This is a genomic window from Citrobacter sp. B72, assembly GCF_016894305.1.
Taxonomy (GTDB): Bacteria; Pseudomonadota; Gammaproteobacteria; order Enterobacterales; family Enterobacteriaceae; genus Citrobacter; species Citrobacter portucalensis.
Window position 1 is genome coordinate 2,933,896 of the sequence record NZ_CP069801.1, and the last position, 56,765, is coordinate 2,990,660.

Genomic DNA, 56,765 nt, shown 5'->3' on the forward strand with positions numbered 1-56,765 from the left:
AACGCAGCAAAGGATTGAGCTGCAGGCAGGCGGGTAAAGCCCTCACGAAAACGCTGTACGCGTCCGCCTTCCTGATCTACCGCCACCACCAGATGGTTACGTGACGCAGCCCGGATCTGACGCACTAATTCACGCAGCTGTTCCGGGTCATGATAATTTCGGGTAAAGAGGATCAACCCACCTACCAGCGGATGTGCCAGAATCTCACGCTCTTCAGCGTCCAGCTCATACCCTTCGACATCCAACATTACTGGGCCCACACTGCTCTCCTTATCCTTTAATTGTTAGCTGCCGCCAGGTTTCATCGGCCAGCCTGATAAATTGTCGATCGCCGGTTTGCCGCCAGCGATACTCAAACCACCCCGCCTTCAGCATCATTATCCAGGGTTGCCATTGTCTGACCTGTCGCCACAAAACGTCTGGCTCAATGTGCGCTCGTTGGGCGTAGGTGCTAACCAACTGTTGGTGCTGGGATTCATCGCTAACCCATACTGCCGCCAGCTCCAGGGCAATATCACCGTCTCCAGCGTATTCCCAGTCAATCAGCCGCAGCCCTGATGCCGTACGTACGATGTTGTCACCGTGAACATCCATATGCAGCGGCCCCAGGCGCAAAGGTCGAGGCTCACCTCGTTTCCTTAGCCGCTTCAGCGCGCGCAGCCAGCATGGTGTACGACGCGCCGGATCGCCACACTGCCAGTACTGTTCAAGTAGCGGAAGCAGGCTGATTCGCCAGCCCAATCGGGGTTGCTGGTGCAGATGATACAGTAAGCCTGCGAGTTCGTCGGCGTCCGGTAATCTGGATTCTACCTTACCGTGAAAAAACTCGACTGCCATCCACCCACGCGTATAAAAATGAGGACGTGGCGCAAGGCTTTCTGGCAGATGTTTTAACGCATGATATTGGCGTAAGAAATGAGATTCCGGCGCGTCAGGATCGTGATGGCAGCGCAGTACCAGCCGGTGGGAACGGTGTTCAATGATGCAGCTCCCGCCGCTCAGGCCGGTTTGGCTGGTTGCGACGGGATGATACTGCGGGAAATAGCGCGACAACACTTCGCCGCGCGTGAGTCTGCTATTGTTGCTGAACGGCACCTTTACCTGACCAGATTATCTCGCCAGTTTGTACCAGCATTAATTGCATTTGCAGCGCAGGCGAATTGACGTTGCCGGATGCGCTGGAATAAAGCACATACTGCGCGCCAACGTTACGGGCGATACCAATCGCTTTACTGCGCGTTCCCAGACTGTCATTCGGAGACAGACCTAACTGCTGTTTGGCGACAGCCAGCTGTTGGGCAGAAATCAGCGTAAACTTACCATTATTCGCCAGCGCGTTACGTAAGGTTTCGGTGGCTTCACCCGCGTTCAACGAGCCATTGGTGCGGTTATTCACGCTATCAACCAGCAGAACGCCGCCCGCTTTGACGCCGTCTGCCTGCAGCATTTTGCCGACCATCGGCTGCATAGCCCCGTTCCAGTCATAGTGACGTTGACGTGGCGTAGGCTGCGCCGTTTGGTCCTCATGCTCAATTGGGCCCGGCTGCTGCGGTATGCTTGGCACCGTTGGCACAACCGGCACCGGCTGTTGCGGCTGCGCAGGCTGTTCCGGTACCGGCTTCACTTCCTCTACCGGCGCGGGCTCACGTTGCGCCACACAGCCAGAGAGAAACATCGCCAGCGCGGCAATCAGTGCGTAGCGATTCATTTTGTTCATCAAGATTCACCCCTTACAAATAAAGATAAAGTCTAACCTTGTGCGCCCCCAGAAAATTGGCGCTGCCGTACAGCGTCACCGACGAATGAGCCGGAATAGTCACACTGCGTGGCGCTTCCAGAGGGTGCATTTCCAGCCCTCTGGCGTCATACCAGTAAAACCGATAATGAACGGTAACGGGTTCTTGTCTTTCGTTATAGAGTCGCGAGGATGCCGAAGCCTGAATATCAGACGTTGTTAACGTGGGCTGCTCTGCTGTAATACCCGCCGCCAGAATTGTTGATTCCATCACCAGCGACTGTTCATCACTTACTGGGATTTCAGGGTGTGAACGACAACCCGCCAGCAACAACAAGCCCAGTGAAAGCGCAATGCATCCTCTGGTCATGCTTACAGACCTTTATGTGCAAGCATTGGGCCAAGCGCACGTCCACCCAGCAGGTGCATATGAATGTGATACACCTCCTGCCCCCCGTGGCGGTTGGTGTTCATGATTAAGCGGTACCCATCTGCAGCAATGCCTTCCTGCTCAGCAATTTTCGCCGCAACGGTGATCATGCGGCCCAATGCCTGTTCATGTTCCGCCGTCACATCGTTGACAGTTGGGATCAGAATGTTAGGAATGATCAGGATATGCGTTGGTGCCTGAGGGGAAATATCACGAAACGCAGTGACCAGTTCATCCTGGTATACGATATCCGACGGAATCTCACGACGAATAATTTTGCTGAATATAGTTTCTTCTGCCACGACGTTTTCCTTTTTCATTAACAGCCCAAGCGTTTTGCCATGCTACGCCGGGTAACTCTGCGAGTATAGAGTATGAGCGAGTTCCTCACGCTCTTTCAACTTTAACCCTCGATTTTTTAAGCGAAAACCTCAGTCAGTGCTGCTCTTATAACCATTTTCCTGCGCTATTGCTCAAGCATAGTACTGAAACAATATTTCATTTATGTCGTAGCATCTGTTTACACATTAATTGCTAATGCGTATATTTCGCATTTGTATTTACATGCGCATTTAATAGTTTACAACCAAAGGGTTCATCACAACTACCGGTGATTCGAACTTAATATTAATAATTATCAAGGACTTTTCGATGTCTTTCACAACACTCAACGGGAATGTTCAACGCCAACCGGGGCTTGCCCCTTCTTTGCTAGCAGCATGCATCACGCTAGCCCTTTTACCTTCCACCAGCCTCGCAGCCCCTGCAGAAGAGACAGTGATCGTGGAGGGTTCTGCTCCATCCGCATCCAGCGAGGAGCAGGATTACAGCGTTAAATCGACGACCGCTGGCACAAAAATGCAAATGACACAGCGCGATATTCCGCAATCGGTCAGCATTGTCAGCCAGCAACGCATGGAAGATCAGCAATTGCAAACGCTGGGCGATGTGATGGACAACACGTTGGGGATAAGCAAAAGCCAGGCGGATTCAGATCGCAGCAGCTATTACTCGCGCGGATTTCAGATTGATAACTATATGGTCGATGGGATCCCGACCTATTTTGAATCCCGCTGGAATCTCGGTGACGCCCTTTCTGACACCACCCTTTTTGAGCGTGTCGAAGTGGTCCGTGGCGCAAACGGGCTAATGACCGGGACGGGTAACCCTTCAGCCTCCATTAACATGATCCGTAAGCATGCCACCAGCCGCGAGTTCACCGGTAATGTTTCAGCGGAATATGGCAGTTGGAACAAACAACGTTATGTGACCGATCTGCAAAGCCCGCTTACGGCAGACGGCAACGTGCGCGGTCGCATCGTGGCGGGTTACCAGAATAACGACTCCTGGCTTGATCGCTACAATAGCGAAAAAATGTTCTTCTCCGGGATTGTCGATGCCGATTTGGGTGACACCACCAGCCTGTCTGCGGGCTATGAATATCAGCGCATTGATATCAACAGCCCAACCTGGGGTGGATTGCCGCGCTGGAATACCGATGGCAGTAAAAACAGCTACGACCGTTCGCGCAGCACTGCGCCGGACTGGGCTTACAACGATAAAGACTTCAACAAAGTGTTTGTCACCATCAAACAACGTTTTGCCGATACCTGGCAGGCGACCATGAACGCCACCCACTCCGAGGTCAAGTTCGACAGTAAAATGATGTACGTCGATGCCTATGTTAATAAGGCCGACGGCACGCTGATTGGCCCATATGGCAACTATGGTCCGGGATATGACTACGTCGGAGGAACCGGCTGGAACAGCGGCAAACGTAAAGTGGATGCTGTCGATCTATTTGCCGACGGCGGTTACGATCTGTTTGGTCGTCAGCATAATCTGATGCTGGGCGGCAGCTACAGTAAACAGAATAACCGTTATGAAAGCTCGTGGGCGAACGTTTTCCCCAACGAAATCGGCAGCTTCTATACCTATGATGGTAACTTCCCTGAAACCAACTGGAACCCGCAGTCATTGGCTCAGGACGATACCACGCACATGAAATCGCTGTACGCCGCAACGCGTATTTCGCTGGCCGACCCACTGCATTTGATTGTTGGCGCACGTTACACCAACTGGCGTATCGACACCCTGACCTACAGCATGGAGCAAAACCACACCACGCCGTATGCGGGTCTGGTATATGACATTGACGATAACTGGTCTACCTACGCCAGCTATACCTCAATCTTCCAGCCGCAGAACAAGCGCGACAGTTCCGGTAAATATCTCTCTCCGATCACCGGCAACAACTATGAGCTTGGTCTGAAGTCCGACTGGATGAACAGCCGTTTAACCACCACGCTCGCGGTGTTCCGCATCGAACAGGATAACGTAGCGCAATCAACCGGCGTGCCAATCGCCGGTAGCAATGGCGACACGGCCTTTAAAGCGATGGATGGTACGGTCAGTAAAGGGGTCGAATTCGAGATTAACGGTGCGATCACCGATAACTGGCAGATGACGTTTGGTGCGACACGCTATGTTGCAGAAGACAACGAAGGCAATGCAGTAAACCCAAACCTGCCGCGGACCACGGTCAAACTGTTTACCCGTTATCGCCTGCCAGCCATGCCGGAACTGACCGTTGGCGGTGGAGTTAACTGGCAGAATCGTGTTTACAGCGATACGGTCACGCCTTATGGCACATTCCGCGCGGAACAGGGAAGCTACGCCCTGGTAGATTTGTTCACCCGCTACCAGGTAACAAAAAACTTCTCAGTGCAGGGTAACCTTAATAACCTGTTCGATAAAACCTACGACACGAATATCGACGGTTCTATCGTTTATGGTGAGCCGCGTAACGTCAGCGTTACCGCCAGCTATCAGTTCTGACACCGGGTATTGCGTAGAATCGCTAACTCGCTGACTTAGGTTGCAAATTCTCATCAAACTCCAGCCGCTTTCTGTCGGGTTCTACCGCAGTCAGCGGCTCCACTTCTGCAAGCGTCTGCTGACAGCGCCCCACCAGCACCTGATACTCGCGAGTGCCCTGTTTTTTCCACACCAGTTCCTGCTCAGTTAACATGCGAATCGCTTTCGCCGGGCTGCCGACAATCAGATGGTTGGCGGGCATCTCAGCTCGCGCTTTCACAAACGCCGAAGCACCAACGATACTGTTTTCACCGATGGTCGCGCCATCGATAATCACCGCGCTCATGCCGATCAGCGCGTTACGCCCAATCACACAGCCGTGCAGAATCGCCCCGTGGCCGATATGTCCGTCCTCTTCCACTACCGTATCCTGGCCGGGAAATCCGTGCATCACGCAGTTATCCTGGATATTCGCCCCATCTTTAACCACGATACGCCCAAAATCTCCGCGCAGGCTGGCGTTGGGACCAACATAAACACCTTTGCCGAGAATGACATCGCCAATCAGCACTGCGGTTGGGTGAACATAGCTTTCTGCAGGAACTACCGGGATCATCCCGTCAATCTGGTAAATCGGCATGGCTTCTCCTGTTACACCTCGGCTAATCCGCCGAAGCGTTGATAATAGAGCGGACCCGGCGCGGGCAGTTCCCCCACCGAGCTCTCGCCTTTTTCGCTGACGAAAACCTGGGCGCCGGGCGCAACACGTTGATAAATATTAATGCACAGCTGACGCGCCGTCTGACCCAGCCAGTGAGCAGGCAACAATTCTTCCGGCAGCAGCGGATCTTTGAGCACAACCCGACGATAGAAGTGAATGAGCAACAGGCGGATCTGGAAGCATCGCTCTGGCGTAAGTTCGTCCGGCCCGGCGTCACGCAGTAGCGGTAACAACGGACGGAACAGCATGATAAACGCCTCGTACATGGCATTTTGTTCGGTTAAGTGCCAGCACCCTTCTACCCGCTCACGCAGCGCAGCGCGGGAGAGTGCCAACGGCGAATGCGCCTCAAAAACGATGACGTTTTCCGCTACCCCAGCTTCATGAAGCAGCGACTGTACGTCCGCCAGCTTTTGCGATGGCGACGCCAGCAGACTCGGCGCCAGTACGCCAAAACCTTGCCATAACAGCTGCTTTTTAACTTCGGCCAGGGTATTTTTCTCCAGCCCCTCCGACAGCAGCAGCAGCCAGGTACCGTCCCACTCAGGGGCGCTGGCACGGTAGATTTTGCTCTCGGCGCGGCGCGTCAAGCGTAGCCCTTTATCACTCAGGCGGTAGAAACTGCGGCGGCCGATACGTACTACGTCCAGCCATTCTTCTTTATTAAGGCGAAACAGCGCGGTACGTACAAAACGTTCACCGAAGCCAAGCCCTTCCAGCAGCGCGGCAACGCTACCGAGCCAGACTTCTCCACCGCGTTGCGATAAACAGTCCCCGTAAAGCGAGGCGATAAGCGAGGTGCCGCTGACCGGCATTGCGGTTACCGCCTGCTGAATAAAACTATCGAGTTTTTCCATATGATTCATACTGTTGTCTTTTTTGTCCTTTTTGAATCATAGCACAGGATAATTTCCGCGATATGGCAGGAATTTGTAGGCCGGATAAGGCAACGCCGCCATCCGGTAACTTGTGCGCTCTCGCCTGATGGCGCTGCGCTTATCAGGCCTACGAGTCTTAACCGTTGGCGGCAACTTTGCGCAGGTCGAACACCCGACACGCCTTTCCTTCTGAGCGCGGGATGCTGCCGCAGTTAACAATGCTTACGTCCGTTGAAATACCGACCATCGACTTAATACGATGACGCAAATGATGGCAAATCTGGCAGCGCTGCTCATGGCTTAGCACCAGGCTACTCTCTTTAAGCTCCACGCGTACCGAAAGCGAATCAAGATGGCCACGGCGATCCACTTCCAACTGGTAATGCGGAGCCAGATGTTCAATCTTGAGGATCTCTTCTTCCACCTGCGATGGAAAGACGTTGACGCCGCGAATAATCAGCATATCGTCGCTGCGCCCGCTAATGCGATCCATACGACGCATCGTGCGCGCGGTACCCGGCAGCAGGCGCGTCAGGTCGCGGGTACGATAACGAATGACCGGTAGCGCTTCTTTCGTCAGCGTGGTGAACAGCAGTTCGCCGTGCTCTCCGTCGGCCAGTGGCGTACCGTCATCCGGATTGACCACTTCCGGGAAGAAATGATCCTCCCATATTGTCGGACCATCACCCGTTTCGATGCACTCCATCGCCACGCCCGGCCCCATCACTTCCGAGAGGCCATAAATATCCAGCGCCGTAATACCCAGGCGACGTTCGATCTCCGTCCGCATCCCCGTTGTCCACGGCTCTGCGCCAAAGACACCGGTACGCAGCGAACAACCCCGCGCGTCACCGCCCATCTGGCGCTCCAGCTCTTCAATCAGGTTCAGACAGTAGGATGGCGTGACCATAATCATGTCAGGTTTGAAATCGCGAATCAGCTGCGCCTGTTTCTCGGTTTGACCGCCGGACATCGGGATAACCGTTGCCCCCAGGCGTTCCGCGCCGTAGTGCGCGCCCAGTCCGCCGGTGAAAAGGCCATAGCCATAAGCGACGTGGATTTTATCTTTCGCGGTACCGCCTGCGGCACGCAGCGAGCGGGCGACGATGTTAGCCCAGGTATCGATATCATTTTGCGTATAGCCCACCACCGTCGGTTTACCCGTGGTGCCGGATGATGCATGGATACGCACCACCTGCTCCATCGGTACCGCGAAGGTGTCGAAGGGATAGTTGTCACGCAGGTCCTGCTTGGTGGTGCAGGGAAACTTGCTCAGATCGCTCAGCTCACGGAAATCATCCGGGTGAACCCCCGCCGCGTCGAACTTACGGCGGTACATCGGGACATTTTCATAGGCGTGTTTTAACGTCCATTTCAGGCGCTCGGTTTGCAAAGCCTGTAATTCGTCACGCGATGCGGTTTCAATCGGATCTAATTTTGTTGTTGTCGTTGTCATTTTGTAGGGCACTCGCAGGTCAATTAGCTCACACTCGCTCAAGGATCATGGCAATGCCCTGACCCACGCCAATACACATCGTACACAGCGCATAACGTCCATTGCGTCGTTCCAGCTCCAGCGTTGCGGCCAGCGCTAACCGCACACCGCTCATCCCCAGCGGGTGACCTAAAGCGATAGCCCCCCCATTGGGATTCACGTGTTCTGCGTCATCTGCCAGTCCAAGCTGTCTCATCACACCCAACGCCTGGGCGGCAAAGGCTTCATTCAGCTCAATCACATCCATATCGTTGATATTCAGCCCGGCGCGCTCCAGCACTTTTCGTACCGCAGGAACTGGCCCAAGCCCCATAAACTTCGGCTCCACGCCCGCCGTCGCCATCGCGACAATGCGTGCACGCGGCGTTAGTCCCTGGGCCTTTATGTGTTGCTCGCTGGCTACGATCATTGCTGCCGCGCCGTCGTTCACCCCAGAGGCATTGCCTGCGGTGACCACGCCGTTCTTACGAAACGGTGTTTTCAGTTGTGCGAGTTGCTCCAGCGTGGTTTCTGCACGCGGATGTTCATCTTCACGTACTGCGCTAACTGCCCCTTTCTTGCCAATGATTTGTACCGGCACAATTTCCTGCGCCAGAATGCCGTCACGCTGGGCTTTAGCCGTGCGCTGCTGGCTGCGATACGCAAAGGCGTCCTGGTCCTCTCGGCTTATATTTAACAATTCAGCTACATTCTCCGCCGTTTCCGGCATGCTGTCAGTTCCGAATTGTTGCTGCATGAGCGGGTTCACAAAACGCCAGCCAATGGTGGTATCAAACATCTCGGCCTGACGCTGAAACGGCGCGGTGGCTTTGCCCATTACAAACGGCGCGCGTGACATTGACTCAACACCACCAGCGATCAGCAGGTCTGCATCACCGGCTTTGATCGTGCGAGCAGCGAAGCCGATTGCATCAAGCCCTGAGCCGCACAGACGGTTGATGGTCGTGCCGGCAACGCTGTGCGGATAACCCGCCAGCAGGGTCGCCATATGCGCCACGTTGCGGTTATCCTCACCCGCCTGGTTGGCGCAACCGAAGATCACATCGTCAATAGCGCTGGGATCCAGGCGTGGGTTGCGGTTGAGTAATTCACGCAACGGGATGGCCGCCAGATCGTCGGCACGCACGCCTGCCAGCGCCCCGCCGTAGCGACCAATCGGGGTACGAATACCGTCACAAATAAATGCGTCACGCATTAGACTTCTCCTGTAATCGTGCCACCGATGCGGTGGGATTTGCCGCGAAACAGAGCCACGGTTTTGTGTTGCTGATTGACAATTTCAATGTCGTAAACGCCAGTGAGTTTGCCTTGCTGCTTGACCCGCGCGGTGGCGGTCAGTTTGTCACCTGCAAAGGCCGGACGCAGAAAGTCGATACTGGCCGCTGAGGCTACTGCCGCCAGTCCCTGACTGTTGCAGGCGTAAGCAAAGGCAGTATCCGCCAGTGAAAACAGTTGCCCGCCGTGACAGGTCTGATGGCCATTCAGCTGCGACGGCGACACGGTCATAGTCATCTGCGAATAACCGTCGTCCATCTCAATAATTTCAATCCCCAGCGCCTGCGCGCAGGTGTCTTTCACATACATGGCACGGGCGTTGCGCCAGGCTTCGTTACTCATGACGCATCTCCATCAGCGCTTTCTGGCGCAGCAGCGCACTCGGGCGATAGCGTTCTTCGCCGTAGTGCTGTTGTAGATTTTCCAGCAGACGAAGCACACGTCCCCAGCCGAGCGATTCGCCCCAGGCCAGCGGCCCGTGCGGGTAGTTGACCCCCAAGCGCATGGCGGCATCGATATCCTCGGCGCTGGCGACTCCTTTTTGCAGCGTATCCAGCGCTTCGTTCGCCAGCATCGCTACCGTGCGCCATACCAGCAGCCCTGGGTAGTCGGCAATACGCAGCACTTTTTTGCCCTGCTGCTGGAAGTAGTACACCGCTTTGTCGGTGGCTGAAGCCGGGTTGGTTGGTGCGCTTGCCAGCACGACGGTGTCGCCCGCAGCATGGTCATACACCACCACCGGGCGCTGGTGCTGCACGCTTAAGGCCAGCGCGGTTTCACCGGTAGTTTCAAGGAGCAGCACATCATCCAGCTCAGTGACAACGTCACGCTTGATATTTTTTGCTGCATTTTTAGGCGCTACCGCTGCAACAGCCAGTTCAGGCGATACTTCAGCAGGCCAGCGATAGACGCCGTGGCCGCTCTTCTTTCCCAGACGCCCCGCCAGAGCGAGCTCCTGTTGCAGCAAAGACGGTAGAAAACGGCGGTCCTGCCAGAAGGCGTTAAACACCGAACAGGTCACGGCAAAGTTGACGTCCTGACCAATCAAGTCGGTCAGCGCCAGCGGTCCCATCGGGAAGCCGCCGCCATCACGCAGCGCCGCATCAATCACTTCCGCTGACGCAACCTGTTCTTCCAGCGCGCGCCAGGCTTCAGCGTAGTACGGACGCGCCACACGGTTGACGATAAAACCCGGCGTTGAGCGGCAGCGCACCGGCTGCTTGCCCCAGGCGATTACGCACTGGCTAAGCAGCTCAACTACCTCAGTTGAGGTGGCAAGGCCGCTCACCACTTCCACCAGTTTCATCACCGGTGCAGGGTTAAAGAAATGCAGCCCCGCCACACGTTCCGGATGCTTCACTCCCGCCGCAATTGCGGTAATTGAGATCGACGAGGTATTACTGGTCAGCAGCGTTGACGGCAAACAGATCTCCGCCAACTGACTGAACAGCGCTTTTTTAATTTCCAGTTGCTCGGAAGCGGCTTCAATCACCAGTTGTGCATCGGCAAGCTGATTCAGTTCAGTCGCGGGGGCGATCCGTGCCAGTAATTCACTGGCCTGTTCCGCACTGATTTTTCCACGACCAACACGAACGTCGAGTCGCTGGCGAATACCCTCAATGGCGCGAGTAATCGCCTCAGTGGAAATGTCATACAGCAGGACCGAATGTCCGGCGCTGGCAGCCACTTCGGCAATGCCTGCCCCCATTGTTCCGCCGCCGATCACGGCAACGCGATGAAGAGTTTGCGTCATGGCTTATTTCCCGCTGAACTGTGGTGGGCGTTTGCCGAGAAAGGCGCTGACCCCTTCGCGATAGTCGTCGCTGCGACCGGCCATGCGCTGGTAGTCGCGCTCAAGCTCAAGCTGCTGATCCAGCGTGTTGGTTTCGGAAAGCTGCAAGGCTTTCTTAATCAGCCCCAGGCCATAGGTCGGCTGCGTCGCGAAATGGCGCGCCATGGTCAACGCGGTATCTTTCAACTCGGCATCGTCGACCACTTGCCAGATCATGCCCCACTGCGCGGCCTGTTCGGCGCTGAGGTTATCGCCAAGCATCAGCAAACCCACGGCGCGAGCGCGACCGGCTACGCGCGGCAGCACCCAGCTTCCGCCGCAGTCCGGCACCAGGCCGAGTTTGCTGAAGGCCATAACAAACTTCGCCGAGCGCGCGGCGAGGACGATGTCGCAGCCCAAGGCCAGTGTGGCACCGGCACCAGCGGCAACGCCGTTGACGGCACAGATAACCGGCTTCGGCAGCGCGGCTAAGCGGCGCACCAGCGGGTTGTAGAAGCGTTCCACCGACATGCCCAGATCCGGCGCGGGACCGCTCGGGTCAACGTTACGGTCGTTCAGATCCTGTCCGGCGCAAAATCCGCGTCCGGCGCCGGTGATCAGCAGACAACGAATGGTGTCGTCGCGCTCGGCCTGTTTCAGGCAGTCGGCGAGCTGCTGGTGCATCACGTCGTTAAAGCTGTTGAGTCGGTCCGGGCGGTTCAGGGTGATAGTCATCACGCCCTGCTCCACTTCGCTGAGAATAAATACGTCCACGATTAGCGTCCTTTAAATTCCGGTGTGCGTTTTTCTAAAAAGGCGCTGACGCCTTCACGACGATCTTCGGTGCCGCTCAGCAGCGTAAACAGCTGACGCTCCTGCACCAGACCGGCCTGGAGACCCACTTCTTGCGCAGCGCGTAGAGACTGTTTTGCCGCCCGCAGCGCCAGCGGTGAGTGACGGGCGATGGTCGCCGCCAGCTTGAGCGCGTATTCATCGGAGAGGTTCGCCGGGTGAATGTCACTCACCAGCCCGGCCCGTTGTGCTCGTTCGGCATCAATGCTTTCACCGCTCAGCACCATTCGGCTGGCCAGCGCTTTACCAACACTACGGATAAGCCGCTGCGTACCGCCCGCCCCTGGCATGGTGCCGAGAGTAATCTCCGGCAGACCAAAGCGGGCGTTATCCCCGGCAATCACCAGGTCGCACAGCAGCGCCAGCTCGCACCCGGCTCCCAGCGCGTAACCGTTAACCACCGCGATCAACGGCTTGTTGAAGGCATCAATACGTGCCCACAGGCGTGGGCGAATATCGTCGAAAGTGGCGGGCAGATCTTTTTCCGCCATTTCGTTGAGATCGGCTCCGGCAGCGAAGTAGCGCGGGTTGCCGCTAATCACGCAAACGCTGATGCTGGCGTCCGCCGCCGCGCTTTCCAGCGCGTCAGCAATCTGCGTTAGCAGCGCATTGTTCAGGGCGTTACGCGCCTGTGGGCGGTTCAGGGTCAGTTGCAGTACACGGTCGTGACGGGAAATCAGCAGTTCGCTCATGCCATCCCCCGTGCATCGAAGTCGACCACTACGTCACCGCTGGTTGGCAGCGCCTGGCAGCTCAGCACATAGCCCGCCGCCAGTTCATCGGCTTCAAGGCTGTAGTTGGCGGCCATCGCCACCTCGCCGCTGACCACCTTGCATTTGCAGGTAGCGCACACGCCGCCTTTACAGGCGAACGGCAGGTCAGCGCCCTGGCGCAACGCGGCGTCGAGAATGCTGTCATCTTCCGCATTCAGTGAAATCAGGCGATCGCGCCCATCCTGACGAAGGGTGACCGTGCGGCCTTCCGCCTGCACGCCGGTGGCGCGTTTCACGCTGGTCCCCGGCGTATTGAAACGCTCAAGGTGAATGGATTTTTCCGCTATGCCCAGTTCGCGCAGTGCCACTTCAGCTTCATCCATTATTGCCGATGGGCCACAGATAAAGGCGTCGTCAAAGCGGCTGAAATCGAGCAGGTTTTTGCCCAGCGCACGCAGTTTGTCGCCGTCAATACGACCCTGTAGCAGATCGCTGTCCATCGACTCCTGACTGAACAGGTGCACCACCTGTAAACGCTGCGGATAGCGGTCTTTCAGATCGGCCAGCGCCTGACGGAACATCATGCTGTGGCTGCTGCGGTTGCCGTAGATCAGCGTGAACTGGCTGGCCGGTTCGGTCGTCAGCGTCGCTTCAATAATCGCCATCATCGGCGTAATGCCGGACCCGGCGGCAATCGCCAGATATTCGGCTTCGCGCTCGGCCTGCGGCTGGTAGCCGAAGTGCCCTTGCGGCACCATCACTTCCAGCGCCATACCCTGCTGGATATCCTGCTGGGCATAGCGGGAGAAACGCCCACCGTCGATAGCTTTAACCGCGACGCTAATTTCCGACGGCGAGCGGCTGCGACAAATGGAGTAACACCGACGCAGCTCTTCTCCACCGAGGTGAGCTTTCAGCGTCAAATGCTGGCCCGGTCGGAAGGCGTAGGCATTACGCAGCGCGTCGGGAATGGTGAAAGTGATGGTCACCGCATCGCGCGTTTCCGCTTCGACGTTGGCCACGGTAAGCGAATGAAATGTGGTCATCGCAACCTCAAATACATTTAAAGTAATCAAAGGGTTCACGGCAGCTGTCGCAGCGATACAACGCTTTACAGGCCGTGGATCCGAATTCGCTAATCAGCGAGGTATGGGGGCTGGCGCAGCGCGGGCACTGTACGTCAGTTGGCATTTCGGCATGACAGGCGTGGGCCTGCGGCGGGCTGATACCATACTGGCGCAGGCGTTCGCGGGCGTCCGGGCTCATCCAGTCAGTGGTCCACGGTGGGTCAAGCTGCAGGACGATATGTACTGGCGTATAGCCGTGCTCCGCCATCACCATGCGAATTTCACCCAGTAGATGCTCGGTGGCCGGGCAGCCGGAGTACGTCGGCGTAAAGCCGATTACCCAGCCGTCGCCGCAGCGCTCAACGCTGCGTACCATGCCGAGATCGGTGATGGTCAGCACCGGCACTTCCGGATCGGAAATCGCACTTAACAGCCCCCAAACGGTGTGCACCTCTGGCGGTGCGACCGCGGTAAGACGTTGCATAGCCACCCCCTGCTACCACTGCTGACCAGGATACGCACGCTGCAAGTACTGCATCTCGGCCAACATCGGCCCGAGATGATCGCTGTGTAGCCCCTGCTTACCGCCGTTGCGAAACGCCGCCTCTTGCGGAACGTGTAAACCAGAATCAATCAGCGCAGTGTGTACCGTCGTCTGCCATTCGGTTTGCAGTTCGCGCGGATCGACGGCAATGCCCTGCCTGGCCAGAGCGATCTCCAGTTCGTCGGCAAGGAACAATTCGCCGGTGTAACGCCACAGATTGTCCACCGCCTTCTGCATCAGTTGCGCGGAGTAGTCAGTACCATTCCCCAGTCGCTCCAGCCAGCCGCGGCTGAAGCGCAGGTGATAACGCACTTCTTTCAGTCCTTTGGCAGCGATAGCCGCAATCTGCTTATCGCGGCTGTTAACCAAACGAGTGAACAGCGCCACATGCCAGACGTCGATAAAGAACTGGCGAGCGATCGTGTCGGCAAAGTTGCCGTTAGGCTGTTCTACCAGCAACAGATTGCGGAACTGACGCTCGTCACGACCAAAAGCCAGCGTGTCTTCGTCGCCGTTACCCGCCAGTTCGGCGGCGTAGCTGAGGAAGTTGCGCGCCTGCCCCAGCAGGTCGAGGCCGATATTAGCCAGCGCCAGATCAATCTCCAGCTCCGGCGCATGACCGCACCAGGCACCCAGACGCTGAGCCAGCACCAGGCCGTTATCGCCCAGACGCAGGGCATAGGTTGCAACGGGATTCAGGTTATTCATCGTTGCCTCACATATGTTCCATGCCGTCCGGCACGGTGTAAAACGTGGGATGGCGATAGACTTTGCTCTCCGCCGGGTCAAAAAATTCACCGCGTTCTTCCGGCTGTGACGCAACAATTTCGCTGGCTTTCACCACCCAGATGGAGCAGCCTTCGCTGCGGCGTGTATAGGCATCGCGTGCATTTTCCAGCGCCATCTGGTCATCGGCGGCATGCAGACTGCCAACGTGACGGTGTGATAACCCCTGTTTGCTGCGGACAAAAACTTCGTATAACGGCCAGTATGTTTTGCTCATGACTCTCTCCTTACGCCGCGTCGCGGGCCTGTTGCTTTTCGGCGTGCGCCAGTGCGGCCTCGCGCACCCATGCCCCTTCTTCCCAGGCCTTACGCTTTGCGCCCAGACGTTCGTGGTTGCAGACACCACGACCGTTGATGACCTCATTAAATTCCTGCCAGTCGATCTCACCGAATCGATATTTCCCCGTCGCTTCATCAAGCTTTAGGTCGGCGTCCGGCACGGTCATACCGAGGATTTCTACCTGCGGGACCGTGTTATCAACAAAGCGCTGACGCAGTTCGTCGTTGGAGTGCAGTTTGATTTTCCACGCCATACTGCGGGCACTGTTCGGTGAGTTGTCGTCGTTCGGGCCAAACATCATCAACGCAGGCCACCAGAAACGGTTGATGGCGTCCTGCAGCATCTGACGCTGTTCCTCGCTACCAGTAGCCAGCGCCATACACGCTTCGAAGCCCTGACGCTGATGGAAGCTCTCTTCTTTGCAGATTTTGACCATCGCCCTGGCATACGGGCCGTAGGAGGTACGACACAGCGCCACCTGGTTAACAATCGCCGCGCCATCGACCAGCCAGCCGATCACACCGATATCCGCCCAGCTCAGGGTTGGGTAGTTGAAGATGGAGGAGTATTTCATCTGGCCGTCGAGCATCTTCTGGTACAGATCTTCACGCGCGCAGCCCAGTGTTTCCGCCGCGCTGTAGAGGTACAGACCGTGTCCGGCCTCGTCCTGTACTTTTGCGAGCAGAATGGCCTTACGCCTCAGCGTGGGTGCGCGGGTTATCCAGTTGCCTTCCGGCAACATGCCGACAATTTCCGAGTGCGCATGCTGGCCAATCTGGCGGATCAGCGTCTTACGGTATGCGTCCGGCATCCAGTCCTGCGGCTCGATGGCCGTTTCCTGCGCGATGCGCTGGTCAAAGCGTTGTTCTTCTGTCACGTCATCACCTTATGATTCCGATAATTTCAACAAATCAATATTTATGAATCACTTTGTTTTATAAAAGTTACATCTTGGTTAAATAAAACCACAAATTTTGTTTGCTGGTTTTGCGATACTTGTCGCAAAGGGTTTTTGTTTATCCATTAATAACAGATAGATAACCAATTAAGATAAAGTGTTCGCGATCGCATTGTTAATAGATTATTAAAATCTCGCTTGCATTTTGTGATTCATAAAAGAACTATTTAAAGAGATATTACGGAACACATCTGGAGATTAACGATGCAGCAGTTAGCCAGTTATTTATCCGGTGCCTGGCAGACAGGCCGGGGCCGCACCCGCACCATCCACCACGCCCTTACCGGTGAAGCGCTTTGGGAAGTGACAAGCGTTGGACTGGATATGGCGCAAGCGCGCCGCTTTGCTATTGAGCACGGCGGCAAAGCGTTACAGGCAATGAGTTTTATTGAGCGCAGCGCGATGCTAAAAGCGGTGGCGAAGCATTTAATGGAACTGAAAGCCGATTTCTATGCCATATCCGCGCAAACCGGAGCAACGCGCGGTGACAGCTGGGTCGATATCGAAGGCGGCATTGGCACGCTTTTCACTTATGCCAGTCTCGGTGGCCGCGAGCTGCCGGACGATACGCTGTGGCCGGAAGACGAACTGATCCCGCTGTCCAAACAGGGCGGTTTTGCCGCACGCCACGTGCTGACCTCCAAATCCGGTGTTGCGGTGCATATCAACGCCTTTAACTTCCCCTGCTGGGGTATGTTAGAGAAGCTGGCGCCAACCTGGCTTGCCGGGATGCCAGCCATTATCAAACCTGCAACCGCCACCGCGCAGCTCACTCAGGCAATGGTGAAAGCGATTATCGACAGTGGCCTGGTACCGAACGGCGCAATTAGCCTTATCTGCGGCGGTGCGGGTGACCTGCTCGATCACCTCGACAGCCAGGATGTGGTGACCTTTACCGGTTCTGCTCATACCGGGCAGCAGTTGAGCGTGCACCCCAATCTGGTGGCTAAATCGGTTCCATTCACCATGGAAGCGGATTCACTCAACTGCTGTGTGCTGGGTGATGACGTCACCCCAGAACAGCCTGAGTTTGCATTGTTTGTACGTGAAGTAGTGCGCGAGATGACGACCAAAGCCGGGCAGAAATGTACCGCTATCCGCCGCATTATCGTGCCACAGGCGCAGGTGAAAGCGGTCAGCGAGGCGCTGATTACCCGTCTGCAAAAAGTGGTAGTGGGCGATCCGGCGCAGGAAGGCGTGAAGATGGGGTCGCTGGTGAATAACGATCAGCGTCAGGACGTGCAGGATAATGTGAATCGTCTGGTTGAAGCCGGGTGTGAGGTGCTGCTGGGTGGAAAAGCAGATCTGAGCACGGCTGGGGCTTTCTTCCCGCCAACGTTGCTGTTTTGTCCGCAGCCGGATGAAATTGCCGCGGTACATGCAATTGAAGCCTTTGGTCCGGTCGCCACGCTGATGCCGTATCAAAATACCGGGCATGCCATGACGCTGGCGCGCGCCGGTGAAGGCAGTCTGGCAGGAACGCTGGTGACGGCGAGCGGCGAACTGGCGCGAGAGTTTATCCTCGGTGCGGCCCGCGCCCACGGGCGTATTCAGGTGCTGAACGAAGAGTCCTCGGTGGAATCGACCGGCCACGGATCTCCGCTGCCACAGTTGGTCCACGGTGGGCCTGGACGTGCAGGCGGCGGTGAAGAGCTGGGTGGTCTGCGCGCGGTGAAACACTACATGCAACGCACCGCCATTCAGGGCAGCCCAACCATGCTCGCGGCGGTAAGCCAACAGTGGGTGCGTGGCGCTCGGGTGGAGGAAGATCGTATTCACCCGTTCCGTAAATACTTCGAAGAGATCCAGCCGGGCAACAGCCTGCTGACGCCACGTCGTACACTGACCGAAGCGGATATCGTTAACTTTGCCTGCCTCAGCGGTGACCACTTCTACGCCCATATGGACAAGATTGCAGCAGCCGATTCCATTTTCGGCGAGCGCGTGGTGCACGGTTACTTCCTGATTTCCGCCGCAGCCGGTCTGTTTGTCGACGCGGGTGTCGGTCCAGTGATTGCCAACTATGGCATGGAAAACCTGCGCTTTATCGAGCCGGTTAAGCCGGGCGACACTATCCAGGTGCGTTTAACCTGCAAACGCAAAACGGTGAAACGTCAGCGCAATGCCAAAGAAAAAGCGACCGGCGTGGTGGAGTGGTCGGTGGAGATCTTTAATCAGCACCAGCAGGCGGTGGCGCTGTATTCCATTCTGACGTTGGTTGCGCGTCAGCATGGGGATTTCCCGGCGTAAGATTCCGGTGTAGCTTCGCTCGATCAGGCTTGAAACAAAAAGCAAAAAGCCTGCTTAGTTTCCTAAGCAGGCTTTTTAAATATGGCTCCTCTGACTGGACTCGAACCAGTGACATACGGATTAACAGTCCGCCGTTCTACCGACTGAACTACAGAGGAATCGTTGTGGAGGCTTATCTTAGCGGCGAAAAAAATTTTGTCAAACCCCATTTCCTCGAATGCGAATCAATTGATGCTTCTCTCAACAGTTTGTTGCATTTACAGACATTTTAAATAGAAAAAACTTTGCAGCTTTTTTGATTCTCCCTCATCATTTGAAATGAGGTTTCAACTTTCTTCGTTAAGGTCCACTTTGAACGTCTCCGCTGCCTTACGCCAGGTCGCTTCCCGCACGCCCTGGTATGCCAAACGCAAGAGTTATAAGGTTCTCTTTTGGCGCGAAATCACTCCGCTGGCTGTCCCCATTTTTCTGGAAAACACCTGTGTGCTATTGATGGGTGTTCTGAGTACTTTCCTGGTCAGCTGGTTGGGAAAAGAAGCGATGGCCGGGGTTGGACTCGCCGACAGCTTTAATATGGTCATCATGGCATTTTTCGCCGCCATCGATCTGGGCACCACCGTGGTTGTAGCATTTAGCCTCGGGAAACGAGATCGTCGACGGGCCAGAGCCGCGGCCAGACAATCACTGGTGATCATGACAATTTTTGCTACCGTGCTGGCAGCAGTCATTCACTATTTTGGTCAACAGATTATTGACGTTGTCGCAGGTGAAGCAACGCCAGACGTTAAAGCTTTGGCACTCACCTATCTGGAGCTGACGGTGCTCAGCTACCCGGCGGCAGCCATTGCGCTGATCGGCAGCGGCGCACTACGTGGAGCCGGAAATACAAAAATACCGTTGTTGATTAACGGCGGCATGAACATCCTGAATATCATCATCAGTAGCATCCTGATTTACGGGATCTTTTCCTGGCAAGGTCTGGGATTTGTGGGAGCAGGCCTGGGACTGACCATTTCGCGCTACATCGGGGCGATTGCCATCATCTGGGTACTGATGATTGGTTTTAACCCCGCACTGCGAATTCCCTTCAAAAGCTATTTTAAGCCACTCAATCTCGCCATTATCTGGGAGGTGATGGGGATCGGCATTCCGGCAAGTATCGAGTCAGTGCTGTTCAATGGCGGTAAACTTTTGACGCAGATGTTTGTTTCAGGCATGGGAACCAGCGTTATCGCCGGGAACTTTATTGCATTTTCTATCGCCGCGCTTATCAACTTACCGGGGAATGCTTTAGGTTCCGCGTCGACGATCATTACCGGCAGGCGTCTGGGAAATGGCCAGATTGCCCAGGCTGAAATCCAGCTACGGCATGTATTCTGGCTGTCGACGATCGGCCTGACGGCAATTGCCTGGTTAACCGCTCCTTTCGCCGGGGTAATGGCCTCATTTTATACCCACGATCAGGATGTAAAAGAGGTCATAGTCATCCTGATTTGGCTCAACGCAGCATTTATGCCGATATGGGCAGCCTCCTGGGTGTTACCAGCAGGCTTTAAAGGTGCGCGAGATGCACGTTTTGCTATGTGGGTATCGATGCTGGGCATGTGGGGCTGCCGCGTAGTCGCGGGTTACACCCTGGGTATCGTATTAGGATGGGGAGTTGTCGGCGTTTGGTTAGGCATGTTCTTCGACTGGGCCGTACGCGCCGCGTTATTTTACTGGCGTATGGTCACCGGCCGCTGGCTGTGGAAATACCCACGCCCCGAACGCGAAAAGTGCATAAAACAACCGGTTGCGTCTGAATAAGCGGCGAAATGGGGAATATTTCAGCAAACGATCGCATTTATCCATTCAGGCTTTGACAACGCTGAGCGGCATCGCTAATATTCGCCTCGTTCAAACGATTCCTCTGTAGTTCAGTCGGTAGAACGGCGGACTGTTAATCCGTATGTCACTGGTTCGAGTCCAGTCAGAGGAGCCATATTTAAGAAGCCTGCTTAGGAAACTAAGCAGGCTTTTTGCTTTTCTGCGATCCCATTAGCCAGGTAGAGCGCTTCACTCCACACCAGGTTTTTCCATACTGCCGATGGGAGAATGTCCGTCTGCTTATGCAAAATGTCTCTATGATCCAATTCGTTAACGTCATGGTTAAGTATCTTATCGTGCAACGACATCAGAATGAGACCCATACTAGCCCATGCCGATACTGCTGAAAGCAGCGCTAACCGCTTTATTAGTAATTCCATTGAGTACAATAGCCGGTGAGAAAGTCACGCTACGTTGCCCGGACAGAGGCTGGGCGGAGGTGACATTTCATCTGTTCCAGCACGTTAGCGTGCTGTGGGAAAACAATAGTTTTTATGTTTCCGATGCCCGGCGTAGTCAGAGTAATAAATTCTATACGTTTACCAATCGAGATGTTCTTTCGGTGAAGAATGGATTTCAGTTTATTTATGCGGATTCGGGACGGGCGGTGTCTTGTTCGATATTGTCGCGGGTGCCGACGCAGGATCTGAGGCTGGAGACCTTGAGGTAACGCAGCTTTCTACCCGCTATTCAGCGACGTCAGGGAAGCCCGTTTACTCACGGGCTTTTGTAGTTAAATCTGATAATCAATCACCGCCTCATCTGGCTCCATCGCCTGACGCTTAATTTCATCGACGGATAACCCTGCATTGCATAGCTCGATGAATCGCCAGACGTAGTTGCGCTGCAGCTGTCCGCGTTTAAGCCCCAGCCAAACGGTATTTGCATCAAACAAATGCCGGGTATCCAGACGGGTTAAGGTCCCCTCTTCCTGCTCGCCGCTGGATTGCTCTGCCACCAGCCCAATCCCCAACCCCAGCGACACGTAAGTTTTAATCACATCCGAGTCCTGGGCGCTGAGAATAATATCCGGTATCAGCCCTTTGCGAGCAAATGCTTCATCGATGCGGGAACGCCCTGTAATCCCCTGACGATAGGTAATTAACGGCCAGTGAGCAATAGACTCCAGCGTGAGCGGAGAGGCTTTCACTAATGGATGGTCGTGAGGAACAAGCAGGCTGTGGTGCCAACGAAACCAGGGAAAAGCCACCAACAATGGATCGCTGCTCAGCCGCTCACTGGCAATTCCGATATCTGCCCCGCCATTTTGTAGCAGGACATCAATCTCCTGTGGCGTACCCTGAATAAGTTCCAGACGCACCTCAGGGAACAGCTCACGAAAAGCTTTTATCACCGCAGGCAAGCTATAGCGTGCCTGGGTATGCGTGGTGGCAATCGTCAGAACGCCGGACGTGTCATTGGTAAACAGATCCGCCAGTCGACGAACATTGCTGGCCTCATTCAGAATACGCTCGGCAATAACCAGCAAGGCTTTACCCGGTTCGGTCATGCCCAACAGGCGTTTACCGCGACGGATAAAAATCTCGATACCAAGTTCATCTTCAAGTTCACGAATGTGTCGGCTGACGCCCGACTGCGAGGTGTACAGTATATTCGCGACCTCTGTCAGGTTGTAATCCTGACGAGCCGCCTCGCGGATTATTTTAAGTTGCTGGAAATTCACGTTTCGCTCCGGGCACATCAGACATTACGCTATTGTTAAAGTCTGATGCCCGGCATAACAAATAATAAAAACCTGCATCTTATTCCTTGCGGGAATAAGGTTTAGCTGACCAGCTGCAGCTCGCGATTTTCCAGCGCCGGACGGCTGACCAGCGACAACAGGATCTCCTTCACGGCCTGCGCCTGGGGCGATAAGCTCCCTCTGGCGGATACGTTCAACGATAATGGCAGATTCATCGACGGTGTTGTGATGCGCGCCATCCAGCCGTTAGCCGCATTGCATAATGAACGGGCGGCCGACTCAGGCAACACTGTGACACCCATACCACTGGCAATGGCGGCCGTTAGGGTGGAGATAGACTCAATTTCGCCAATCACTTTAGCCGTTAAGCGACGTAGCGAAAAAGCTTCATCCACGCGCAGGCGAACCGCGCTGTAATCCCGTGGCAAGAACAAATTCATCTGCGCCACTGCGGCTAAATCGACGCTTTGGCCAGGACACTCACGCGTGCCGACCAGGTACAGATCCTCTTTAAGCAACGGTTGACTGCTGATGCCCGCCACGGGTGAACGCTCATAGAGCACTGCCATATCTAACTGCCCGCTGAGCAGCTTGTCATTCAGCACTGCCCCACTGTTTTCATGCAAATAGACCAGCACATCAGGCAGTTCGGCACGTAGCGTCTGTAATAACGGCATGGTAATGGATGACGCGACTGTCCCCGGCGCAAGGCCGATAGAGACCTGTCCACTCAAGGTCTGGCCCACGTTATTAACCGCAAGTTGCGCCTGTTCGCACTGACGTAAAATAGTCCGGGCGTGGGTATATAGCACTTTTCCTGCTTCCGTCGGCGTGACGCCACGCTTGGTACGAATCAGCAATTGCTGATCCAGCTCACCTTCCAGCGTAGCGACCTGCTGGCTCAGCGCGGGTTGCGCAATGTGCAACACTTCCGCTGCCTGGGTCAGGCTACCAATATCGACGATTTTCACGAAATATTTCAGTCGTCTGAAGTTCATTTTGCCTCCTGTCGGAATACCAGAACCCGTGCTGGCAGTCATTGAATTCAGGATTGCAAGATGCTTGCCACTTTCTTCTAAAACGGTGTTTTACGGTTAAAGCCGCATAAAGTCAGGAGTAAAAGCGAAGGAAGATCATTCTGCACACCTAAGTATCTCATTCAGTCTGCCCTGGAAGAGGTAGACGCGCACCAGAATGGGGCAAAAGAATAAAAAGACGGAAAGATCGCCTCTTTGCTGATTTTGTCAGCAAACGAACACACAAATGTATTTACCCCTTTGACAAGCCTCACCACCCTCGCTAATATGCGCCTCGTTCAAACGATTCCTCTGTAGTTCAGTCGGTAGAACGGCGGACTGTTAATCCGTATGTCACTGGTTCGAGTCCAGTCAGAGGAGCCATATTTAAGAAGCCTGCTTAGGAAACTAAGCAGGCTTTTTGCTTTTATGCCATTGCTCATTGCGCATATCAAAACCTCAACTTAGTTTGGCCAACACTTCATTCATAATAGCCGCAGGTATTTGTTCCAGACGCTTGCCGTTCCGGGCTTCCATATCAATAGACAGGAACAACAATGAGTTGAGATGTCCGCTCTTCGCTCACTGCAGACTTTAAACTCACCCAGTACCTCCGTTCTGTGCCAGCAGCGGCGTTTTCTATCGCCGCTGATATAGTAATCAATGGAGAGCAGGCCATATTTATAATATAAATTGACGGATACGCTGAATTTTACAGGAACATATCCAATGAATATTGCCGCCTCAATTGCCCTTTTGGGCGCTTGTCCATTTGTGAGTCTGGCGGCAGTACCGGTGACCTTTTCCGAAACTGTCCTGGATGCCGCAGGGCCAAAAGGCCCTTTGAAAGGCACGTTACTCACCCCGAATTCAAAACCAACAGCCGTTGTTCTTATCGTTCCTGGCTCCGGGCCAACCGATCGGGATGGAAACAACCCGCTTGGTGTGAATGCATCGCCTTACCGACTTCTTGCTGAAGGCCTGGCTGCCAAAGGTTTTGCGACGCTTCGTATCGACAAACGTGGAATGTTCGCTAGCGCAATGGCTGTAGAGGATGCCAATGCGGTGACGATTGCTGACTATGTTGACGACGTTCGCTCCTGGGTAGACGTGCTTCGACGTCACATGCACACCCCCTGTATTTGGGTTTTAGGGCACAGCGAAGGGGGCGTAGTCGCACTTGCCTCGGCTCAAGAAGAGAATGTGTGCGGTGTGGTTCTTATCGCAACGCCCGGGAGGCCGATGGGCGAGGTGTTGAGGGGGCAACTTAACGCTAATCCGGAAAATGAAATTCTATTAAAGCAGGCGCTGCCGATAATTGATGCTCTGGAGCATCAGCAGCGAGTCGATATTACGAATATTCACCCAGCACTGCAAAGTATCTTTAATCCTGCTGTTCAGGGGTTTTTGATCAATGCGTTTTCATATAATCCGGGTCATCTCATTTCGAGTATTTCCAAACCCGTGTTAGTGCTACAAGGGCAACGCGATCTCCAGGTGGAAGAAACGGATGCAAGACTGCTTAAGGCCGCGAATCCTCAAGCGTCCCTGGTTATACTGCCCAATATGAACCATGTTATGAAAGAGGTGACTTCGGACGATCGCAAAGAGAATATCGCGACATACGCTGAACCCGCGCTCCCCTTAGCTCCCGGTTTAATCGACTCGATTGAGCATTTCCTGATCCGCAACTCACCTTTTCCCGAAAAGTAACAGCTGCTCTGCTCTCGGTGTCCTCCCAAAACGGTTTACTTTTAAAGAGGTCAGTATGCTTTAAAGCATTCGTCTGCTCCATGCTCACAGCAGACATGGCCAGATGTCATTCCAACTGTCACATGCCGGAAGCAGACTCCCCTTCCCCATCCGATATCCACCTCATTACATTTTTATAAATAACAACGCATTAAGAAGTTCAACGTAATACAATTATATTTATAATTGTAATGATAACCATTCTCATATTACTATAATCGCGTGATAATTAACTTTTGATACATTCCACATGTCTGACCACGCCACTACCACAGCTTCCTTTACGCTCGAGTCGTTTTATGGCGCACATCACGGCTGGTTGAAAAGCTGGCTGACGCGCAAACTCCAGTCCGCCTTTGATGCAGATGACATTGCCCAGGACACTTTTCTACGGGTAATGGGCAGCGACTCGCTCTCGACGATCCGCGATCCGCGCTCCTTTCTGTGCACTCTCGCCAAACGGGTGATGGTCGACCTGTTTCGCCGAAACGCGCTGGAAAAAGCCTATCTGGAGATGCTGGCGCTTATGCCGGAGGCGCTCGCGCCTTCCCCCGAGGAACGCGAGAGCCAGCTCGAAACCCTGCAACTCATCGACAGCATGCTTGACGGGCTGAACGGGAAAACACGAGAAGCGTTTCTGCTTTCGCAACTGGATGGTCTGACATACAGCGAGATCGCGCTGAAGCTCGGTATCTCCGTCAGCTCGGTGAAAAAGTATATGGCAAAGGCTATCGAACATTGTCTGCTGTTTCGTCTGGAGCACGGCCTGTGAATGCTTCTATCACCGATTCTCGCCGCCAGGCATTGCGCTCGGCATCGCACTGGTATGCTGTATTGAGCGGCGAGCGTGTCAGCCCACGGCAAGAAGCGCGCTGGCAACAATGGTACGATGAGGACAAAGATCATCAGTGGGCCTGGCAACAGGTTGAAAACCTGCGCAGCCAGCTCAGCCGCGTACCGGGCGATGTTAGCCGGGCGCTGCACGATACGCGCCTTACCCGTCGTCATGTCATGAAAGGGCTACTGCTGCTGCTCGGCGTGGGCGGCGGCTGGCAGCTCTGGCAGTCTGAAGCCGGTGAAGGTCTGCGCGCGGATTACCGCACCGCCAAAGGCGCGGTGAGCCATCAGCGGCTGGAAGATGGTTCTCTGCTGACGCTCAACACACAAAGCGCCGCGGATGTTCGTTTTGATACGCGTCAACGCGCTGTCCATCTCTGGTACGGCGAAATTGCTATTACCACCGCAAAAGACGCGCAGCAGAGACCTTTCCGCGTTGTGACCCGCCAGGGCCAGCTCACCGCATTAGGCACAGAATTTACCGTCTACCAGCAGGACAACGTCACACGCGTTGTCGTTCAACAACATGCTGTAGAAGTCTTACTGGCAAATCGTCCGCAGGAAAAACGCATCGTCAGCGCTGGCGAGAGCCTGCAGTTTAGCGCGTCTGAATTTGGTGCAATAGCCTCAGCGGATGATGAAAGCGCCACCTGGACGCAGGGCATTCTGAGCTTCAGCGATAAACCTTTGGGTGAAGTGATTGCCACGCTGAGCCGTTATCGCAACGGCGTGTTGCGCTGCGATCCGGCTGTGGCCGGATTACGCCTGAGTGGCACTTTCCCGCTGAAAAATACTGATGCAATCCTGGATGTTATTGCCAAGACTCTTCCAGTGAAAATTCAGTCAGTTACGCGATACTGGGTAAATATTTCTGCATTGTAAGAAAAATAATTCTCATTTCGATTGTCCTTTTTCCCCTTCTCATTCGACTCATAGATGAACACAACAAAAATGATGATGGAGAAGGTATGACGCCTTTACGCGTTTTTCGCAAAACAACACCTTTGGTTAACGCCGTTCGCCTGAGCCTGCTGCCGCTGGCCGGGCTGTCGTTATCCGCCTTCGCAGCGCAGGTTGATATTGCACCGGGTTCGCTCGACAAAGCCCTTAATCAGTATGCCGCGCTCAGCGGAATTACCCTGTCGGTTGACGCCAGCCTGACACGCGGCAAACAGAGTAACGGTCTTCACGGTGACTACGACGTCGAAACCGGCCTGCAACACCTGCTGAACGGTAGTGGCCTGCAGGTGAAACCTCTGGGTAATAACAGCTGGACGCTGGAGCCCGCACCAACACCGCAAGAAGATGCCCTGACCGTGGTGGGCGACTGGCTGGGGGATGCGCGCGAAAACGACGTTTTCGAACATGCTGGCGCACGTGACGTTATCCGCCGTGAGGATTTCGCCAAAACCGGCGCAACATCCATGCGCGAGGTACTGAACCGCATTCCTGGCGTTACCGCCCCAGAAAACAACGGCACCGGTAGCCACGATCTGGCGATGAACTTTGGTATTCGCGGCCTGAACCCGCGCCTGGCCAGTCGTTCAACGGTACTGATGGACGGTATTCCCGTGCCGTTTGCCCCTTACGGCCAGCCGCAGCTTTCACTGGCGCCTGTCTCACTCGGAAATATGGACGCCATCGACGTGGTTCGCGGCGGTGGCGCAGTGCGTTACGGGCCACAGAGCGTGGGCGGGGTGGTAAACTTTGTTACCCGCGCTATTCCGCAAGACTTCGGCATGGAAGCCGGCGTGGAAGGCCAGCTCAGCCCAACATCTTCACAAAATAACCCAAAAGAAACGCACAACCTGATGGTGGGCGGCACGGCGGATAACGGTTTTGGTACCGCCCTGCTTTATTCCGGTACACGTGGAAGCGACTGGCGCGAACACAGCGCGACCCGCATCGACGACCTGATGCTGAAAAGCAAATATGCGCCAAACGAAGTGCATACCTTCAACAGTCTGTTGCAATACTACGACGGTGAAGCCGACATGCCCGGCGGCCTGTCTCGCGCGGATTACGACGCCGACCGCTGGCAATCCACGCGCCCTTACGATCGCTTCTGGGGGCGCCGCAAGCTGGCAAGCCTCGGCTATCAGTTCCAGCCGGACAGCCAGCATAAATTCAATATTCAGGGCTTCTACACTGAAACCCTGCGCAGCGGCTACCTGGAACAGGGAAAACGCCTCACCCTTTCACCGCGTAACTACTGGGTACGCGGCATTGAACCACGCTACAGTCAGAGCTTTATGGTGGGTCCTTCCGCGCACGAAGTGGGCGTGGGATACCGCTATGTGAGCGAGTCGACGCATGAAATGCGTTACTACACGGCCACCAGCAGTGGACAACTGCCGTCCAGCGCCAGCCCTTACGATCGCGACACTCGTTCCGGCACCGAAGCGCACGCCTGGTATCTGGATGACAAAATAGACATTGGCAACTGGACTATCACACCGGGTATGCGCTTTGAACATATCGAGTCATACCAGAACAACGCCATCAAAGGCACACATGAGGAAGTAAGCTACAACGCCCCACTTCCGGCGCTAAACGTACTTTATCACCTGACTGATAGCTGGAATCTTTATGCAAACACTGAAGGCTCATTCGGCACCGTACAGTACAGCCAAATTGGCAAGGCTGTGCAAAGCGGCAATGTGGAACCGGAAAAAGCGCGAACCTGGGAGCTCGGAACCCGATACGACGATGGCGCGCTGACGGCGGAAATGGGGCTGTTCCTGATTAACTTTAATAATCAGTACGATTCCAACCAAACCAACGACACCGTTACCGCACGCGGTAAAACGCGCCATACCGGACTGGAAACTCAGACTCGCTATGATCTCGGCACATTGACGCCAACGCTCGACAACGTTTCAGTCTACGCAAGCTATGCGTATGTGAACGCTGAGATCCGCGAGAAAGGCGATACCTATGGCAATCAGGTGCCCTTCTCACCAAAACACAAAGGCACGTTGGGCGTGGACTATAAGCCGGGCAACTGGACCTTCAATCTGAATAGTGATTTCCAGTCCAGCCAGTTTGCGGATAACGCCAACACCGTTAAAGAGAGCGCTGACGGCAGTACCGGTCGCATCCCTGGCTTTATGCTCTGGGGCGCACGCATGGCCTATGACTTTGGTCCGCAGATGGCAGACCTGAACCTGGCGTTTGGCGTGAAAAATATCTTCGACCAAGAGTATTTCACCCGCTCTTACGACGACAACAACAAAGGCATCTACGCAGGCCAGCCGCGCACGCTGTATATGCAGGGTTCGTTGAAGTTCTAAATCCCGGTTGACCGGCCTGCATGATGCTTTTGTAGGTCGGGCAAACGAAACGCCACCCGACGCAGGCAATTTACATGTTCACACTATTACGTACGCTATTCGCCGCTCTGCTGTTCACCGGCCATGCTTTTGCCGCCACGGTTCATGACGAACATGGCACCTTTACGCTTGATAAAACGCCACAACGGATAGTGGTGCTGGAACTGTCGTTCGCGGACGCACTGGCTGCTGTCGATGTCAGTCCGGTCGGCATTGCCGACGATAACGATGCCATGCGCATTCTTCCAGAGGTTCGTGCCCATCTGAAACCCTGGCAGTCTGTCGGCACGCGTGCGCAGCCGAGTTTAGAAGCCATCAGCGCGCTGAAACCGGATCTGATCATTGCCGACAGCAACCGCCATGCGGGTATTTACAGCGCCTTACAGCAAATCGCACCTGTGCTGCTGCTCAAGTCCCGCAATGAAACTTACGCTGAAAATCTGCAATCTGCGGCCATCATCGGTGCAATCGTGGGTAAAAAGGCACAGATGCAGTCACGCCTGGCGCAACACCAACAACAGATGTCAGCGTGGGCCAACCAACTGCCAAAAAACACGATGGTGGTGTTTGGTACGTCCCGGGAGCAGCAGTTCAACCTGCACACGCAGGAGACCTGGACCGGGGGCGTCCTGACCTCTCTGGGCCTGACAGTGTCTGCGGCTATGGCGGGTGCGTCTATGCCGTCCATCGGTCTGGAACAGCTGCTGGCGCTCAATCCGGCATGGCTGCTGGTCGCGCACTATCGTGAAGAGAGCATCGTGAAACGCTGGCAACAAGACCCGCTGTGGCAGATGTTAACTGCGGCGCAAAAACAGCAGACGGCGTCGGTCGACAGTAACGCCTGGGCGCGGATGCGCGGCATTTTCGCAGCCGAACGCATTGCCAGCGACACGGTAAAAATCTTTCACCACCAGCCTTTATCCGATGTGAAATGACAGTTTTCAAACATCCAGCGCTACAGTGGGGACTTCCCCTTGTCGCGCTTATCGCTATCTTCTGGCTGAGTCTGTTTTGCTACTCGGCCATTCCTGTTTCTGGCGTTGATGCCATTCACGCCCTGCTGCCAGGCCATACGCCGACGCTTCCACAAGCGCTGGTGCAAAACCTTCGTTTGCCGAGAAGCCTGGTCGCCATTTTGATCGGCGCAAGCCTGGCTCTGGCGGGAACGCTGCTGCAGACCCTGACGCATAATGCAATGGCCTCCCCTTCACTACTCGGTATTAACAGTGGCGCAGCGCTGACGATGGCGCTTACCAGCGCTATCAGCCCTGCGCCCGTTACGGGTTACTCCATCGCCTTTATCGCCGCCTGCGGTGGCGGCGTAAGCTGGCTGATGGTGATGACCGCAGGTGGTGGATTTCGCCACACCCAGGACAGAAACAAACTGCTCCTCGCGGGCATCGCGTTCTCGGCTTTCTGCATGGCCCTTACCCGCATCACTCTGCTGCTGAGGGAAGATCACGCCTACGGCATTTTTTACTGGCTTGCGGGAGGCGTATCCCACGCACGTTGGCAGGAGTTCTGGCAGCTTTTCCCAATGGTAGTGGTTGCTGTACCGGTGGTATTGCTGCTGGCTAATCAACTGAACTTGCTTAACGTGAGCGACAGCACTGCGCAAACGCTGGGGGTGAATTTGACCCGGCTGCGCCTGGCGCTCAATCTTCTGGTGCTCATTTTGGTGGGTACCTGCGTTAGCGTGGCGGGCCCGGTAGCCTTTATCGGCCTGCTGATGCCGCATCTGGCTCGCTTCTGGGTGGGATTCGATCAGCGCAAGGTCCTGCCGATGAGCATGCTTATGGGCGCCACGCTGCTGCTGCTGGCTGATGTTCTGGCCCGAGCGCTGGCCTTCCCTGGCGAATTGCCCGCGGGGGCAGTAGTGGCGCTGATTGGTGCACCCTGTTTTGTCTGGCTGGTCAGGAGGCGTGGATGAAAATTGCGTTCGTCATTTTCATCGCCCTCGCGCTGGCAGGACTTTCGGCTTTGTCACTACAAATGGGGGTGATCGCCGTTCCCTGGCGTGCTCTGCTGAGCGACTGGCAGACCGGGCGCGAATATCATTACGTATTAACGGCGTACCGCCTGCCGCGACTGCTACTGGCGCTGCTTGTCGGTGCAGCCCTCGCGGTGGCAGGCGTGCTGGTACAAGGGATCGTGCGTAACCCTCTGGCATCACCGGATATCCTCGGCGTAAACCATGCCGCCAGTCTTGCCTCTGTAGGCGCACTGCTTCTCTTACCGTCACTACCGGTGATTACTCTGCCGCTGCTGGCCTTTGCCGGTGGCATGGCGGGCCTGATCCTGCTGAGAATACTGGCGAACACCAGCCAACCGATGAAGCTGGCGCTCACGGGTGTTGCGCTCTCTGCCTGCTGGGCCAGCCTGACGGATTATCTGATGCTTTCGCACCCGCAGGATGTGAACAGCGCCCTGCTGTGGCTGACCGGCAGCTTATGGGGCCGTGACTGGAGCTTTGTGAAAATAGCCGCCCCACTACTGATTTTGTTTCTGCCGCTGAGTCTGCGTTTTTGCCGCGATCTCGACCTCCTGGCATTGGGCGATGCGCGCGCCACCACGCTCGGTGTGTCGGTGCCGCGTATTCGGCTCCAGGCTTTACTACTGGCCGTCGCCATGACATCGACCGGCGTGGCCGTCTGCGGCCCAATTAGCTTTATTGGTCTTGTGGTGCCGCATATGGTGCGCAGCATTACCGGTGGACGTCATCGCTGGCTGCTGCCCGTTTCAGCCATGACAGGTGCGTTGCTGCTGGTGGTTGCCGACCTGCTGGCGCGAATTATTCATCCTCCTCTGGAACTTCCGGCTGGCGTGCTGACCGCCATTATCGGTGCACCATGGTTTGTCTGGCTGCTTGTGAGAATGCGATAAATGACATTACGAACTGAAAATCTGACGGTCTGTTACGGTACAAACAAGGTGCTTGATGGCGTTTCACTCACCCTACCAGCGGGGAAGACAACCGCCCTGCTCGGCCCTAACGGCTGCGGGAAGTCAACGTTGTTAAACTGTTTTTCACGACTGTTAACACCGCAGTCCGGCGGCGTATTTCTCGGCGATAGTGCCATCAATACGCTCTCATCACGCCAGCTAGCCCGCAGGCTGGCGCTGCTGCCCCAGCACCATCTAACTCCCGAGGGGATCACCGTCCAGGAGCTTGTTTCGTACGGTCGCAACCCGTGGTTGTCACTCTGGGGGCGTCTCTCCGTTGAAGACAATACGCGGGTCCATGATGCTATGAGCCAGACGCAGATCCAACATCTTGCTGACCGACGGTTAACCGATCTTTCTGGCGGTCAGCGACAGCGCGCATTTCTGGCAATGGTCCTGGCGCAGGATACGCCCGTTGTACTACTCGATGAGCCAACCACCTATCTCGATATCAATCACCAGGTGGAACTGATGCGGCTGATGGGCGAACTCAGGGCTCAGGGGAAAACGGTGGTCGCCGTGCTGCACGACCTTAATCAAGCCAGCCGGTACTGCGACCATCTGGTGGTCATGGCGAACGGACATATTATGGCGCAAGGCACACCAGAAGAGGTGATGAACCCTGGATTGCTGAGAACCATATTCAGCGTGGATACGGAGATACACCCCGAACCAGTATCTGGCAGGCCAATGTGTGTAGTGAGGTAGATGATACAGTCTGTAATGGTACCAGGGTCTCAACAGGTCGCTTGTCATATCACTCATGCTGCGATGACTTCACTCTGCCCAGGTAACATTTCAACGGTTCTGAGCTGGATCATATTGCAGCGTTCTGTCATCAACCATCATGCGCTTAGGACCAGTCAAAACCATATTAATCATCGGTTCATAAACCGCAGACAACGGTGTTCAGAGATACTCTCTGCACCATAGCAACCCGTGAAATGCAGTTTACCGAGTGATAACACGTCGCTGTATGCACAGCAACAAAGGCAGGATTAAGTAAAATGCGAAGAGGATGACGAAACGGGGGAGACACGTTAATTCATCTTTCCGCTTAATATTAACGGGCGCTGGGTTGCTTCATACCGACGTCCGCAGTGTGCCAAGAGCGGACTTTCTTTGCAAAGCTGCCTCAACAAAATTTAGTGTATATCTGAGCAATTATCATGGTGAAATATTCGAGTTATGAATGTATATTTTTGTTCTAATGAACAGTATTTTCTGTCAGCTTCTTAAATTTTAGTTACTTTGGTTTATTATTAATAATATAGGGCATAAGGGATACCCCATAATTAAAAAATGGAAGCCCTTTGGCTGAACATGCCATGCAGCATAAGGAGTGATGCAAGTGAGTTTCCCTCTAGAATTGACAGCGCAAATTGCTAGTCATAATGAAAATTTCAATCGCAAGGTCACTTTAAACAGTGGTCTTACCGTTCTACTCGGCCCTAACGGTTCTGGAAAAACGCACCTTTTGAGGGGGCTAAAGCAAAGTCTACACAAGCATACAAATGGAAAGCATGTGCGCTTTCTCTCTGCTGGACGAATGGGGATGTTGGAGCAGTTCAGGTCAGACTATGACGGGCATCGTGGAGGCTCACCATACTACGATGGAGCAAATTATGGGAGTAAGAGCGATGCTGTTCGCAGACATCAGATGGAAACAATTAATGGTGATTTCCAAACGCTTGCTGAACGGGCTGATATTCTAATTAAAATTCAGGAGAGGCTTCGGAAATTATTCAAGCGCGACATTCTTATTGAATGGGATGGTGGATCACTAAAAATATTATTTTCGCGATTGGATATAGACGCAAAATCATACTCGTCTGGCCGAGAAGCATCCGGATTGATGCATTTAGTTGGGATTTTAGCTGCACTTTATGATGATGACGTAGGGGCTCTTCTTCTAGATGAACCAGAGGTTTCCTTGCATCCTCAGTTACAGGCATTTCTTCTTCATGAAATCCTCAGCGTCTCGGGCCACCCCTCTGAGGGAACTAACAAAAAGATTGTTATCATCGCTACTCATTCAACAGAAATGCTCCAAATTCAAAAACCAGAAGACTTACTATCTCTCGTCTTCTGTTATGACCTAATCCGTGAGCCAGTGCAAATTCCAGTTGACGCTGGCGAACTCAAGAATAAAAAAGTGCAAAACTTAATTGCCCGTCTCGGACAAGAGCATAAGTTATCACTGTTTTCCAAGCGGCCTTTATTAGTTGAAGGGCCCTCTGACGTAATGATTTGCAGTGCGCTGGCAAACAAGCTTGATGTACATCTCGAAGCTGCTGGATCACAGTTATTACCTGTGATTGGTAAAGGACAGATGCCAACCGTGGCAAAACTATTGCGATTACTCGGCAAAAAACCAGTTGCGTTGGCAGATGCAGATGGAATCGCTGATAGCCTTGACCTTGTCAACTCATACCTTAATGATAATCCCACCGCAGAAAGACGAGCAAGTGAGTTAGGGTATCGATCCTCGCAACAAATGGTTAGTGCCATATTCACGGATTTTTGCAAATTGGTAGATTGCCGATGGGATGAAATTTCTGTAACTGCCGAATCGCACCCGTATTGGGTGAACAAGAAAACCGAGGAAGAGACACAAGCAAAGCGTCGCTCTGCTTTCTGTACACTTTTCACTATCGATGATAATGAATTATCAAATTTAGCTAAGGACAATGAGTGGAGTAGTATAAAGACCCGTTTAAATGTTCTACTCGACCTGCTGGAACAGTGTGGTCTATTTATTTTACGTAAAGGTTCGATAGAGTCTTACTACCAGAATTCAGATCCATTTACTTCAATAGGAAAGCCAAGTGCAGCTGTTGGTGAAATTGATCATATCAATCAGCTATCGCATGACGATGTTAACACCGGGTATTCAGATTTGATCCGCTGCGTCCAGCATGCCTCGAGCACAGAAGTAATATGTGAGGCTGATGCGCTGAGAGATCTTTTACTTTCGATTGTTGCACCAGCACATGCCAGACTAAAGAGCGGAGAATCCTCAACAAATTTCAATAACCTGGCTCGTTCAATCTTGGGGGAGCGTTCTAAAATATTTGGCTTGGATATTGAAGGTGAAAAACTTGTTATTTCAATCAAGAGTAACATTCTTAACGTTAGAGGTTTTCCCCTAACTATTGGAAAAGATGATGATGTACTAAAATGTATCAATGCAGCCCTTGCCGCTAATCTTTAACTAATTAGTTGAGTGGACCTGCGTGAAGAAGGCTATTCCATGTAGACGTCCGCTCCTCGCTCAAAGCTGCCCCTCAGCTCCACGCCAGATGCGGAATAAACGCATCCGTGTAAGTGCACAATTTTCATGCGCTACTTAAGCAGCGTGCTCCCATCGACATTCAGTCAGCTTTATACGCCTGCCACTCGCGCCAGACATTCTCAGGATCAATATCGCGGTAGCCGCGCTCTCTGATTATATCCTCGGCTGCTTCGGCCGGCAGGCGGATGGCTGTAGCGCCATCGCGGATGGACTCAACCTCATCGCGGGTCAATTCCCGTCCCATGTCCTGTTCTTTATCAATCAGGACGACGATCAGCGCAGGGATAAAAACAATCTTCATACTGATAAGCCTCTGAAATATTCGCATACCAGTGTATCACTGACAGTTTTGATATAGTTCAGTAATCGTTAATTTATTACCAGGACAGGAATCATTCATGACATTACAAATCCGTGAAGCCACACCTGCCGACGCGATGTTGCTTAATGCGCTGGGCTACCGCATCTACCGCGCACACTTTGAACATCTGTGGGAGTCAAAGTCTGAACTGGAAGCTTTTTTAGCAAGCGAATATTCTCTGGACGAGCTGGAACAGAGCCTGAAAGAGCAAGCGGTCTGTTGGTATGTAGCAGAGACCGATAGGCCAATTGGTTTTGCGAAAGTGACCTATGAAAGCAGAATCCCTGATACGAATATGTCAGGGATGCTGCTTAACAAACTCTATCTTGATCCTGCAGACACCCGTAAAGGTTACGGCCAGGTCATGTTTGACACCGTCAAAGAGCTAGCCCGGGCCAGGGGGAAAGACTTTGTATGGCTGGAGGTTCTTGAACAGAACGAACGCGCCTGTAATTTCTACCGCAAACAGGGCATGACCTTAATTAAAAGAGACTATTTCAAAACAGCTTCACAGCAGAGCGTCATCAGGATCATGGGGATTGCTGTCTAGCGGGTGACCGGCCGCTTCGTGCCAGAAGCGGACATTGAACAAGATTTGATGTAGGGTATTGCGCGATTCGTATAGCCGCAACGCTAATGAGAGCCAGACTTATGAACTACTTTATTCGACCAGCTACGCCTGACGATATCAATAAAATCATCGAGTTCACCACTCAGGAAGCACAAGAATCTGAAGGTTCAGTGATTGACCTTGTTGCTGTGGAGCGTGGCGTTTCGTCGGCGTTTAGTGAAAACCCACGTTCAAAATATTGAGTCATGGAAGATTCTTCAGCAACAGTGATCGCCAATACCTCTGTCGTAAAAGAATGGAGTGATTTTCATGGAAATGACTACTGGTGGATCCAAAGCTTTTATATCGCCCCGGAGCATCGTGGGATGGGATTAGCTGATGAGCTCATCAAACATCTTACAAAAGAAGCTAAATCAGAAAAGGCACTGGAGCTTCGCTTATATGTCCACGGAGATAACGGGCGTGCGATTCGTGCTTATGAGCGATGTGGTTTCACCGAATCTCCGTATACCATTATGAAAGTGGGTTTATAACTTCCCCAAATACAGCGCTCCTGATGCTCCACCTGAAATCAGAACACTCCTGACAGGCCACGATTCCACCAGGTTCAGATTTCTCATTCATCTTATTTTTCATGTTGCCCTCAGATGAGGGAGATAATCGTTTTCACTTCCCGTCTGTCGCGGTAATCTCATAACGGTCGTTAATATTGCGACTGCAATGTGTGTAACCCAACTCAAATACTAATAACTAAAAAACAGTACAGACAGGATAACTATGGATTCCTCCCTCACCTCCACGGGTCCCCAACAGGACGCCTCTTCACTTAACCGCGCCCGACGCGCTGCGCTTGGTAGCTTCGCGGGTGCCGTGGTCGACTGGTATGATTTTCTGCTTTACGGCATCACTGCCGCACTGGTCTTTAACCGCGAGTTCTTCCCGCAGGTCAGCCCGGCGATGGGGACACTTGCCGCATTTGCTACCTTTGGCGTCGGATTTTTGTTCCGCCCGTTAGGCGGGGTGATCTTCGGCCACTTCGGCGATCGCCTGGGGCGTAAACGTATGCTGATGCTCACAGTCTGGATGATGGGGATCGCCACTGCACTGATAGGGATTATTCCTTCCTTTGACACCATTGGCTGGTGGGCTCCCGTTCTGCTGGTGATGCTGCGTGCTATTCAGGGATTCGCCGTTGGCGGTGAATGGGGCGGCGCGGCGTTGCTCTCCGTCGAAAGCGCCCCGAAAAATAAAAAAGCCTTCTACAGCAGCGGTGTTCAAGTCGGTTATGGCGTCGGGCTACTGCTTTCTACCGGTCTGGTCTCGCTGATTAGCTCGCAAACCACCGATGAGCAGTTCCTGAGTTGGGGCTGGCGTATTCCATTCCTGTTCAGCATCGTGCTGGTATTGGGCGCGTTGTGGATGCGTAACCGAATGGATGAATCAGCCGAATTCGAACAGCAGCAGCAGGCAGCGCAACCAGAGAAAAAGAGACTACCGGTAGTCGAGGCGTTAATCCGTCATCCAGGTGCCTTTTTGAAAATTATCGCTCTGCGCCTGTGTGAACTGCTGACGATGTACATCGTCACCGCGTTTGCCCTAAATTACTCCACGCAGAATCTGGGCTTACCTCGCGAACTGTTTCTGAATATCGGCTTATTGGTAGGTGGACTGAGCTGTCTGACCATTCCCTGCTTTGCCTGGCTCGCCGACCGCTTTGGTCGCCGGCGCGTTTACATTACCGGCGCACTGGTGGGGACGCTCAGCGCATTCCCGTTCTTTATGGCGTTAGAAGCGCAATCCATTTTCTGGATCGTGTTTTTCGCAATTATGTTAGCCAACATTGCACACGATATGGTGGTCTGCGTGCAGCAACCAATGTTTACCGGTTTGTTTGGCGCAAGCTACCGCTACAGCGGCGCTGGCGTTGGTTATCAGGTAGCAAGTGTGGTTGGCGGCGGTTTTACCCCCTTCATTGCTGCTGCGCTGGTAACATTCTCCGGCGGAGACTGGCACAGTGTGGCCATTTATCTGATGGCGGGTTGTCTTATTTCCGCCACTACAGCATTGCTGATGCGGGATAAGCAGCACGGTTAAGCCCGGGTGCGGAGGCCGTCCGGTCTTCGCACAATCTTCCTCAACGTCTGACTTTTGTTTCACATTCCTGTGACATACTATCGGGAGAGCAGTACATCTGTGGAACAAGGAGACAGACATGAACAATAAGGGCTCCAGCCTGACCCCGGCTCAGGCACTGGATAAACTGGACGCGCTGTACGAGCAGTCGGTAAAAGCACTGCGTAGCGCCATTGGTAAGTATATTGAAACAGGGACGCTCCCTGACGTAATCGCCCGCCATAACGGTCTTTTTGTTTACCCATCACTGTGTGTCACCTGGGATGGCAGCGCCACCAATCCCCCTAAAACCCGCGCCTATGGTCGTTTTACCCATGCGGGCTGCTACACCACTACGATTACCCGTCCGTCGCTTTTTCGTCCGTATCTTGAAGAACAACTCACGCTGCTGTATCAGGATTATGATGCGCATATCTCCGTTGAGCCGTCGCAGCATGAAATCCCCTATCCGTATGTCATTGACGGTTCTGAACTGACACTCGACCGCTCGATGAGCGCCGGCCTAACGCGCCATTTCCCCACTACCGAGCTATCACAGATTGGCGATGAAACAGCCGACGGTATCTATCATCCGGCGGAATTCTCCCCGTTGTCGCACTTCGACGCCCGACGAGTAGATTTTTCGCTGGCGCGACTGCGCCACTACACGGGAACACCGGTTGAACATTTTCAGCCGTTTGTGCTGTTCACCAACTATACCCGCTACGTCGATGAGTTTGTGCGTTGGGGTTGCAGCCAGATCCTCGACCCGGACAGCCCGTATATCGCGCTTTCTTGTGCGGGCGGGATCTGGATCACCGCTGAAACTGAAGCGCCTGAAGAAGCCATCTCCGATCTCGCCTGGAAGAAACACCAGATGCCCGCCTGGCATTTAATCACCACCGACGGTCAGGGGATCACGCTGGTTAATATCGGCGTTGGCCCGTCTAACGCCAAAACTATTTGCGATCATTTGGCCGTACTGCGTCCTGACGTCTGGCTGATGATTGGTCACTGTGGCGGGCTGCGTGAAAGCCAGGCGATTGGCGACTATGTTCTGGCCCACGCTTATCTGCGTGATGACCACGTACTGGATGCCGTTCTCCCACCGGATATCCCGATTCCGAGCATCGCGGAAGTGCAGCGCGCACTGTATGACGCCACCAAAGAAGTCAGCGGTATGCCCGGCGAAGAGGTTAAACAGCGCCTGCGTACCGGTACCGTCGTCACCACTGACGATCGCAACTGGGAGCTACGCTATTCCGCTTCTGCGCTACGCTTTAACCTCAGCCGCGCGGTGGCTATCGATATGGAAAGCGCCACCATCGCCGCCCAGGGATACCGTTTCCGCGTTCCGTACGGCACGCTGCTGTGCGTTTCCGACAAGCCGCTGCACGGTGAGATCAAACTGCCTGGACAGGCCAACCGTTTTTATGAAGGTGCCATTTCTGAGCATCTGCAAATAGGTATCCGGGCTATCGATCGTTTGCGTGCTGAAGGCGACCGACTGCACTCCCGTAAATTACGTACATTCAACGAACCGCCGTTCCGTTAAGACCTGAAGGTAACTATGCACAACTCAACTCCTCTTTCCGCCCTGTGCAACCTGCTGATAGCGCAGGGGCTGGATGGCATGATTGTTCCGCGCGCCGATGCTCATCAAAGCGAAGATTGTACGCCGCATGACAATAAACTGGCCTGGCTGACCGGTTTTAGCGGCTCTGCTGGCCTCGCGTTGGTCCTTCGGGATCGCGCGTTAATGTTTGTCGATGGACGCTATCAGGTCCAGGTACGTAATGAAGTCTCGCTGGATGATTTTGAGATTCATCATTTACACGATGAGCCGCTGGCCGACTATTTGCAGTCTCATGTTGCAGCAGGCACACGTATCGGCTTTGAACCAATGCTGATGGTCAATAGTCAGTTTGAAGCACTGTCGGCAACCCACTGCGAGCTGGTGCCTCTTGAGCAAGATCCTTTTGACCAGGTATGGCTAGACCGTCCGGCAGCACCCTGCGGCATCATTCGTGAAATGCCCATTGAAATCAGCGGGGAAAGCAGCACGCAAAAGCGTGCCCGCATCGTGGAACAACTCGCTCAACACCAGGCTGACGTGCTGGCAATTACCCTGCCGGATAACATTGCCTGGTTATTGAATGTGCGTGGTTCGGATCTGGCCATGGTGCCAGTGCCGTTTTCGTTTGCCCTGCTCCATCGCAGCGGTGAGCTGGAATGGTTTGTGGATAGCAATAAAACGCAACAGCTCCCCGCATCACTGCTGAATACGCTTACTCTGGCCCCGCAAGAGAATTTTCTGACTCGCTGCCAGCAGTTAGCTAATGGGAAGTGTTTCCTGGTCGATAAAGACTACGCCCCCGTCGCATTGCGCTTTGCCATTGAAGAACACGGCGGCAACGTTCTTTGGGCGCCCGATCCCATCACTCTGATGAAATCCCACAAAAATGACGTTGAACTGGCAGGCTATCGTGAATGCCATGAACAAGATGGCGCAGCCTGGGTAAACTTCCTTGCCTGGCTGACCCATGAAGTTCCTTTGCGCGAAGCGGCAGGCAATCCGGTCACCGAGCTGGAAGCGCAGGCCAAGCAACTGGAATTTCGCCAGCAGCAGCCGGGATTTATCGAGCAAAGTTTCAGCACGATTTCGGCATCTGCCAGCAATGCCGCAATGTGTCATTACCACTCCAGTGAAAAGACCAATACGCCAATTACCTCGCAGGCCATGTATCTGAATGATTCCGGTGGCCAGTACCACAATGGTACGACGGATACGACGCGTACCCTCGCATTTGGCCCACAGGATCCGCAACGCCGCCTGCATTACACCGCTGTGTTGAAAGGCTTTTTGTCGCTTATTTCGCTGCAGTTTCCCAGCGGGACTCAGGGCCATCAACTGGATGCTTTTAGCCGCCGGGCGTTGTGGGAGCTGGGACTGGATTTTGATCATGGCACGGGACACGGCGTGGGTCACCAGTTGCTTATTCATGAGCAGCCACATCGCATTGCCAAAAAAGTAAACCCGTGGCCACTGGTCGCAGGCAACATCATCACCATCGAGCCAGGTTATTATCTGGCTGGACAATATGGGATCCGCATTGAAAATCAAGTGGAGATTATCAACAGTCGTCCTGGTTTCTGTCGTTTCTCAACGCTGACGCTGGTACCGATTGATTTGAATCTGGTCGAACTGCATCTGCTGAGTGATGCTGAGAAACAGTGGATTGATGATTACCACCAGCAGGTCAGAGAGACGCTATCCCCGCGCGTGAACGCAGAGGCTCGTCCCTGGCTGTTCGCTGCCACCGCACCGATTCGCGTTCAGGCTAATTAATGCAATAAAAAAGGCAGCCCACAGGCTGCCTTAGTTCTCCCCAACTTCTTACTGCTTAGCTGTTACGGATGTACTCATCCATTTCAGTTTTCAGGTTATCGGACTTAGTCCCGAAGATAGCCTGAACACCGGAACCAGCTACCACAACGCCTGCCGCACCCAGTTTCTTCAGGCCAGCCTGATCCACTTTAGCAACGTCAGCCACGCTGACACGCAGACGAGTGATGCACGCATCGAGGTTAGTGATGTTTTCTTTACCGCCGAATGCCGCAACCAGAGCCGGAGCCATTTCACCGGTCGCACCTGCTTTGCTGTCTTCGGTAGCATCTTCACGACCTGGCGTTTTCAGGTCCAGCGCTTTGATCAGCACACGGAAGATGGTGTAGTAAACAATCGCATAACCGATACCGACAATCGGGAACAGCCACAGCTTGCTGCTGTTACCGGACAGAACGATAAAGTCGATCAGACCGTGGGAGAACGACGTACCGTCGCGCATACCCAGCAGGATACAGATCGGGAATGCCAGACCAGCCAGAATCGCGTGGATGATGTACAGGATCGGCGCCACGAACATGAAGGAGAACTCGATCGGCTCGGTAATACCGGTCAGGAACGAGGTCAGCGCCGCGGAGATCATGATACCGCCCACTTTCGCGCGGTTTTCTGGTTTAGCAGAGTGCCAGATAGCGATAGCAGCAGCCGGCAGACCGTACATTTTGAACAGGAAGCCACCGGACAGTTTGCCCGCAGTCGGGTCACCCGCCATATAGCGAGGAATATCACCGTGGAACACCTGGCCCGCAGCGTTGGTGTACTCACCGATCTGCATCTGGAATGGAACGTTCCAGATATGGTGCAGACCAAACGGTACCAGGCAGCGTTCAATGAAGCCATAGATACCGAACGCTACGACCGGGTTCTGGTATGCAGCCCACTGAGAGAACGTCTGAATAGCAGTACCAATCGGCGGCCAAATGAAGGACAGAACCACACCTGTGAAGATGGCAGCCAGACCAGAAATGATAGGAACGAAACGCTTACCCGCAAAGAAGCCAAGATACTCAGGCAATTTGATACGGTAGAAACGGTTGAACATATACGCTGCAATCGCACCGGAGATAATCCCCCCGAGAACACCCGTATCAGCAAGGTGTTTAGCGGCGATCTCTTCAGCAGGTAAATGCAGAACCAGCGGCGCAACAACAGCCATGGTCTTAACCATGATGCCGTAAGCAACAACGGATGCCAGTGCAGATACACCGTCATTATTAGTGAAGCCTAACGCAACACCGATAGCAAAAATCAGCGGCATGTTCGCAAAAACAGAACCGCCTGCTTCTGCCATTACGTGCGATACAACGGCTGGCAGCCAGCTGAAGTTAGCGGAACCGACGCCCAGCAGGATACCTGCAATCGGGAGTACGGATACCGGCAGCATCAGCGATTTACCGACCTTTTGCAGGTTAGCAAATGCATTCTTAAACATAATTAGGAGTGCTCCTGAGTATTTGTGCTTATACACTTCATCCTTCAAACCGCCTCAGCGCGGGCTGCGCTCGTTCATCCCAGACACTTACTCTAGTAAGCTCCTGCAATTCACTCACTTGCCGCCTTGATGCAGCTTGATTGACTTTGTGTATTCTACGTTCTCACGCATTGGCGAGGGGGGAGAACCTCGCCGTGTACAGGGCATCTAAGTACCCTTTATTTATTACACAGAGTAAAATAATTCAGTTTGTTTTTGTTTGACGGCTATCACAGTTCAGTCGTGAATGGCCGCAAAATCCGCACATTCCGATAAAATGAGTTTCTGAATGTGTCAAACTGATTATTCACCGCCCATTTTGTGGCGGTGAACTTTACTCGCATTAGTGATTAATTACGAGCTTTAAAAAAAGTCAGTTAACGAACAGATTGCAGGCGAGAAGCGTCGATGTGAAACAGGCGGGCAAAGTTATCAGTGGTTGCCTGCGCCAGTTCTTCAACGGCAACACCTTTCACTACGGCCAAGTACTCTGCAACGTCACGAGTCATGGCGGGCTGGTTCTCTTTTCCACGATGCGGTACAGGCGCAAGGTAGGGAGAATCCGTCTCGACCAATAACCGGTCCAGAGGAACATAGCGGGCGGCATCACGGAGCTGCTCTGCATTTCGGAACGTGACGATGCCGGAAAACGAGATATAGAATCCAAGGTCCAGTAATTTGCCCGCCGTTTCTCTGTCCTCTGTAAAACAGTGTAGTACGCCGCCACAATCCGTCACTTTTTCTTCGCGCAGAATAGACAGCGTATCGGCTCGCGCATCGCGGGTATGCACGATAACCGGCTTCTGTAACTCACGGCCGATCTGAATATGGTGGATAAAAGATTCCTGCTGGCGCACCTTTGTTTCCGGCGTGTAAAAATAGTCCAGCCCGGTTTCTCCCATCGCCACAACCCCCTCTTCAGCGGCAAAACGACGCAGGTCCTCAACATCATAGGTTTCATCCTGATTTAACGGATGCACGCCGCAGGAGAAAACCACATTATCACGCTCACCGACCAGTTCGCGCATACTGCGATATCCTGGCAGGGTGGTCGCGACGGCAAGACAGAACTTCACATCACGTGCGGCCGCTTTCGCCAGCACGTCATCCACGTCCTTATGCAGAGATTGATAATCCAGGCCATCAAGATGGCAGTGTGAGTCGACTAAAAACATAATGTCTCTCTCAAAGATGGGGAACAGGCAGTACGGTGCCTGGTTGCAGGTAATGCTCAATACGAAGAATAAGATCGGTTAACACCAGCTCACGGTTTACGCCTGTTACGTTCAGCAGTTGCTGACGACAATGACAAACGTCACCGAGTATCGCCTGTATCTGGGCAACGGATAACCGTTCTGCGATAAAAGATATCAGGTCCAGCGCATCAGGATTCGTTAAATGGGAAACCCCATACGGACGTTTCAACGCATCCGTCAACAACGTTGCCAGCCAGTGTAAACGGGCGGCAGCCTGATCGTGGTTTAACGCCGCGAGCAAGATATACCAGTCGCCTGCATTTAATGTGTTCCCCAGTGCCGCACAAAAATCTGTGCGGTGCGCCCAGCTTTCAGCCTGTAACAACGTAAGTGCCGCGCCAGGCGAACCTGCGCTCAGGCGCAACGCGCTAAGCAGCGCTTCTGACGACGCAGTCACCTCACGAGCAAGCCAGGAGATCGCATACGACTCAGCCGGTGGCGCAAGATGATGTAACCGGCAACGACTGCGTAATGTCGCCAGCAAGCGAGCTGGCTCTGTGCTGGCGAGGAAAAACCAGGTTTGTGCCGGGGGTTCTTCCAGCGTTTTCAGCAAGGCGTTGGCGGCGGCATCGGTTAACTGGGCAGCATCCGGGATCCACACGACCTTCGCACCGCCGAGACGCGAATGCTCGTACAGCTTTTCACTGACTTCGCGTACCGCATCAACCCCCAGCGTGCTTTTGCCTTTTTCCGGCAGCAACGAATAGTAGTCAGGGTGCGTCCCCGCCTGCATTAGCTGACAGCCGCGGCACTGTCCGCAGCTTTTATGCCCTTCCGGCTGCTGGCACATTAAATAGCGGCTGAGGGCGTAAATCAGCGCGTCGTCGCCCATTCCGGGTAACGCCTGAATCAGTAACGCATGGTGACCACGACCCGTCTGGTAGCTGGCTACCAGTTTTTCAAAATCCGGTCGTAACCATGGGTACCATTTCATGCGCCCTGCTCCTTCACCCATTGGGTGATGGTATGACGGATATCAGCCATCACAGCCTCCAACGGCTGCGTAGCGTCTATAGTACGAATGCTGGCGTCTTTGGCAGCCAGCTCAAGATAGCGCGCGCGAGTACGATTAAAGAAGTCGAAAGATTCCTGCTCAATACGATCCAGCTCGCCGCGGGCACGGGCACGCTTCAACCCGACTTCTGGCGTCACATCCAGATAAATCGTCAGGTCCGGGCGAAAATCACCAAGCACCGCATCGCGCAGGGTTGCCAGCATATTTTGATCGATACCGCGTCCGCCGCCCTGATACGCCTGGGTCGACAGATCGTGACGATCGCCAATTACCCACGCGCCTTTCGCCAGTGCAGGTTTAATAACGGTTTCGACCAACTGTACACGCGCCGCGTAAAACATCAGAACTTCGGCTTTGTCGGTAATGACCTCGTCACCGACCGATTTAATATCCAGCACCAGACTTCTTAGTTTCTCAGCCAGCTGCGTTCCACCAGGTTCGCGGGTGAAAACCATGTCACGAATACCGAGTTGCTCAAGTGTCTCCACCACCACGTTACGCGCGGTGGTTTTTCCGGCGCCTTCCAGGCCTTCAATGACGATATAGTTACTGCCCATTTTTTTCCTTAAGCACTTTCAGGTAATCCTGCACGGACCGGTTATGGCTGGCAAGATTGGTGTTAAACGTGTGGCCGCCTTTACCGTCAGCCACAAAATAGAGATACGGCGTTTTTGCCGGATGCGCCGCGGCCTGCAATGAAGCCTCTCCCGGCATGGCAATCGGGCCAGGCGGCAGTCCCGTAATGGTATAGGTGTTATAGGCGGTCGGGGTGTCTAAATCCACACGCGACAATTTGCCATTATACCGTGTACCCATCCCGTAAATCACGGTCGGATCGGTTTGTAAACGCATACCGATACGTAAGCGGTTAATAAAGACCGAAGCCACCTGGTCGCGCTCGCTGGCAACCGCAGTTTCTTTTTCAATAATAGAAGCCATGGTTACCAGCTGATTTTTGTCCTGATAAGGCAGGCCATCAGCGCGCCCCTCCCAGACAGTATCCACCGCTTTAACCATTTTCTGATGCGCGCGTTTTAGCAACGCTACGTCAGTAGTATTGGCGGTATACATCCAGGTATCTGGCCAGAACCAGCCTTCTACCCATTGCGGGTTTTCCAGCTTAAGTGCCTCGGCCACGGTCTCATAGCTATCGTCGCTTAACGTATGTTTGATATACGGGGCATCACGCAGCTGTTTGAGGTAATCGCTCAGGCGCATCCCTTCAACCAGACGTAACGGGAACTGCGCCTCTTTGCCGCTTTCCAGCAGTTGCAGCATGTCCCGCACCGTCATGTCAGGCGTGAAGCGATATGTTCCGGCCTTAAAATGCGACAGCTCGGGCTCCACACGCAGCAGCCACTGGAACACGCGCGGACGATTGATAACTTTGTCTGCATACAGCTGTTCGCCGAGAGCCAGACGGCCCGTCCCCGCTTTCAGCGTAAAAATCGTTTCTTCTTTAATCAATAATTTGCTGTCCGCCAGATGGCGAACTTTCCACATTCCCACTCCAGCGGCAATGCCCAGCATAACCAGCAATAACAGGACAACAAGTAACAGTTTTTTCATGACTAATTCGGGTGCTCACAAAGTGGGGCTAAATAATCGAATAACAAACGTGAAGACAACAACGTGTCGCCACAGGCACGCACGGGAATAATGGGCATTAACGCGTTACAGACGACGATTTCATCAGCCTGCATTATCTCCTCCAACCCGGCATACACTTCGACAATACTGAATGGCGATTGTGCCAGCATCCGGATACAGAATTGTCGCATAATACCGTTCACTCCGGCCTGGTCCAGCCGGGGCGTGTAAACCACATCGCCTTTACGCCAGAACAAATTAGCCGCACAGCATTCCGTAACCCATCCCTCGCTGTCAAGAACCAGCGCTTCATCGGCGTCCGTCTGTTCAAGATGAGAGCGAATCAACACCTGCTCCAGTCGATTCAGGTGTTTAAGCCCGGCAAGCAGTGGATTACGTCCCAGCCGCACTGGGCTTAGCGCCAGCGTAATGCCTTCTTGCCGCCAACGATCGTAATGATCGGGCCAGGCTGAAACGGAGAGGATGCGTGTGGCACTATGACAATTTTTGCCACTGTAACCCCGGCCTCCACTGCCACGGCTGATAATCACCTTCAACACACCGCGTACGTGCCCTTTCGCCAGCATTTTCATTTCATTTTGCAGCTCGGACCAATCTTCAAAAGAGATCAGCAGTTTTTGGCAAGCGTCTTGTAAACGCTCAAGATGCGCTGCAAAGAGAGGGATTTCACCGTCGATAATACAGGCAGTGGTAAAACAGCCATCACCAAATTGGGTCGCTCGATCGCTTGCGGCCAGCATATCTTGCTCGTAGCCATTAATTAAGAACATGGTGGCTCCTTATTTCTGGTCCGCTAGTTTGGCAGGATGAGTAACACAGGACAAGGGCGGAAAACCGAATAAAAAAAGGCCCGACAAGCGGACCTTTTCAATTTGCTATCGATGCTAGCGCATCACCTGACGGACTTAAATCTTTTTAAAGATCAAAGAGCCGTTGGTACCACCGAAGCCAAAGGAGTTACACAGCGCATACTCCAGACCACTAACCTGACGCGCTTCGTGAGGTACGAAGTCCAGGTCACAACCTTCATCCGGGTTATCCAGGTTGATGGTTGGCGGAATAGCCTGATCGCGCAGCGCCAGGATAGAGAAAATAGACTCTACCGCGCCCGCCGCACCCAACAGGTGTCCGGTCATGGATTTGGTGGAGCTTACCATCACACGGCTTGCCGCATCGCCAAAGACAGATTTCACTGCCTGGGTTTCAGCTTTATCGCCTGCAGGCGTAGACGTACCATGTGCGTTGACATAGCCGATCTGACCCGCTTCAATAGCCGCATCGCGCAGTGCGTTGACCATTGCCAGCGCAGCGCCTGCACCGTTTTCCGGTGGCGACGTCATGTGGTAAGCATCGCTGCTCATACCGAAGCCAACGACTTCAGCATAGATTTTTGCACCGCGCGCTTTAGCATGCTCGTACTCTTCCAGTACCACCATGCCAGCGCCGTCGCCCAGCACAAAGCCGTCACGCTCTTTGTCCCATGGGCGGCTTGCCGCTTGCGGGTTATCATTACGCGTAGACAGTGCACGTGCCGCGCCAAAGCCACCCACACCCAACGGCGTACTGGCTTTTTCAGCACCACCCGCAACCATCGCGTCTGCATCGCCGTATGCAATGATACGTGCGGCATGACCGATGTTATGCACGCCTGAAGTACAGGCGGTCGCGATGGAGATGCTTGGCCCTTGCAGGCCGTACATGATGGTCAGGTGACCAGCCACCATGTTAACAATCGTCGACGGAACGAAGAACGGGCTGATCTTACGCGGCCCACCGTTTACCAGTGAGGTATGGTTTTCTTCGATCAGACCGAGACCGCCAATACCAGAGCCGATAGCGGCGCCAATACGATGAGCGTTCTCTTCCGTAATTTCGAGGCCAGAATCCTGCATGGCCTGAACGCCAGCGACAATTCCATATTGAATGAAGGCATCCATCTTGCGCTGTTCTTTGCGCGAGATAATGTCTTCACAGTTAAAATCCTTTACTAAGCCAGCAAATTTCGTTGCATAGGCGCTAGTATCGAAATGGTCGATCAGGCTGATGCCACTCTGACCGGCAAGGAGAGCTTTCCAGGTAGACTCTACGGTATTGCCGACAGGAGACAACATGCCCAGTCCGGTCACAACTACACGACGCTTAGACACGGTTGTCCTCCAGGGAGGGAAAATAATTCAAGTGGGATAAAAAGATAAAACTCAGGCGGTCGAATGACCGCCTGGAGATGTTCACTTACGCCTGGTGGCCGTTGATGTAATCAATGGCAGCCTGAACGGTAGTGATTTTCTCAGCTTCTTCGTCCGGAATCTCAGTATCAAACTCTTCTTCCAGAGCCATTACCAGCTCAACGGTGTCAAGAGAATCTGCGCCCAGGTCTTCAACGAAGGAAGCATTGTTGGTTACTTCTTCCTGCTTAACGCCCAGCTGTTCGCCGATAATTTTCTTAACGCGTTCTTCGATAGTGCTCATACTCTTAAATTTCCTATCAAAACTCGCTTTCGCGATGGTTTTCGTAGTGTATAAAATGTTGAAAAATTTGCAACTAAATCCCGGCAGGTCTTACCACGATTTTACGTTATTTTGAGGCCAAGACCTACAATAACGCAAATATTTTTCATCGTGGTTAAACCATGTACATCCCGCCGTTGACGTGCAAAGTCTCACCTGTGATGTAACTTGCTTCGTCAGAAGCTAAAAATGCAACCGCACTGGCGATTTCCTGAGCGCCGCCAAGGCGACCCGCAGGAACCTGCGCCAGAATACCCGCACGCTGATCATCAGACAGCGCACGCGTCATGTCCGTTTCAATAAAGCCCGGAGCAACAACGTTTACAGTAATGCCACGAGACGCAACTTCGCGCGCCAGTGATTTACTGAAGCCGATCAGACCCGCTTTCGCCGCAGCGTAGTTAGCCTGACCCGCATTTCCCATGGTACCAACCACAGAACCGATAGTGATAATACGCCCATGACGCTTTTTCATCATAGCTCGCATTACCGCTTTTGACAGACGGAAAACAGATGACAGGTTGGTTTCGATGATATCGTTCCACTCGTCATCTTTCATGCGCATTAACAGGTTATCACGAGTAATCCCGGCATTATTGACCAGGATATCGACTTCACCAAATTCTGCGCGAATATTTTCCAGAACAGATTCGATAGATGCCGGATCGGTCACATTCAACATCAGACCTTTACCATTTGCACCTAAGTAATCGCTAATGGCCTGCGCGCCGCTTTCGCTGGTAGCAGTACCGATAACTTTCGCGCCACGGGCAACAAGTGTCTCAGCAATTGCGCGGCCAATGCCACGGCTTGCACCGGTAACCAGCGCGATTTTTCCTTCAAAACTCATGGTCTTCCTCTTTTATTGCTCTAGCGCCGCAGACAGTGCCGCCGGCTCATTCAGTGCCGAAGCAGTCAGGGTGTCAACAATACGTTTCGTCAGACCGGTCAGAACTTTACCCGGGCCGACTTCATACAGGTGCTCTACGCCCTGGGATGCCATAAATTCAACGGTTTTAGTCCACTGAACCGGGCTATACAGCTGACGAACCAGCGCATCGCGAATTGCGTCTGCCGTAGTTTCACACTTCACGTCGACGTTGTTCACAACCGGAACAGTCGGTGCGTTAAAGGTGATTTTCTGCAGCTCAACGGCCAGTTTCTCAGCGGCAGGCTTCATCAGCGCGCAGTGAGAAGGAACGCTGACCGGCAGCGGCAGCGCACGCTTAGCACCCGCGGCTTTACATGCAGCACCAGCACGTTCTACGGCTTCTTTATGCCCGGCAATAACCACCTGACCCGGTGAGTTAAAGTTTACCGGTGAAACCACCTGGCCTTCGGCAGACTCTTCGCACGCTTTAGCGATAGCGGCATCGTCCAGACCGATAATAGCAGACATGCCGCCAGTGCCTTCCGGAACCGCTTCCTGCATGAATTTGCCACGCAGTTCAACCAGACGTACGGCATCGGCAAAACTGATAACACCCGCACATACCAGCGCAGAATATTCGCCCAGGCTGTGACCCGCCATCAGCGCAGGTGTTTTACCCCCCTGCTGCTGCCATACGCGATAAAGCGCAACGGATGCGGTCAACAGCGCGGGCTGCGTCTGCCAGGTTTTATTCAGTTCTTCAGCCGGACCTTGCTGAGTCAACGCCCACAGATCATAGCCCAGTGCAGCTGATGCTTCAGCAAATGTTTCTTCAACAATTGGGTAGTTTGCTGCCATTTCAGACAACATCCCAACGGTCTGGGAACCCTGCCCCGGAAACACAAATGCAAATTGCGTCATGTTTAAATCCTTATACTAGAAACGAACCAGCGCGGAGCCCCAGGTGAATCCACCCCCGAAGGCTTCAAGCAATATCAACTGCCCAGCTTTAATACGCCCGTCGCGGACGGCTTCGTCCAGCGCGCACGGTACGGAGGCAGCAGAGGTATTACCATGTCTGTCGAGCGTCACGACAACATTATCCATCGACATACCCAGCTTTTTAGCTGTCGCGCTGATAATGCGCAGGTTAGCCTGATGCGGCACCAGCCAGTCCAGCGCAGAACGGTCGAGATTATTGGCTTCCAGCGTTTCATCAACGATGTGCGCAAGCTCGGTCACCGCGACTTTAAATACTTCGTTACCCGCCATCGTCAGGTGGATCGGGTTTTCCGGGTTCACGCGATCGGCGTTAGGCAGCGTCAACAGTTCGCCGTAGCGACCGTCAGCGTGCAGATGCGTGGAGAGAATGCCTGGCTCTTCTGATGCGCTCAGTACAACCGCACCAGCCCCATCACCGAAAATAATGATCGTTCCGCGATCGGTTGGATCGCAGGTACGGGCCAGGACATCGGAGCCAACGACCAGAGCATGCTTAACTGCGCCAGATTTAACGTACTGGTCGGCAACGCTCAGGGCGTAAGTGAAGCCAGCACAAGCGGCTGCAACGTCAAACGCTGGACAGCCTTTGATCCCCAGCATACTTTGGATCTGGCACGCCGCGCTTGGAAATGCGTGAGTGGATGATGTGGTAGCAACCACAATCAGACCAATTTGTTCTTTGTCGATGCCCGCCATTTCAATCGCACGGTTTGCGGCGGCAAAGCCCATCGTCGCAACTGTTTCATTTGGCGCTGCAATATGGCGTTCACGGATACCTGTACGAGTGACGATCCACTCATCAGACGTCTCAACCATTTTTTCCAAATCGGCGTTAGTACGCACTTGTTCAGGCAGATAGCTGCCAGTACCAATAATCTTCGTATACATGTACGCTCAGTCACTTTTTGGTTATATACCGCTACGAGCAAATCGCTGATACGTTGGCCACATTCACAAACGCACCGTTATCTGTGTGCTCGTGATTTTGCGCTTTCGCCACCGTCCAGCAGTTCGAATCCAGCTGGGTATACAGATTCCAGGCGAGCGGCAATTCGCTGAGGAACTTGTCGCTGCACCGCCTGCACTGCCTGTTCAATCGCGACTTCAAATGCTCGCTGATTGGCCGCACCATGACTCTTAATCACCGTGCCGCGCAATCCTAACAGACAGGCGCCATTATACTGGTCGGGGTTGAGGTGACTAAATCGCCTTGTCAGGCTTTTTTGTAACCAACGTTTTAATAACAGCAGCCACCACGACCGTTTTTTGCCCTCACCCTGAGATTTCAGCAGTGAAAGGAACATTCTGACAACACCTTCCATCGTCTTTAATGTGACATTACCTGTAAAACCGTCACAGACCAACACATCGGTTTTGCCAGTCAGTAACTCATTGGCTTCAAGATAGCCGATATAATTAATGGAAGGGATTGTTTTTAGCACAGCTGAAGCATCTCGAATACTGTCGAGACCTTTCGTTTCTTCTTCGCCGATGTTGAGTAACGCTACGCGAGGATTGGCAATGCCAACAACCTCTTCTGCCAGCACGGAACCCATGACGGCAAATTGCACCAACATCGTGCTATCACAATCTACGTTGGCGCCCAAATCCAGCACCACCGTTTTGCCCTTTTGCTGATGAGGTAACACCGTCACCAACGCAGGACGCTCAATCCCCTCAAGAGGTTTGAGCAATAACTTCGCAAGTCCCATGAGTGCGCCCGTATTACCGGCGCTGACACAAGCTTGTGCCTGACCTTCTTTCACGAGCTCCAGGGCAACACGCATTGAGCTTCCACGACTGGCGCGAATAGCTTGCGAGGGCCGGGCATCACTGGCAATAACTGACTGAGCAGGGATAATCTGCAGACGCGAACGTTGTTCGAAGTCAGCTTTGGCAAGTAATGGCGTGATTGTATCGGGATCCCCGACTAAAAGAAGTGTGAGTTGCGAATTAGAATTCAGTGCCTGCAATGCTGCAGGCACTGTCACGGTAGGGCCAAAATCTCCCCCCATGACATCTAACGCCAGGGTTAGACGTGTCAAGGTATCGTCGCTGCCCGGTTAGGTGTTTCCCCAGTTACCCGGGGAAAGCCTCACTAAGCTTCATCACGCGTTCACTCTTTGTCTTTCTCACCAGAAGTGGGAAAGCCATTGAGTCATGCGTGATTACTTAGCGATTACCTTACGGCCACGGTAGAAACCGTCGGCAGTGATGTGGTGACGCAGGTGTTGTTCACCAGAAGTTTTGTCTACAGACAGGCTGGTGACTGCGGTCAGAGCGTCATGAGAACGACGCATGCCACGTTTGGAACGGGTTGGTTTATTCTGTTGTACGGCCATGGACCTTACTCCTCAATTACTTACGCTTTAAGCTGGCTAATACGGCAAATGGGTTTGGTTTTTGCGCTTCATCAGGCAATTCGCCAAAGACCATGTCCGCCTCGGACACTTCACAGTGTTCAGAATCATGCACCGGAACTACCGGCAAGGAGAGGATAATCTCATCTTCAACCATTGCAAGCAGATCGATTTCACCGAATTCGTTAACCTCAATCGGCTCATACGCTTCCGGGAGTGCTTCAGCCTGCTCGTCAGAACGGACAGGACTAAAACAATATGTTGTGTGAACATGAAGTGGGAACGGTTTCCCGCAACGCTGACATTCGAGCGTAACCGATACCTTCGCATCACCGGTTATAACGGCGAGACGCTGGTTATCGATAGCGAACGACATGGAGCATTCCACATCACTGTCCACACTGACTACAGAATCGGCGACGCGCTCAACCAGATCAGAAGTATAGATACCTTCATAATCGAGGCGTTTTTGAGCCGTACGAACCGGATCAAGAGTCAGGGGTAATTTTACCTTTTGCATAGGGCGCGCATATTAACTTTGTAACGTCATATAGTCAAAGAAAAAGGCAGCCTGTGGTTGCCTTTTGCCAATAATTCGCACACATTGCGGGTCATCGACTTAAAATCGCTCAAGACAAGCCACTACAGCCAGCTTGTAGGTCGAAGTCCATAGTTTAAAATGGCTCTCATCAATACGCTATATGCGAGGGAAAAAATATGCCTCAACTTATTCTTGCTTCTACCTCCCCCTGGCGTCGCGCTTTACTCGAAAAACTGGCAATCCCGTTTGAATGCGCTGCGCCAGAGGTTGATGAAACGCCGTTGCCCGGCGAAGCACCACGCCATTTAGTCTTGCGACTGGCGCAGAAAAAAGCGCAATCTCTCGCCCACCGTTACCCATCGCATCTGATTATTGGCTCCGATCAAATTTGTGTTCTTGATGGTGAAATAACCGGCAAACCATTAACTGAAGAAAATGCCCGCCAACAATTACTCAAAGCCCGTGGCAATATTGTGACGTTTTACACCGGACTGGCGCTGTATAATTCTGCGACCGGACATTTACAAACTGAAGTAGAACCTTTTGACGTCCATTTCCGTCATTTAAGCGAGGCGGAAATTGATGATTATCTGCGCAAAGAGCGCCCGCTTCATTGTGCAGGTAGTTTCAAAAGTGAAGGGTTAGGTATTGCACTCTTTGAACGCCTGGAGGGTCGTGACCCAAATACCCTGATCGGTTTGCCGCTTATCGCGTTGTGTCAAATGCTGCGGCGGGAAGAGATGAACCCGTTGAATGCCTGATTGATCTGCCTGATGGCGACGCGATGCGTCTTATCAGGCCTACGGTACATCACACGGTTGTAGGCCTGATAAGCAACGCGCATCAGGCTTTACTGCGTAAAACCTCGAGGCAGCGCTTCAATTGCTTATCCATCGGCGCCTCAATACGCATCACTTCACCCGTTCCAGGATGGGTAAATTTCAACGCTGCGGCGTGCAGGAAAAGTCGATTCAACCCCGTATCCGCCAGTTGCTTATCGAACTCACGGTCACCGTAGCGATCGTCAAAAGCAATTGGATGACCGGCATACTGGGTATGCACACGAATCTGGTGCGTACGTCCGGTCACCGGGCTACAGCGCACAAGCGTGGCAAACGCATAGCGCTCTTCCACTTTAAAACGTGTTTCTGACGGTTTGCCTTCCTGGTTCACCCGCACGATACGCTCGCCACTTTGCAGAATGTTCTTTAACAGCGGCGCCTGCACGGTTTTGACATGCGACTGCCATTGGCCTCGAACCAGCGCGAGATAGTCTTTCTGCATGCCTTTTTCACGCAGTTGTTCATGCAATGAACGCAAGGCTGAGCGTTTTTTGGCAACCAGCAGCACGCCGGAGGTATCCCGGTCGAGGCGATGCACCAGTTCAAGGAAACGCGCTTCCGGGCGCAGTGCTCGTAATCCTTCAATGACGCCAAAGCTTAACCCGCTTCCGCCATGTACGGCCGTACCTGAAGGTTTGTTAAGCACCAGAATGTGGTCATCTTCATATAAAATGACGTCGGTCAGCGCCGCGACCTTTTGCAGGTTCGGTGAAATGGCCTCTTCTTCACGTTCAGCGACACGCACAGGTGGAATACGCACAATATCCCCGTCTTCGAGTTTGTACTCGGGTTTAATGCGTTTTTTATTCACCCGCACTTCGCCTTTACGCAAAATGCGATAAATCATACTTTTCGGCACGCCCTTAAGCTGGGTGCGCAAAAAGTTATCGATGCGTTGCCCTGCTTCGTCGGCAGTAATGGCAACTGTTTTTACGGCTGGAGTCTCTGTTTTCATGGGGGCCGATTTTAAATAGCCATCAAGATTCGCGCCACACATTTTTCTATGCTTATATTAACTGCTATACCCTATTACTTAAGTTTGACATAGCCGATTTGGTGGTTATTAAAGCAATCACTACGCGGAAGTGAAAAAACTGTGAGTAACCGGGTGATAAATGGCAAAAGTCATCTTGCTATAACAAGGTTAGCAGTGGAATAATGAGGTTGTTTCCGTGTTGAATCTTGTTAAAACAAGAACTTTTCCGGAATGACCCAATTTTGCCCGACCGATCATCAACGCAGCAATGGCGTAAGACGTATTGATCTTTCAGGCAGTTAGCGGGCTGCGGGTTGCAGTCCTTACCGGTAATATGGAAGCTTTTCTGGAGAGTAACACCCAGACTGTTCCCCTGATAATTGCGCTGTGTTTCCGTATGAAATGCAGGCAACCGACACTCTGCGCCTCTTTGAGCTGACGATAACCGTGAGGTTGGCGACGCGAATAGACACGAGGCCATCGGTTCACACCCGGAAAGGCATTACTCTGCCCGCAGCTTAGTCGTCAATGTAAGAATAATGAG

57 protein-coding genes and 3 tRNA genes (1 of these 60 running past the window's edge) are annotated in these 56,765 nt (G+C 53.5%); 22 read left to right on the forward strand and 38 right to left on the reverse strand.

The window, feature by feature from the left end; all coding sequences use genetic code 11:
• The 5 genes in view from nagZ to hinT are tightly spaced (at most 13 nt apart) and all read right to left on the reverse strand, a layout consistent with a single transcriptional unit that may run on beyond the window.
• Positions 1-260, reverse strand: partial view of a beta-N-acetylhexosaminidase gene (gene nagZ, locus JQN59_RS14010; protein ID WP_149608120.1) — the beginning only. The gene continues 766 nt to the left of window position 1, outside the view; 260 of the gene's 1,026 nt are visible here — the first part of the coding sequence; it begins with the start codon at positions 258-260; its stop codon lies off the left edge, out of view.
• A gap of 10 nt (positions 261-270) precedes the next feature.
• Positions 271-1,095, reverse strand: a complete 825-nt coding sequence (gene thiK / locus JQN59_RS14015) for a thiamine kinase (RefSeq protein WP_048226900.1) — start codon at positions 1,093-1,095, stop codon at positions 271-273.
• Positions 1,076-1,717, reverse strand: coding sequence for a penicillin-binding protein activator LpoB (lpoB, locus tag JQN59_RS14020; protein ID WP_008784426.1), 642 nt, complete (start codon positions 1,715-1,717; stop codon positions 1,076-1,078). Before lpoB ends, thiK begins: the two co-directional genes overlap by 20 nt.
• 13 nt (positions 1,718-1,730) lie before the next feature.
• Entirely contained in the window at positions 1,731-2,105 is a 375-nt protein-coding gene (locus tag JQN59_RS14025) for a YcfL family protein (RefSeq protein ID WP_048214425.1), read from the reverse strand.
• Between the two features lie 2 nt (positions 2,106-2,107).
• Complete coding sequence (gene hinT / locus JQN59_RS14030) at positions 2,108-2,467, reverse strand: purine nucleoside phosphoramidase (RefSeq protein ID WP_003030826.1); 360 nt, start codon at positions 2,465-2,467, stop codon at positions 2,108-2,110.
• A gap of 349 nt (positions 2,468-2,816) precedes the next feature.
• Between hinT and fhuE the strand changes: the two genes are divergently transcribed.
• A complete protein-coding gene (fhuE, locus tag JQN59_RS14035) occupies positions 2,817-5,003 on the forward strand; it encodes a ferric-rhodotorulic acid/ferric-coprogen receptor FhuE (protein WP_149608121.1) in 2,187 nt (728 codons plus the stop codon).
• A 22-nt stretch (positions 5,004-5,025) separates the two neighbouring features.
• Here the strand turns inward: fhuE and paaY are convergent, their stop codons facing one another.
• From paaY to paaA, 13 genes are all read right to left on the reverse strand, one after another.
• Entirely contained in the window at positions 5,026-5,622 is a 597-nt protein-coding gene (gene paaY, locus JQN59_RS14040; RefSeq protein WP_032943013.1) for a phenylacetic acid degradation protein PaaY, read from the reverse strand.
• Between the two features lie 11 nt (positions 5,623-5,633).
• On the reverse strand, positions 5,634-6,560 hold the full coding sequence (gene paaX, locus JQN59_RS14045) for a phenylacetic acid degradation operon negative regulatory protein PaaX (protein WP_172111175.1): 927 nt from the start codon (positions 6,558-6,560) through the stop codon (positions 5,634-5,636).
• A gap of 157 nt (positions 6,561-6,717) precedes the next feature.
• Complete coding sequence (gene paaK / locus JQN59_RS14050) at positions 6,718-8,037, reverse strand: phenylacetate--CoA ligase PaaK (protein WP_149608122.1); 1,320 nt, start codon at positions 8,035-8,037, stop codon at positions 6,718-6,720.
• Between the two features lie 28 nt (positions 8,038-8,065).
• Positions 8,066-9,271, reverse strand: a complete 1,206-nt coding sequence (gene pcaF, locus JQN59_RS14055) for a 3-oxoadipyl-CoA thiolase (RefSeq protein ID WP_048214430.1) — start codon at positions 9,269-9,271, stop codon at positions 8,066-8,068.
• Positions 9,271-9,693: a hydroxyphenylacetyl-CoA thioesterase PaaI gene (paaI, locus tag JQN59_RS14060; protein ID WP_003832239.1), complete on the reverse strand. Its 423-nt coding sequence runs from the start codon at positions 9,691-9,693 to the stop codon at positions 9,271-9,273. Before paaI ends, pcaF begins: the two co-directional genes overlap by 1 nt.
• Positions 9,686-11,104, reverse strand: a complete 1,419-nt coding sequence (gene paaH, locus JQN59_RS14065; protein ID WP_149608123.1) for a 3-hydroxyacyl-CoA dehydrogenase PaaH — start codon at positions 11,102-11,104, stop codon at positions 9,686-9,688. Before paaH ends, paaI begins: the two co-directional genes overlap by 8 nt.
• Before the next feature lie 3 nt (positions 11,105-11,107).
• On the reverse strand, positions 11,108-11,896 hold the full coding sequence (gene paaG, locus JQN59_RS14070) for a 2-(1,2-epoxy-1,2-dihydrophenyl)acetyl-CoA isomerase PaaG (RefSeq protein ID WP_048214432.1): 789 nt from the start codon (positions 11,894-11,896) through the stop codon (positions 11,108-11,110).
• Between the two features lie 2 nt (positions 11,897-11,898).
• Positions 11,899-12,666, reverse strand: a complete 768-nt coding sequence (paaF, locus tag JQN59_RS14075; RefSeq protein WP_149608124.1) for a 2,3-dehydroadipyl-CoA hydratase PaaF — start codon at positions 12,664-12,666, stop codon at positions 11,899-11,901.
• Entirely contained in the window at positions 12,663-13,733 is a 1,071-nt protein-coding gene (gene paaE / locus JQN59_RS14080) for a 1,2-phenylacetyl-CoA epoxidase subunit PaaE (protein ID WP_149608125.1), read from the reverse strand. Before paaE ends, paaF begins: the two co-directional genes overlap by 4 nt.
• A gap of 7 nt (positions 13,734-13,740) precedes the next feature.
• Positions 13,741-14,238, reverse strand: coding sequence for a 1,2-phenylacetyl-CoA epoxidase subunit PaaD (paaD, locus tag JQN59_RS14085; RefSeq protein ID WP_149608126.1), 498 nt, complete (start codon positions 14,236-14,238; stop codon positions 13,741-13,743).
• Between the two features lie 12 nt (positions 14,239-14,250).
• Entirely contained in the window at positions 14,251-15,006 is a 756-nt protein-coding gene (gene paaC / locus JQN59_RS14090) for a 1,2-phenylacetyl-CoA epoxidase subunit PaaC (protein ID WP_149608127.1), read from the reverse strand.
• Between the two features lie 7 nt (positions 15,007-15,013).
• On the reverse strand, positions 15,014-15,301 hold the full coding sequence (gene paaB, locus JQN59_RS14095) for a 1,2-phenylacetyl-CoA epoxidase subunit PaaB (protein WP_032943000.1): 288 nt from the start codon (positions 15,299-15,301) through the stop codon (positions 15,014-15,016).
• A gap of 10 nt (positions 15,302-15,311) precedes the next feature.
• Complete coding sequence (paaA, locus tag JQN59_RS14100; protein WP_048214437.1) at positions 15,312-16,241, reverse strand: 1,2-phenylacetyl-CoA epoxidase subunit PaaA; 930 nt, start codon at positions 16,239-16,241, stop codon at positions 15,312-15,314.
• A gap of 285 nt (positions 16,242-16,526) precedes the next feature.
• Here paaA and paaZ point away from each other — a divergent pair, with 285 nt between their 5' ends.
• Positions 16,527-18,572 carry a phenylacetic acid degradation bifunctional protein PaaZ gene (gene paaZ, locus JQN59_RS14105; RefSeq protein ID WP_149608128.1) on the forward strand — a complete coding sequence of 682 codons (2,046 nt, stop codon included), beginning with the start codon at positions 16,527-16,529 and terminating at the stop codon, positions 18,570-18,572.
• Between the two features lie 82 nt (positions 18,573-18,654).
• On the opposite strand, the gene JQN59_RS14110 is transcribed toward paaZ, so the two are convergent.
• Positions 18,655-18,730 (reverse strand) — tRNA-Asn (locus JQN59_RS14110).
• Between the two features lie 160 nt (positions 18,731-18,890).
• Between JQN59_RS14110 and JQN59_RS14115 the strand changes: the two genes are divergently transcribed.
• From JQN59_RS14115 to JQN59_RS14125, 3 genes are all read left to right on the forward strand, one after another.
• Entirely contained in the window at positions 18,891-20,378 is a 1,488-nt protein-coding gene (locus JQN59_RS14115) for an EmmdR/YeeO family multidrug/toxin efflux MATE transporter (protein ID WP_003846749.1), read from the forward strand.
• 99 nt (positions 20,379-20,477) lie between these two features.
• A tRNA-Asn gene (locus JQN59_RS14120) sits at positions 20,478-20,553 on the forward strand.
• Positions 20,554-20,769: 216 nt separating this feature from the next.
• Positions 20,770-21,108, forward strand: a complete 339-nt coding sequence (locus tag JQN59_RS14125; RefSeq protein ID WP_032942992.1) for a hypothetical protein — start codon at positions 20,770-20,772, stop codon at positions 21,106-21,108.
• 63 nt (positions 21,109-21,171) lie between these two features.
• Here JQN59_RS14125 and cbl read toward each other — a convergent pair whose 3' ends face one another.
• A complete protein-coding gene (gene cbl, locus JQN59_RS14130; RefSeq protein ID WP_048214440.1) occupies positions 21,172-22,122 on the reverse strand; it encodes an HTH-type transcriptional regulator Cbl in 951 nt (316 codons plus the stop codon).
• Between the two features lie 101 nt (positions 22,123-22,223).
• A complete protein-coding gene (gene nac, locus JQN59_RS14135) occupies positions 22,224-23,141 on the reverse strand; it encodes a nitrogen assimilation transcriptional regulator NAC (RefSeq protein WP_008784390.1) in 918 nt (305 codons plus the stop codon).
• A 326-nt stretch (positions 23,142-23,467) separates the two neighbouring features.
• Here nac and JQN59_RS14140 point away from each other — a divergent pair.
• The 9 genes from JQN59_RS14140 to fecE all read left to right on the forward strand — a co-directional run bounded on the left by JQN59_RS14140 (position 23,468) and on the right by fecE (position 32,731).
• Positions 23,468-23,543, forward strand: a tRNA-Asn gene (locus tag JQN59_RS14140).
• A 345-nt stretch (positions 23,544-23,888) separates the two neighbouring features.
• Complete coding sequence (locus JQN59_RS14145) at positions 23,889-24,872, forward strand: alpha/beta hydrolase (protein WP_149608129.1); 984 nt, start codon at positions 23,889-23,891, stop codon at positions 24,870-24,872.
• Between the two features lie 289 nt (positions 24,873-25,161).
• On the forward strand, positions 25,162-25,683 hold the full coding sequence (gene fecI / locus JQN59_RS14150; protein WP_136391726.1) for a ferric citrate uptake sigma factor FecI: 522 nt from the start codon (positions 25,162-25,164) through the stop codon (positions 25,681-25,683).
• The gene (gene fecR, locus JQN59_RS14155; RefSeq protein ID WP_149608130.1) at positions 25,680-26,630 is read left to right on the forward strand and encodes a ferric citrate uptake sigma factor regulator FecR; all 951 of its coding nucleotides are present in this window, start codon (positions 25,680-25,682) and stop codon (positions 26,628-26,630) included. The genes fecI and fecR overlap by 4 nt, the downstream gene beginning before the upstream one ends.
• Positions 26,631-26,716: 86 nt before the next feature.
• On the forward strand, positions 26,717-29,041 hold the full coding sequence (fecA, locus tag JQN59_RS14160; RefSeq protein WP_149608131.1) for a TonB-dependent Fe(3+) dicitrate receptor FecA: 2,325 nt from the start codon (positions 26,717-26,719) through the stop codon (positions 29,039-29,041).
• Between the two features lie 74 nt (positions 29,042-29,115).
• Positions 29,116-30,015 carry a Fe(3+) dicitrate ABC transporter substrate-binding protein FecB gene (locus JQN59_RS14165; protein WP_149608132.1) on the forward strand — a complete coding sequence of 300 codons (900 nt, stop codon included), beginning with the start codon at positions 29,116-29,118 and terminating at the stop codon, positions 30,013-30,015.
• Entirely contained in the window at positions 30,012-31,010 is a 999-nt protein-coding gene (gene fecC, locus JQN59_RS14170) for an iron-dicitrate ABC transporter permease FecC (protein WP_149608133.1), read from the forward strand. The genes JQN59_RS14165 and fecC overlap by 4 nt, the downstream gene beginning before the upstream one ends.
• A complete protein-coding gene (gene fecD / locus JQN59_RS14175) occupies positions 31,007-31,963 on the forward strand; it encodes a Fe(3+) dicitrate ABC transporter permease subunit FecD (protein WP_149608134.1) in 957 nt (318 codons plus the stop codon). Before fecC ends, fecD begins: the two co-directional genes overlap by 4 nt.
• Positions 31,964-32,731, forward strand: coding sequence for a Fe(3+) dicitrate ABC transporter ATP-binding protein FecE (fecE, locus tag JQN59_RS14180; protein ID WP_149608135.1), 768 nt, complete (start codon positions 31,964-31,966; stop codon positions 32,729-32,731).
• Positions 32,732-32,821: 90 nt separating this feature from the next.
• Here the strand turns inward: fecE and JQN59_RS27255 are convergent, their stop codons facing one another.
• A complete protein-coding gene (locus JQN59_RS27255; protein WP_348981088.1) occupies positions 32,822-32,905 on the reverse strand; it encodes a hypothetical protein in 84 nt (27 codons plus the stop codon).
• A 463-nt stretch (positions 32,906-33,368) separates the two neighbouring features.
• Between JQN59_RS27255 and JQN59_RS14190 the strand changes: the two genes are divergently transcribed.
• On the forward strand, positions 33,369-35,237 hold the full coding sequence (locus tag JQN59_RS14190) for an ATP-dependent nuclease (protein ID WP_239484187.1): 1,869 nt from the start codon (positions 33,369-33,371) through the stop codon (positions 35,235-35,237).
• A 160-nt stretch (positions 35,238-35,397) separates the two neighbouring features.
• Here JQN59_RS14190 and JQN59_RS14195 read toward each other — a convergent pair whose 3' ends face one another.
• Complete coding sequence (locus JQN59_RS14195) at positions 35,398-35,619, reverse strand: hypothetical protein (protein WP_045378298.1); 222 nt, start codon at positions 35,617-35,619, stop codon at positions 35,398-35,400.
• Positions 35,620-35,716: 97 nt separating this feature from the next.
• Here JQN59_RS14195 and JQN59_RS14200 point away from each other — a divergent pair, with 97 nt between their 5' ends.
• The 6 genes from JQN59_RS14200 to JQN59_RS14220 all read left to right on the forward strand — a co-directional run bounded on the left by JQN59_RS14200 (position 35,717) and on the right by JQN59_RS14220 (position 41,711).
• Entirely contained in the window at positions 35,717-36,229 is a 513-nt protein-coding gene (locus JQN59_RS14200) for a GNAT family N-acetyltransferase (protein ID WP_048214450.1), read from the forward strand.
• 101 nt (positions 36,230-36,330) lie between these two features.
• A complete protein-coding gene (locus JQN59_RS26975) occupies positions 36,331-36,492 on the forward strand; it encodes a hypothetical protein (RefSeq protein WP_230319897.1) in 162 nt (53 codons plus the stop codon).
• 3 nt (positions 36,493-36,495) lie between these two features.
• A complete protein-coding gene (locus JQN59_RS26980) occupies positions 36,496-36,783 on the forward strand; it encodes a GNAT family N-acetyltransferase (protein ID WP_230319896.1) in 288 nt (95 codons plus the stop codon).
• A gap of 244 nt (positions 36,784-37,027) precedes the next feature.
• Positions 37,028-38,344, forward strand: a complete 1,317-nt coding sequence (gene shiA / locus JQN59_RS14210; RefSeq protein WP_048214452.1) for a shikimate transporter — start codon at positions 37,028-37,030, stop codon at positions 38,342-38,344.
• A gap of 118 nt (positions 38,345-38,462) precedes the next feature.
• On the forward strand, positions 38,463-39,917 hold the full coding sequence (locus JQN59_RS14215) for an AMP nucleosidase (protein WP_149608137.1): 1,455 nt from the start codon (positions 38,463-38,465) through the stop codon (positions 39,915-39,917).
• 15 nt (positions 39,918-39,932) lie between these two features.
• Positions 39,933-41,711, forward strand: coding sequence for an aminopeptidase P family protein (locus tag JQN59_RS14220; protein ID WP_149608138.1), 1,779 nt, complete (start codon positions 39,933-39,935; stop codon positions 41,709-41,711).
• A 55-nt stretch (positions 41,712-41,766) separates the two neighbouring features.
• Here the strand turns inward: JQN59_RS14220 and ptsG are convergent, their stop codons facing one another.
• The 14 genes from ptsG to yceD all read right to left on the reverse strand — a co-directional run bounded on the left by ptsG (position 41,767) and on the right by yceD (position 54,382).
• A complete protein-coding gene (ptsG, locus tag JQN59_RS14225) occupies positions 41,767-43,200 on the reverse strand; it encodes a PTS glucose transporter subunit IIBC (RefSeq protein WP_003836725.1) in 1,434 nt (477 codons plus the stop codon).
• Positions 43,201-43,616: 416 nt separating this feature from the next.
• Positions 43,617-44,414, reverse strand: a complete 798-nt coding sequence (locus JQN59_RS14230) for a metal-dependent hydrolase (protein WP_048214455.1) — start codon at positions 44,412-44,414, stop codon at positions 43,617-43,619.
• A gap of 10 nt (positions 44,415-44,424) precedes the next feature.
• Positions 44,425-45,429, reverse strand: coding sequence for a DNA polymerase III subunit delta' (gene holB / locus JQN59_RS14235; RefSeq protein WP_048214456.1), 1,005 nt, complete (start codon positions 45,427-45,429; stop codon positions 44,425-44,427).
• On the reverse strand, positions 45,426-46,067 hold the full coding sequence (gene tmk / locus JQN59_RS14240; protein ID WP_048214457.1) for a dTMP kinase: 642 nt from the start codon (positions 46,065-46,067) through the stop codon (positions 45,426-45,428). Before tmk ends, holB begins: the two co-directional genes overlap by 4 nt.
• Positions 46,057-47,079 carry a cell division protein YceG gene (gene yceG / locus JQN59_RS14245; protein WP_149608139.1) on the reverse strand — a complete coding sequence of 341 codons (1,023 nt, stop codon included), beginning with the start codon at positions 47,077-47,079 and terminating at the stop codon, positions 46,057-46,059. Before yceG ends, tmk begins: the two co-directional genes overlap by 11 nt.
• Before the next feature lie 2 nt (positions 47,080-47,081).
• The gene (gene pabC / locus JQN59_RS14250; RefSeq protein WP_149608140.1) at positions 47,082-47,891 is read right to left on the reverse strand and encodes an aminodeoxychorismate lyase; all 810 of its coding nucleotides are present in this window, start codon (positions 47,889-47,891) and stop codon (positions 47,082-47,084) included.
• Positions 47,892-48,026: 135 nt separating this feature from the next.
• Complete coding sequence (gene fabF, locus JQN59_RS14255) at positions 48,027-49,268, reverse strand: beta-ketoacyl-ACP synthase II (protein ID WP_003036260.1); 1,242 nt, start codon at positions 49,266-49,268, stop codon at positions 48,027-48,029.
• An 85-nt stretch (positions 49,269-49,353) separates the two neighbouring features.
• On the reverse strand, positions 49,354-49,590 hold the full coding sequence (gene acpP / locus JQN59_RS14260) for an acyl carrier protein (RefSeq protein WP_000103754.1): 237 nt from the start codon (positions 49,588-49,590) through the stop codon (positions 49,354-49,356).
• A 154-nt stretch (positions 49,591-49,744) separates the two neighbouring features.
• Complete coding sequence (gene fabG, locus JQN59_RS14265; protein ID WP_003036255.1) at positions 49,745-50,479, reverse strand: 3-oxoacyl-ACP reductase FabG; 735 nt, start codon at positions 50,477-50,479, stop codon at positions 49,745-49,747.
• 12 nt (positions 50,480-50,491) lie between these two features.
• The gene (fabD, locus tag JQN59_RS14270; protein ID WP_048226957.1) at positions 50,492-51,421 is read right to left on the reverse strand and encodes an ACP S-malonyltransferase; all 930 of its coding nucleotides are present in this window, start codon (positions 51,419-51,421) and stop codon (positions 50,492-50,494) included.
• Between the two features lie 15 nt (positions 51,422-51,436).
• A complete protein-coding gene (gene fabH, locus JQN59_RS14275) occupies positions 51,437-52,390 on the reverse strand; it encodes a beta-ketoacyl-ACP synthase III (RefSeq protein ID WP_003832181.1) in 954 nt (317 codons plus the stop codon).
• A gap of 77 nt (positions 52,391-52,467) precedes the next feature.
• Entirely contained in the window at positions 52,468-53,547 is a 1,080-nt protein-coding gene (gene plsX, locus JQN59_RS14280) for a phosphate acyltransferase PlsX (RefSeq protein WP_071846967.1), read from the reverse strand.
• Between the two features lie 123 nt (positions 53,548-53,670).
• On the reverse strand, positions 53,671-53,844 hold the full coding sequence (gene rpmF / locus JQN59_RS14285; RefSeq protein ID WP_003036242.1) for a 50S ribosomal protein L32: 174 nt from the start codon (positions 53,842-53,844) through the stop codon (positions 53,671-53,673).
• 16 nt (positions 53,845-53,860) lie between these two features.
• Positions 53,861-54,382 (reverse strand): 23S rRNA accumulation protein YceD, encoded by a 522-nt coding sequence (gene yceD, locus JQN59_RS14290; RefSeq protein ID WP_003036239.1) that lies wholly within the window; start codon positions 54,380-54,382, stop codon positions 53,861-53,863.
• A gap of 197 nt (positions 54,383-54,579) precedes the next feature.
• On the opposite strand from yceD, the gene JQN59_RS14295 reads away from it, so the two are divergent.
• A complete protein-coding gene (locus JQN59_RS14295; RefSeq protein WP_003832177.1) occupies positions 54,580-55,164 on the forward strand; it encodes a Maf family protein in 585 nt (194 codons plus the stop codon).
• Positions 55,165-55,246: 82 nt separating this feature from the next.
• Here JQN59_RS14295 and rluC read toward each other — a convergent pair whose 3' ends face one another.
• Entirely contained in the window at positions 55,247-56,200 is a 954-nt protein-coding gene (gene rluC / locus JQN59_RS14300) for a 23S rRNA pseudouridine(955/2504/2580) synthase RluC (protein WP_003036228.1), read from the reverse strand.
• Between the last annotated feature and the right edge of the window lie 565 nt (positions 56,201-56,765).

What these genes read in the sequence shown, in the direction of transcription:
- lpoB (WP_008784426.1), bottom strand. Translation starts at nt 1,717, where the DNA reads ATGAACAAAATGAATCGCTACGCACTGATTGCCGCGCTGGCGATGTTT.
- JQN59_RS14025 (WP_048214425.1), bottom strand. Translation starts at nt 2,105, where the DNA reads ATGACCAGAGGATGCATTGCGCTTTCACTGGGCTTGTTGTTGCTGGCG.
- fhuE (WP_149608121.1), top strand. Translation starts at nt 2,817, where the DNA reads ATGTCTTTCACAACACTCAACGGGAATGTTCAACGCCAACCGGGGCTT.
- paaY (WP_032943013.1), bottom strand. Translation starts at nt 5,622, where the DNA reads ATGCCGATTTACCAGATTGACGGGATGATCCCGGTAGTTCCTGCAGAA.
- paaX (WP_172111175.1), bottom strand. Translation starts at nt 6,560, where the DNA reads ATGGAAAAACTCGATAGTTTTATTCAGCAGGCGGTAACCGCAATGCCG.
- paaK (WP_149608122.1), bottom strand. Translation starts at nt 8,037, where the DNA reads ATGACAACGACAACAACAAAATTAGATCCGATTGAAACCGCATCGCGT.
- pcaF (WP_048214430.1), bottom strand. Translation starts at nt 9,271, where the DNA reads ATGCGTGACGCATTTATTTGTGACGGTATTCGTACCCCGATTGGTCGC.
- paaI (WP_003832239.1), bottom strand. Translation starts at nt 9,693, where the DNA reads ATGAGTAACGAAGCCTGGCGCAACGCCCGTGCCATGTATGTGAAAGAC.
- paaH (WP_149608123.1), bottom strand. Translation starts at nt 11,104, where the DNA reads ATGACGCAAACTCTTCATCGCGTTGCCGTGATCGGCGGCGGAACAATG.
- paaF (WP_149608124.1), bottom strand. Translation starts at nt 12,666, where the DNA reads ATGAGCGAACTGCTGATTTCCCGTCACGACCGTGTACTGCAACTGACC.
- paaE (WP_149608125.1), bottom strand. Translation starts at nt 13,733, where the DNA reads ATGACCACATTTCATTCGCTTACCGTGGCCAACGTCGAAGCGGAAACG.
- paaD (WP_149608126.1), bottom strand. Translation starts at nt 14,238, where the DNA reads ATGCAACGTCTTACCGCGGTCGCACCGCCAGAGGTGCACACCGTTTGG.
- paaC (WP_149608127.1), bottom strand. Translation starts at nt 15,006, where the DNA reads ATGAATAACCTGAATCCCGTTGCAACCTATGCCCTGCGTCTGGGCGAT.
- paaB (WP_032943000.1), bottom strand. Translation starts at nt 15,301, where the DNA reads ATGAGCAAAACATACTGGCCGTTATACGAAGTTTTTGTCCGCAGCAAA.
- paaZ (WP_149608128.1), top strand. Translation starts at nt 16,527, where the DNA reads ATGCAGCAGTTAGCCAGTTATTTATCCGGTGCCTGGCAGACAGGCCGG.
- JQN59_RS14115 (WP_003846749.1), top strand. Translation starts at nt 18,891, where the DNA reads ATGAGGTTTCAACTTTCTTCGTTAAGGTCCACTTTGAACGTCTCCGCT.
- JQN59_RS14125 (WP_032942992.1), top strand. Translation starts at nt 20,770, where the DNA reads ATGCCGATACTGCTGAAAGCAGCGCTAACCGCTTTATTAGTAATTCCA.
- nac (WP_008784390.1), bottom strand. Translation starts at nt 23,141, where the DNA reads ATGAACTTCAGACGACTGAAATATTTCGTGAAAATCGTCGATATTGGT.
- JQN59_RS14145 (WP_149608129.1), top strand. Translation starts at nt 23,889, where the DNA reads ATGAATATTGCCGCCTCAATTGCCCTTTTGGGCGCTTGTCCATTTGTG.
- fecI (WP_136391726.1), top strand. Translation starts at nt 25,162, where the DNA reads ATGTCTGACCACGCCACTACCACAGCTTCCTTTACGCTCGAGTCGTTT.
- fecA (WP_149608131.1), top strand. Translation starts at nt 26,717, where the DNA reads ATGACGCCTTTACGCGTTTTTCGCAAAACAACACCTTTGGTTAACGCC.
- JQN59_RS14165 (WP_149608132.1), top strand. Translation starts at nt 29,116, where the DNA reads ATGTTCACACTATTACGTACGCTATTCGCCGCTCTGCTGTTCACCGGC.
- fecC (WP_149608133.1), top strand. Translation starts at nt 30,012, where the DNA reads ATGACAGTTTTCAAACATCCAGCGCTACAGTGGGGACTTCCCCTTGTC.
- fecD (WP_149608134.1), top strand. Translation starts at nt 31,007, where the DNA reads ATGAAAATTGCGTTCGTCATTTTCATCGCCCTCGCGCTGGCAGGACTT.
- fecE (WP_149608135.1), top strand. Translation starts at nt 31,964, where the DNA reads ATGACATTACGAACTGAAAATCTGACGGTCTGTTACGGTACAAACAAG.
- JQN59_RS27255 (WP_348981088.1), bottom strand. Translation starts at nt 32,905, where the DNA reads ATGATTAATATGGTTTTGACTGGTCCTAAGCGCATGATGGTTGATGAC.
- JQN59_RS14190 (WP_239484187.1), top strand. Translation starts at nt 33,369, where the DNA reads ATGCAAGTGAGTTTCCCTCTAGAATTGACAGCGCAAATTGCTAGTCAT.
- JQN59_RS14195 (WP_045378298.1), bottom strand. Translation starts at nt 35,619, where the DNA reads ATGAAGATTGTTTTTATCCCTGCGCTGATCGTCGTCCTGATTGATAAA.
- JQN59_RS14200 (WP_048214450.1), top strand. Translation starts at nt 35,717, where the DNA reads ATGACATTACAAATCCGTGAAGCCACACCTGCCGACGCGATGTTGCTT.
- JQN59_RS26975 (WP_230319897.1), top strand. Translation starts at nt 36,331, where the DNA reads ATGAACTACTTTATTCGACCAGCTACGCCTGACGATATCAATAAAATC.
- JQN59_RS26980 (WP_230319896.1), top strand. Translation starts at nt 36,496, where the DNA reads ATGGAAGATTCTTCAGCAACAGTGATCGCCAATACCTCTGTCGTAAAA.
- shiA (WP_048214452.1), top strand. Translation starts at nt 37,028, where the DNA reads ATGGATTCCTCCCTCACCTCCACGGGTCCCCAACAGGACGCCTCTTCA.
- JQN59_RS14215 (WP_149608137.1), top strand. Translation starts at nt 38,463, where the DNA reads ATGAACAATAAGGGCTCCAGCCTGACCCCGGCTCAGGCACTGGATAAA.
- JQN59_RS14220 (WP_149608138.1), top strand. Translation starts at nt 39,933, where the DNA reads ATGCACAACTCAACTCCTCTTTCCGCCCTGTGCAACCTGCTGATAGCG.
- ptsG (WP_003836725.1), bottom strand. Translation starts at nt 43,200, where the DNA reads ATGTTTAAGAATGCATTTGCTAACCTGCAAAAGGTCGGTAAATCGCTG.
- JQN59_RS14230 (WP_048214455.1), bottom strand. Translation starts at nt 44,414, where the DNA reads ATGTTTTTAGTCGACTCACACTGCCATCTTGATGGCCTGGATTATCAA.
- holB (WP_048214456.1), bottom strand. Translation starts at nt 45,429, where the DNA reads ATGAAATGGTACCCATGGTTACGACCGGATTTTGAAAAACTGGTAGCC.
- tmk (WP_048214457.1), bottom strand. Translation starts at nt 46,067, where the DNA reads ATGGGCAGTAACTATATCGTCATTGAAGGCCTGGAAGGCGCCGGAAAA.
- yceG (WP_149608139.1), bottom strand. Translation starts at nt 47,079, where the DNA reads ATGAAAAAACTGTTACTTGTTGTCCTGTTATTGCTGGTTATGCTGGGC.
- pabC (WP_149608140.1), bottom strand. Translation starts at nt 47,891, where the DNA reads ATGTTCTTAATTAATGGCTACGAGCAAGATATGCTGGCCGCAAGCGAT.
- acpP (WP_000103754.1), bottom strand. Translation starts at nt 49,590, where the DNA reads ATGAGCACTATCGAAGAACGCGTTAAGAAAATTATCGGCGAACAGCTG.
- fabG (WP_003036255.1), bottom strand. Translation starts at nt 50,479, where the DNA reads ATGAGTTTTGAAGGAAAAATCGCGCTGGTTACCGGTGCAAGCCGTGGC.
- fabD (WP_048226957.1), bottom strand. Translation starts at nt 51,421, where the DNA reads ATGACGCAATTTGCATTTGTGTTTCCGGGGCAGGGTTCCCAGACCGTT.
- fabH (WP_003832181.1), bottom strand. Translation starts at nt 52,390, where the DNA reads ATGTATACGAAGATTATTGGTACTGGCAGCTATCTGCCTGAACAAGTG.
- rpmF (WP_003036242.1), bottom strand. Translation starts at nt 53,844, where the DNA reads ATGGCCGTACAACAGAATAAACCAACCCGTTCCAAACGTGGCATGCGT.
- yceD (WP_003036239.1), bottom strand. Translation starts at nt 54,382, where the DNA reads ATGCAAAAGGTAAAATTACCCCTGACTCTTGATCCGGTTCGTACGGCT.
- JQN59_RS14295 (WP_003832177.1), top strand. Translation starts at nt 54,580, where the DNA reads ATGCCTCAACTTATTCTTGCTTCTACCTCCCCCTGGCGTCGCGCTTTA.
- rluC (WP_003036228.1), bottom strand. Translation starts at nt 56,200, where the DNA reads ATGAAAACAGAGACTCCAGCCGTAAAAACAGTTGCCATTACTGCCGAC.